Here is a 57,347-nt window from a genome sequence, read left to right as displayed (position 1 = left end):
GGCTTTCCGTCGTCAATCATCGAAGGTACGTACCGCGAAAACGATATGACGCTGAACACTTCGCGACGCCACGTCATCGCCAGCTCCGGGCCGGACAAATACCTCGTCTCACTGTCCGTGACCACTGCTCTGTCGCAGGCGGTCGCCGATGCACCGGCCACCAACGCCATCAGTAACGGATTCCGGGTGTCCGCACCCACGGCGTCCGCCCCGGCACCCACCCAGCGGCCCGGCTCGACACCCGTTGGGCTTACCGGGCCGGCGCCCTTGCCTGGGATGCCGCCCGGCCAGCCACCCGCACCCAACCTGCTGTCCCTGGTACCCGGGCTGCTGCCGCTGCCGAACCTGATGCTGACCCCGTCGCACTGAGTTGGCGACCACACCGACTCCGGGTGGCCGACTGGGAGCCAGGCAAGCGAACTCACTAGTGGACTCGTATTGTTGACACATGTTGATAGCGGGCGCACTGTGCGTGTGTGCGGCGGCGGTATGCGCCGTGTTCGGAACCTGGGCACTCACCCACAACCAGACCGTCGAACCCACGCAGCTGGCGCTGCGCGCCATGGCGCCGACGCAGTTGGCGGCCGCGATCATGCTAGCCGCCGGTGGTGTGGTGGCCCTGGCCGTGGCCGCGCACACCGCCCTGGTAGTGATGGCCGTTTGTGTCGCAGGGGCCGTCGGCACCCTGGCTACCGGCTCGTGGCAGAGCGCGCGATACGCGTTACGCCACCAGGCAGCAGCGAACGGTTGCGGCGAGAACTGCGCCGGCTGCACCCAGTCCTGCCATTAAGCTGCCTGTTGCGGACGTCGTGGTGAAGCGGCTAAGGGCGGTCCCGGTCGACACCTTTTTACTGGCAGTAGGCGCAACCGCGGCACTTGCTGGCCTGCTGCCGACCCACGGTGCGGCGGCCGGAACCGTGTCTTTCGCCACGAAGGCGGTCATCGCCGTGCTGTTCTTCCTCTACGGCGCCCGGGTGTCGCCGCAGCAGGCCTGGCACGGTGTCCGTCAGTGGCGGCTGCACTGGTTAGTGCTGGCCGCCACGTTCGTGATTTTCCCGGTGCTTGGGTTGGCCGCTCGATCGTTGGTGCCCTCGGTGCTGACCATTGACCTGTATAACGGAGTGTTGTTTCTCTGCCTCATCCCGTCGACGGTGCGGTCTTCGATTGCGTTTACTTCGATCGCACGGGGCCACATCTCGGCCGCCATCATGAGCGCATCGTTGTCCAACATCTTGGGCGTGGTGCTGACCCCACTGCTGGTGGTGCTGCTGATGAATACCAGTGGCGTGCCGCGCCTGGATGGTGCTTCGATCCGCGATGTTGTGCTGCAACTGTTGCTGCCGTTCGGGGCCGGCCAGCTGATGCGGCCATGGATCGCAGCGACCGTCGCCCGCTATGCGCCGTTGTTCAAGGTGGTCGACCGCGGCTCCATCCTGCTGGTGGTGTACACGGCTTTCTCGATGGGCGTGGTCAAAGGAATCTGGGTCAGCATCGATCCGTGGCGGTTGATCTTGGTTATCGCCGTCGACACCGTGCTGCTTGCGGTGATGCTGGTCTGCACCGGGGTGATCGGCCAACTTGCCCAACTCGACCGACGCGACGCGATCGTCCTGCTGTTCTGTGGTTCAAATAAGAGTCTGGCATCCGGCCTCCCGATGGCGCTGGTGCTTTTCCCCGCCGCCACAGTCGGGTTAACCATGTTGCCGCTCATCATTTTTCACCAGGTTCAACTGGTGGCATGCGCGTTGATCGCCAGCAGATTGGCACGGGACCGAGTCGACGAAACCGATGCGGTAGCCGTGCCGGCGTCCGCGCTGGGAGAAGCCCTTTAGTTCCGGCTGACATCGATCGGGTGGGTCGCAAGCAGCGACAGCGGCAACGGTTGCCGACGCAGCACCTGGCCCCACAGATCGGCCCGCTGCCCAACCATGACATCAGATGGCAACGCCGACAACACAATCCAGTCGTCACGCTCAATTTCGCCTTCGAGCTGACCAATGGTCCAGCCCGAGTACCCCGCGAAGATTCGTAGCCCCTCCACCAGTGGTGCGATCAGATCCGGTTCGGCATCCAGATCGACCATCACCAGCCGGCCCGACACATGCCGTAGACCCGCGACGCCGTGCGGATCAGCGCCGACCCGCAGCACCGCTAGACACAGGGCCGCGTCACGCTTCACCGGCCCCCCGATGAACATCGTCTTCGGTTTGGCCGCCAGTTTCGCCCATTGCGGTAACACGTTGTAGACCGCGGTCTCGCTGGGCCGATTGAGCACCACGCCCAAGGTGCCGCCCTCGTTGTGCTCGACGATGTAGATCACGCTGCGCCGAAACGTCGGTTCAAGAAGATCTGTGTTGGCTAACAGCAACGTACCCGCGCGCACCCGCTGCGCGGCGGGTGCAGCGTAGTCTTCGGGATCTTCGGGCTGGGGCACCACACCATCATCGCACCACCGGCAACATCACCCGGCGCAAACGAGGACGGCCAACGAATATTTTGTTTGTAGTGTTGTGGGATCGGCGCAGACCGAGGCGAGCCCCGATCGTGGAAGTGGATTTAGTGATTCAAACCCGGATGCACGCGCGCGCACCCGTCGACGTGTGGCGGTCGGTGCGCACTTTGCCAGACTTCCGGCGACTGCTGCAGGTGCGCGTGGCAAGTCAATTCGGTGATGGCCTCTTTCAGGCGGGGCTGGCCGGAGCGCTGCTGTTCAACCCGGACCGAGCCGCTGACCCACTGGCGATCGCGGGAGCTTTCGCGGTGCTGTTTCTGCCCTATTCACTGCTGGGGCCGTTCGCCGGGGCGTTGGTGGACCGTTGGGATCGCCGACTGGTGCTCGTCGGCGCCAACGTGGGACGGCTGGCGCTCATTGCTGGGATCGGCACCATTCTGGTGTTCGGAGCCGGTGAGGTGCCGCTGCTGTGTGCGGCACTGCTCGCTAACGGCTTAGCTCGGTTCGTCCTATCCGGCTTGTCGGCGGCCCTGCCCCACGTGGTGCCACGCGAACAGGTGGTCACGATGAACTCGGTCGCCACCGCGTCGGGCGCGGTCGCGGCCTTCCTCGGCGCCAACTTCATGCTCGTGCCACGCTGGCTCGTCGGCGCCGGCGACAAGGGCGCTTCGGCAATCATTTTCACCGTCGCGGTGCCAATCTCACTTGCGGTGCTGCTCTCATCACGGTTCGGCGCCCGCGTACTTGGCCCGGACGACACCCAACTCGCGATCCACGGGTCGGCCACCTATGCGGTGATCACCGGCTGGCTGCACGGCGCGCGGACCGTGGCGCGCCGCCCGACGGTCGCTGCCACTATGTCTGCCTTGGCCGCACACCGGATGGTGGTCGGCATCAACTCGCTGCTGATCTTGGTACTGGTCCACCACATGAAGAGCCCCGCAGTCGGCGGGCTAGGCACCGTGCTGCTGTTCTTCGCTGCAACGGGTATTGGCGCCTTTCTGGCCACGGTGCTGACCCCGCCCGCGGTGCGCCGCTGGGGGCGCTACGCCACGACAAATGGCGCGTTAGCGACAGCCGCGGTCGTCCAAATCGCCGGCGCCGCGCTGCTGCTACCGCTCATGGTGGCCTGCGGCTTCGTCCTCGGCGTCGCCGGCCAAACGGTCAAGCTGTGCGCCGACTCGGCGGTGCAGATCGACGTCGACGACGCCCTGCGCGGACACGTGTTCGCCGTGCAGGATTCACTGTTCTGGGTCGCGTTCATCGTGTCGATCACGGCGGCAGCGACGGTGATTCCCGAAGACGGGCACGCACCGACGTTTATCCTGTTCGGGTCGGCGCTCTATCTCGTCGGGCTCGTCATTCACAGCATCCTCAGCCGGCGCGGGCTGCCGGCGCATCATCGCTAAAAGCATGCTAGGAAACCGGCGCGGCGTTCCTACGTGACTGATGTGATTGGAGCAGTCGGTGCGGCGGAAGATAAGAACGTGTTGCTGGACTGCGCCGAGATTGCCGTCAAGGCTGTGCTTCGAACGCCCATCGCAACCATAGTGGCAATCTCGGTGCAAACAGGCGAAGTGGTGGACACTTTCCCAACACATTCTAAAGTACAGGGGGTGATTTCCCCGTCGGCTGCAGCCGACGATTCGTTCCGGAGGCGATGATGACGGGTCCCGCGCCGATCGTGGCCGACCTGCGTGCCGAAAGCGACGACCTCGACGCGTTGGTGACACCTCTTCCCGCCGAGCGTTGGTCAGCTGCGACGCCCGCGCCGGGCTGGACCATCGCGCATCAGATCGGGCATCTGTTGTGGACCGACCGGGTCGCCTTCACCGCGGTCACCGACGAGGCGGGGTTTACCGAGGTGCTGACGGCGGCGGCCGCGGCTCCTACCGGGTTCGTCGACGCGGGGGCCGAAGAACTGGCCACCGTTTCGCCGGCCGAACTCCTCGCCGACTGGCGAGCGACGCGCCGACGCCTACATGAGGCGCTACTGACAGTTCCCGCTGGCCGCAAATTGCCGTGGTTCGGGCCCCCCATGAGCGCAGCGTCGATGGCTACCGCTCGGCTGATGGAGACCTGGGCGCATGGACTTGATGTCGCCGACGCCCTTGGCGCCAACCGACCCGCCACCAACCGATTGCGGTCGATCGCACATCTCGGGGTGCGCACCCGTGACTACGCCTTCTTCGTCAACGACATGACTCCGCCAACCGAACCATTCTTCGTCGAGCTGCGGGGGCCTCATGGGGACACCTGGTCCTGGGGACCGCCCAACGCCGCCCAACGCATCACCGGCTCCGCCGAAGACTTCTGCTTGCTGGTCACTCAGCGACGCGCGCTACGCACCCTCGACATCACCGCAGCAGGCGCCGACGCGCAACGGTGGTTGAGTATCGCGCAAGCCTTTGCCGGCCCACCCGGCCCCGGTCGATGAGCGCAGAGCGCGAAGAGAGCCGGGGCCTTCCGAACAAGCCCCGGTCGATGAGCGCAGAGCGCGAAGAGAGCCGGGGCCGATGCTAGGTGCCGATCCCGCCGATGCAGGTGGGTGGCTAGCTGCGGTTCTTTGGATCGCCATCAACGACGACGCGGGCGCGCGTCACGGCGTCCTTGTCGGTTTCGGTGCCGCTTGCGCGCGCCAGCATGCCGGCCGGTGACACCGGCATTGGGGCCCCACCCATCCCAGTTGAGGTTGTGGCACTACGTAATTCGGCGGCGTTGAGCACCCCGGCGCGCAAGCCGGTCGGTCTGCCACCGGTCTCCGGCTCGAAGCTGCTGGTGGGGCGGGTGTAGCTGGTTAGTCCGGCGCCGGGGAAGCCACCAACCGCACCCGCGCCGCCCGCCGATGCGGCGCCAAGCCCACCAGCAGTGCCGCCGCCGGCCAACACAGGCTGCGTAACAGCCTCAGCCGCCGCAGCATTCGGTGCCCCAGCCGAAGGAAACATGCCAGCCACCGACTGCATCAGCCCTTGCGGCAGGCTGGTCATGCCCTGAATCGCTTCAGTTGGGGTCTTGAGCATCTGGTTCAGCGGCTCGGTTGCACTGGGCACCATCGTCATCGGCTGCTGCAACAGTGAACTAAGCTCACCGGTCGCGGCGGCCGGCGGCGATGCTGTCTGCCCTCCGCTTTGGGTGGCCTGATTTGATACCTGCATCGCGTTGTTCATGCCTGTCTGTGCCGCCGCTTGAGCCACCGCCTCTCCGGCGGCCGCGGGCGCGGCCGGCGTCGCGCCCATCGGGGCGACAGGCGGGGGAACGGCCAATGCTGCGACCAACGCGCTCAGTGTGCCGGCATACGCCCAGCCGACGCTCGAATTGTGCGGCCAATGTTCGCCGTAGTATTCCGATTCCCGTTCGATGATTGCGGGGCCATTGATACCGAAAAAGTTGGTGTCATACAAAACTTGCGTCTCGGCCCGGTTGGTCAACGAAACCACCGCCGGGATGACGGAAGATTGTGCGAGCGTGAACGCCTCCACCGCGGATTGCGTGATGGTGATCTTCTCTGCTGTCCAGCCCACCAGCGTTTGCAATCCGGCGTTGAGCCCTGCTGCGGCCACCATCGAGGCCACCGCACCCAAACCCTGCCACTGTGTTGCGGTAGCCGCGGTATTGACCGCAGAAAGGCCCATCGACAGTTGCTTGTTCACGGTCTCAGTCAGCCAAACCACGTTGTTGGCGACTACCGACGCCGCGCTGCCGGCCTCGAAGATCTGCGCTATCAGCTCGGGGGGACCGGTCCACCTAGGGTCGGGCATGGGCGTCCCTTACAGCGTGAGGTTGCCCGAGTTGATCGCGTCGACGGCGGTGCCGGTCGCCGAAGCCAAGCCTTGTGTGCCGGCAAATGCCGCCCGCTGCCCGACATGTTCAGCGGTGGCGGCAAGGTAGGCCGCTCCGGCGGCGTTGAGCGCGGCCGCGAATGCAACAGAGTCAGCGTCAGTTCCCATCGGCATCACCCCAGTGAGCGCAGCCGCGCCGGCTGCCGTCGTGGCCGCCATCTCCTCGCTGATTCCAGCCTCGGTGGCCGACGACAAATCCACGGCGCCGGGAATCATGCTGAACAAGCCGCCCATATCCGCCTCCCAAATTTCGGTTGCCCGGCAAGCGAGGAAGCCCCCCTCGGGCGATTTTGGGTCCGCCGAAAGTTCTCCGCGGTGCCGTCTGAGTCTAAAGTGGGCCGCGCTGGCTGTCGACTCAGTCTATTCCGGGGTTCCTACCAGCACTCCCTCCACCACACCGTCGGTTGTGACCAGCAGGCCACGACCAGGGGGCAGTTGCTGCGCGCTGATCCTGCCGAATACTTTCACTGCTGCCGGATCGTTATCCATAAACAGTGTTGGTGCGCGCGAGCTTGTCATCTTCTGCAGGAATGGGTTCGTCACTGAAACCCCGGCCCAGTTTCCTGGTAGGCGCGCGGCGATGATGTGTAGGCCAATCTCTCGGCTGCGTTCGATCAATCCCCACAACGGCGCCGTTGCCGCACCCTTGCCGATCACACCGTGCGGCCGGAGTTCCTGCTCGTCATCGATCAGCAGGAAATGGCGCGGACCCTGCCATGTGCTGCGGTGCAACAATTCTTCCTGGCTCAGACCCGAAGGTGGCAGGCGGCCACGCATGATCTCCGCCAATTCCTGGATCACCGCGTCGATATCGTCATGCGTATAGGCGTACGCACGCACGTGCGGACCCTGAATTTTACCGATCAGCGATGTCTTAGGATCGACGATGGTGATCTGAGCCTGGTCGGGCGCGAACCGGCTGGTAATCGCTTGTCCAAACGCCGCCAGCGTCGTGGTCTTCCCACACAACTGGCGCCCCAAGACCAGCATGTTGGGTACTCTGCGAGTCGCTAAAAATGCTGGCTTCAAGGCAGTTTCGCCGATTCCGAACGGAATGTTCAGCGGGTCGGTAGCCGCGGCGGCGTCCACGAAAGTACCAATCACCTGACTGAGCTGAATCCGCTCGGGCAATCGCGCCAACTTCTCCAGCCTGCCAGCTCCGGTCAAATCAGCTATGAGGGCGCCGATTTCACGCGTCGCCACTCGCTCACCGGTGGGCGTCGTCAGCTCAGGTATTCCGACTAGCAACTCGTAGCCGTCCCGGGTAACCCCGAACCCAGGACGGTCCAACGTATTCCGGGCGGCCTTTCTCCGCTCGAAGCCTTCTCCCATCTGGGTTTCGTCTGGGTTGCTTAGCCGCAACTGGATGCGTGCGTTTGACACATTCACCAGCTGCTGCTTTTGCCCCACCAACCACGCCGTGGCGCTGGTAACGACATGCACCCCGTACGACAGACCTTGGCGGGCGATCGCGATCACACGATCACCGATTGCTGCACCCTTGTCGTAAAGGTCGCTGAAGTTGTCGATGACGAGAAAAACATCGCCGAACTTATCGTCGGGATCGGTGGCGGCACCCGCGTCTGGGCCGAAACGGCGATCCCGGAATTCGGAGATGTCGATTTGGTATTGCTTGAACGCAGCCTCGCGGGCCGCGATCAACCCCTCGATCGAGGCGACAGTCCGAGACACTCCCTCACTGTCTGTCTGGCTGACCACCGATGCTACATGCGGCAGCTCTTCGATGGGGTACAGAGACGCACCGATGCAGAAGAACGTGACCCGTTCGGGTCGATACATCAATGCCGCCGAGGTCATCAACGCCATCAACGTGGTGGACTTGCCACGCTGAGCGGTCGCGACCACCATAACGTTATCCATCTCGGCGTCGACGACGTGCACACGTTGAGCGTGCTCTTCGGGAATGTCAACAATTCCAATCGGGAACACCAGGCCCGGGTTTTGCCCGTACTCGACATCCCATGGCTTGCCGCGCCAGCGGGCCACGAGTGAATCGATCGGCTCGCTGACTTCCAAAGGTGGAAGCCAGATCTGGTGCGGTGGGCGTGCGGGATGCGAGAGTAGCGACTCTCGGATTACATCGACTAGTTTCCTCTTCCGAAAGCCATCAGAGTGAAAAAGAAACTCGTCCGGCTCTTCAGGTTCGTCTACGATAGCTAATGCAGCGCTGTCCGCTTCACTGAGCGGTTGGTAGGACCAGGTGTAGGAGCGAGGCTGGGAAAAGCTAACAGCCACAGTTTTGTTCGCGTTAGTCGGCCGTTTTGGCATCACGAACGGGGCCGACACGTAAAAGCAACGGAACTGTTCCAAGTCGCGTGGCCCAACCTTGAGCAAGGCGTAGCCGTTCTCCTTGGATGGAAGATGCAACGCCGAGTCGCTGCCGATCACATCCCGGGAGTCCTCCGCCGTCTCGGCGCGCAGCGCCACCCGGAAAGCGATGTTGCTCTTGACTTTACTCAGCGACGACAGATCCAACCGCTGGCCGCCCAGCGTGAAGAAGACGTTGCAACCACGACCCTCCTGGCCGATGTGGATAACCAGATCGATCCACTCGGGATGATGAATGAATAACTCGAGGTACTCGTCGATGATCACCAGCAGGATCGGTACCGGCTCTAGATCCCGTCCGGCCAGCCGCATCTCCTCATACTCGTTGGCGTCCCGCGCCCCGGCATCCTTGAAAAGTCGGTAACGTCTGGCGATCTCGCCATTGATGGCCTTGCGCATCCGCTCCGCCAAATGCCGGTCATCGGAGCCTAGATTAGACAACGAACCAGCAACGTGCGGAAATCCTTGCAGATCTTGGGCTGCCGACTCGAACTTCATGTCGACGAATATCACGATGAATGTCTCCGGCGAGTGGGTCAGCGCGATGCCGCTGCACAGCGACAGAAAGTACTCCGACTTACCTGACCCGGATGTACCAATTACTACCGAGTGGAAGCCGTAGCCACCAAAATCCTTGGCACGCATGATGACATACTGCAGCTCACCACCTTGCTTGACGCCGACGGGCACCATCGCCCATCTGTGGTCACCGCGACCACGGCTCTCTGCCCAGAGCTTGTCGACGTCCAACTCGCGAGGGTCGGTAATTCCCAGCGCCCGAAGCAGTTCGCCGCCCTGACTACCGGTCGCAGACAATTCACCGGCACTCATCGGGGACCAGCGGGCAAGCGCGCGGGCATACCGGTTGGCGGTGCTCTCGGCAAGCAGATCCGCCATGGCATAGAACGAGTCACGGTGCGTGAGTCGGCCGTTACGCAGCGCGAAACGCTGGTTCGCGTCGGCGAACCCGATGCCGACACCGACTCGGGTCGCCAACCTCAGCACCGTAATGCCGGCCATACCCTTCTGCCCAGTCACACCCTCCCATTGCTCGGGCGTACCGACGTTGTCGTCGACGATCACCCAGTGCGGACCCAGCGCCAGATCAGTTGCCGATTCGATGGGCGATGGCATCGATGTTGGGCTACCTCCGACCGGCGGTGTCCATGGTCCACGGCCCTTGCGGTGCAGCTCGGCGTCAAGTGCCTCTTCCAACTCCGTTGGAGAGGCGAACACCAACCGGCGCAGTCCGCAGGCGTCGAACATTTCGTCGTGCTGGTTGTGCGGTAACCACACCAACCACGACCACAGCTCGGGATGCCGGGTCACCACCATAAGCTTGAGATCACCTGGGCTGTGGTAGACAGCCAGGGAGCACAGTATCGACCGCGCCAGGCCGTGCAGTTCGCTCGGATCATCGCCGATGAAGCTGAATCCGGGCTTCGACCGCAGACTCAGTAGCTTGCCAATTCCGCGAATCTTGCTCTGTTCGAGAATGAAATCCCTTAGCGCACCACCAGTTACGGGTTCGAGCTCTTCGGCGATCGGAACGTCGGGCCACTGCAGAGAAACCGCGGATTCGCTGGCCTGCTGCACCCCGATCCCCAGCCGCACGTCGAGGAAGTCTGGGTCTGCTGCGCGCCGTTCCCACATCCGCGGACCACCGATAACGGTGTCCAGCCGCTGCGGGTCTCCATGCACAAACAGCTGGCTGGCCCGCTGATCATGGGCGGCGCGCTGTACCTCGTCGCGGTCTTCGTCGAGCTGACGCAAATAGCTTCGGCGCTGCTTTTCCTGCTCTCCCCAGCTGATCCGGCGTCCTCGCCCGAAGCGGCCGCTGAACATCAGCGTGCCGAACCCGACCAAGCCGATCATCGGGAAGAACCCCGACTGTAGCGACCGAATCCCTGACGCGTACATCACCACCAACGTGCCGACAATCCCAACCAGCAGTGCCGGAATCGCAATCATCAGTAGGATGTTGCGCGGCTCACGTTCAGGTAATGCCAGCGGCGCGCCGACTGCGATTCGCACCGGCGTAACATTCGGTGGGGGCCTGCGGGTACCGCGAACGAAACCTCGCTTGGACATGGCTAACTCCCGGTGGTCTGCTCGTTGGACTCCGGAATGGACGTCACCGCACCGCCTGCAGGTATTGCGTCGCGCGCGACCAGGGCGGCATCGCGGCTAATCGCCGGTCCGGTTGCAAATGTCCGGACTATCGGCCAAGGCGCTTGCACCGCGTAGCGCGGATCCAGCCCAAGTACTTGCCAGGTCCGTTGCTCTGCTTGAACGCCATACCGAACGCCTTGCGGCGAAAGCCAATACAAACTCTCCCGACTATCGGACCGAGCTTCGCCGCTCGTCGTGGCAATAAAATTCGCCGCGTCCGGCAGCACCAATGTCTGCTGAGCCTCCACAGAGTTGGGATCGCGGTCGTCGCGGACCAGATGCACCACGCGAGGGTCCATGCTGATCGGGACCGGCAGACCCCGCCCGCTCAGGACGGTGATTCGGGCCTGCGGATCGCCGGACTGTTTTTCCCAGGCGACACATGTCACCGGATTCGCCGACGTGTCAACGAAATCCAGCTTTCCCGGCGGATAGTAGTCGACGTCGAGCACGTCAACTACTGGGATGTGGATCAGCGTGTCCGGAGCAACGAGTGCTGGCGTTGTCGAACCCTCGGAGTTCCCGGTGCGCAACAGGTCCGCGACGAAGCTGGTGATCTTCTGAACGCCGCCTGGCAGCAGCGCGTAGAAGCCATTGACCGCGCCGCTCACGTCCCGGGTTTTCAGCACGCTGCCTACCCGAGACCCAGGCAACCATCGCGATGGCGTGCCGGCATCTGGGATTGCCGGCAGTACAAGGGGTTCCGTTGACGGCATTGCGTCGTAGAGAGCGTTGGAAATTTCGATCGGATACGTCACACCGGGATCAAGCCCGAGATTCAGGGTCACCGACCGGTCGGCTGGATCAATGCGGGACCGCTGCCCTCGCCAGATCACATAGGTCGTGCCCTTGTGAGTCGCGAGGACAGCTTGGGCCGGGCCCATCGCAGTGGCCCGGCCAACAGCCGAGAGCTGGCCGGCGATGGACGTCACCACCGGAGCCGTCCCGCTACCACGGTCCGCCGCGGTGTCGCAGACCGACCATGCCGATATAGAACTCGATGCGATCGGCAGGCTATCTGGCACACCAGGAATACCGATCATCGGGCCGGTGGGGTATTTGGCGATCTCGCTCGCCCTGACCCAGGCGGGGGCGGCGGCAGCGCCGACTGCCAACCGCGCGGAGGTGAGGTTGAGTGCGGGGTAGAGGCGGTCATTGATCTTCGCATAGACCGCACCGGTGTCGCGGTCGCCGATGATAGCTGATTGGCCGATCAGGCCCGCGGGCCTCATGACATGGAGTAACGCCATCCATCCAACGCCGATAAGGACGAGCACAATCGACAGTGCCACCGCCGCTTGCTGTTTACGGTCGTCGTGCTTCATCCGCACCGAAAACCTAGTGATCGCAGCCCGCAAGCGCCGGTTGTAGAAGAGATGTCCCGAATTCTGGTCCCGGTTAGACAGATTGAGCGGCACAGCCATTCTCCTTTCGGCAGTCGATGCGGATCGGTCTGCTAAATCGACACCGGTATCACTGCAGGGGCCCGCCGTACCTCGCCTGGTTGTCAGCCTCTGCCTCTTCGCGCAGCGCTGCGATCGCGAGGTTCACCCTGTCAGCCAATTCCTCGTGGGCGTAGCCGGTCATTACGCCCGGATGCAGCGTCAACTTGAGCAACCGGCCATCGGAATTGGCCACTGCGTGAATATCGCCGAGGTCCACGCTGTATGTGACGGCCTCGGCCTGCGCGACGAGGGCTTCCCATCTGTCCGCTGCCTCACTCAGTTGCTGCAGAACCGATTCGACAAGATCTTTGTCGCTCAATTTCGCGCGGCTGCCCCCCGACACGATGACAGTATGTCGACACCTCCGACCAGCGTCAATTCATACGCCGGGGCCACGTTCCGGCCCCAGCAGCGACAGCTCTGCGGCGTACCGGCCGACCAGGGTCGAGTTCTCCGAACCACGCCGGGTGATAAATCATCAAGGATTCCCGGGTCACTCTGCGCAGACACTGGCGCGCCGCTATCCGACCGAAATTCGCCACCGACTGAGCCTACCGGCATCGCCAGCAAGCTGAGCACGCGGTGAATTGTGCGACTGCCATGGCCTGGGTAGCGTAAGGGTATGGCTGATTCTGCGCTGCAGCAGCAACTCGACGAAGTGCGTGCTCTGCTCTATCGTGCGCGAGAGTTGTTCGGCGCCAATCCCGTCGAGCCGCCAACCGATATCACACCCGATCCTGATACCGCTAAGACCTGGCTGCTTTAGCGGCGTCAGTTTGGTATAGATCTGGTTAGTTCGGGCTGGCTCGGTGGCGCAGTTGATGCGCCAGCAGCTTCTCGATCGCAGCGTCGAGATCGTCGGGAGTCGGAACCTCCGCGGACGGGGTGTGGCCGGCCGCAACGATCTCGTTGCGCACTTCCAGCAACGCTTTGAGGCACGAAACATCGGCAGTTAGCAGGATGCCTTGCGCCAGCGTTTCCGCGTCCGTATCCATCGCCTCCGCGCTCAGCGCGATGCTGTGCATGTATCCGCCGCGACATGAGCGGACGAGAATGTGTCCGCTCGGGTGGACGGTGTCGAAGGCAGGATTGGAGTCTGTCATTGATCGCCGTCAACGATGCTGCCGAGGTTGCGCGCTGCCTCGTCCTCGTGCTGGTCCCACATCGCCGCTGACATCCTCAAGTTGTGCGCCAGATCGGCGTGGTCGTCTGCTTGCTGCAGGTAACACTGCCGTCTGAGCTCGAGAAGTTCACGGCCAGCTTCGCGAAACTCGGTGAAGATGGGCCCGAGTGAGTCCAAGCTCTCTTGGATCGCGGCGTGCGACGAAGGTACGGTCCGCAAGTACTCGGCCGTCTGCTGGTGACGTACCGCGGCTTCCCGCAACTGCGCGGGCACCACACGAATTCGATCTGTCATCTACGGTCTCCTCATTGGTGCGCTGGCCTTCGTTCCGATGGGCTTGTCATTGTGACCCCGTCGCCGTGGCCGCCGGCCAGGTTGGCGTCGGTGTTCCGGTCTGCGTCGGCGGATGCTCCCAGCCTAGAAAGCTCGGCCCGGTCACGGCGGAGATATGTTGAATCTGGCCGTCGAGGAGCGCTTGACTGCGGCCGAGTGCAAGCGCATGACGGTCGGTGAAGATACCGACATCTCCTGGTGTGACCCGGGATGGGTCGATGGGGTTGGTCACCGTCGTGCCGGGAGCAGGAATGGTAATTCCTTGCTCACGGAACGCATCTGCGATCGACGCGCCGCCAACCGCGGCCTTGATCGCTGCTGCCAGCTGTGGGCTGGCAGCCGTCACCGTCTCACCGTCGGGCAGTGTCACGGTTGTCGGACCCGTCGGCGGCGATTCGGGCTTCTCGGCGGACGATTCCTTCTCGCCATCGTCATTGTGGTGATCGGGTTCCTGGTCCTTCAAGTTTGGATCTGCCGATGCCAGCTGCTCTTTATCGAAATCCCTCGGCTCTGGTTCAGTTCCAATGCCATCAAGCAACCTGGAAAGGGGAAGCCCACCTGGTGCATTCCAACCCGGAATGGAACCCGGCGCCGTTAGCCCGCCGGGCGTCGGCACAACGCCGAGGTTGGGAATGCTTGGCATCATCGGCGTCATCGGCATCGGCGGCGCAGTCGGTCCCGCTGTGGGTCGGGGATCGTCAAGCAACAGCGAATCAAGGTACGGATCTTCGGCATCGGGCAATTCCGCCACCTGTTGACTGGCGCCCGGCGCCGATGCGCCAATGAGCGCGGCCGATGCCGGACGCTGTCCGCTGGGCACGTCCAGTCCCGTTTTCGAGGCACCATACAGCGATGTCCACGCGGCCATCAGCGCTGACTTCGACGTGTCATCGAGGCTTGCGTTGGCGACCACCGCGCGGATATCCCTGAGCTTGGTGATGAGGAATCGTTGGAAATCACGCGCACCCGCCGGTGTGTCCAGATCCGATCGCGTTCGTACCGCCCCTTCGGTCTCTTGCTGTAGCTTGTTCAGCGCCTCTCTGCCCTCGACAGTCTTTAGGTGCGCGTTCAGGATTGCCGAGATCACTTGCAAGTCAAGTTGCGAACTCGCTGAATTCTGGTGCGCCAGAGCAGCTTCAGCATATCCGATAGTTTCGGCAGCGTCACCTTGCTGGGGTTCCGCCGCCGCAGGTACGCCCGATCCGCGCAGCCATAGGCCGAGATCACCCGGCATCGCCACCGTCGGAGCGAACAGATCTGAATGTTGTTGGCGGACCTTGCACAGGATCGCGTCGAGTTGCTCCAAGCGTGTCGTGGGAGTGACCACAGCTGACACTTCACTCGGCGTCAGTCCGCTCTGCCACGCGTTTGGATCGCCCGTGCGGTCCCGGACATATTTGACTACAGCAAGTAGGTCGTCATACGTCGACATCGTCTAGGCAATCGGCGCCGCGCCCGGTTGCGGACGACGTGAACCCTTCATGCCGGGTGACAGTAGTTCGGCACACCGCCGCCGACAATTCACCCCAATCTGGCAATGCTAGCCCGCGGGCGTTGTGTACTGTGCCCGCACGCTTTCCAACACAGCCTTTTTCGTGCGATCCAACTCGCGAACACTAGCCACGACGGTGACAATCTCCCGCTGTTTAGCAATCAAAAATTTCTGAAACTCACTAGAACCCATACGAGTATCGACGGCGAGGTCGGCCTGGTTCTGTACCGCACAATCGATTTCGGCGGCGATCGCATCCAGTCGGCCGATGCTCTCGCGTATCGCTGCATGAGCACTGGCGATCGCCTCGGTCACCACCCGGTCGGCGTCGGCAGCCGTTCTGTGCTGCCTCGCGAGTGCCGTCTGCCGTTCCCGAATGGCAGCTAGCGACGATCCAGCTTGCTCCGACATGCGTTCAACCTTCTCAAAGTGGCCGGCGAATCTGCACGTTGCTGCCCAGCGGACTGATCCGGACCGACGCGCCCGAGTAGGGCGCTTCGACGACCAGATTATTGCCGATGGCCAGTTGTACATGCCCGGCGTGGGGGAAGACGAGGTCGCCCGGGCGCACTTGCCAGCGCGGTACCGGAATCCCGTCGTTTATCTGCTGATATGTGGTGCGGTCCAGATGGATACCCGCCTGCGCATACGACCATTGAACCAGCCCAGAACAGTCGAACTGGTCGGGCCCAGTTGCGCCCCAGACATAAGGACGGCCGAGTCGCGACAGCGCGGCACGCACCGCGATTCCCGCGCGGCCGGTTGCTGAGGGTAACCGCAGTCCGGTCGGCGCGGGGCCAAGGTGATGCTGCGTCCGGTAGCGCAGCGCACGCAATGCGACTAGGTGCCGTCGTGCCCGCAGGCGGGCCGACAAGACGTGCATTCGCTGCGCGCGCAGGCGTGCAATGCGACGACGCATCGCTTCTCGCTGGGCCATCGGGGTAGCCGGAGTAATGGCAGCATCGGCGTGGGCCTCCTGGAGGACGTTTTTGGTCAGCTCACGCGCTCGGGCCCGATCCCGCTGGGCATTGGCGATGACCGCGCCGACCGCAGCATCCGTTCGTGATGCCGACAGCAACGCTTCGCGGCTATGGTGCACCGCTGGTTGATAACTACCATGCCCCACAGTGTTGTTCAGCCTGGCTGCGCGCTGCAGTAGTCCGTTGTAGCGCGCGGTGCCCGCGTTCAGTGTCGAGTGCCGAGTGCTGCCTGCAAACATTTGATGAGCACGGTTCAACGCCTCGATTTCGCTGTCGATCACGAGTTCCCCTCCGCGCTGTCGTTGTCTGCCGCGGCCTGGCTCGTCGACTCGACCGCATCGGCGAAAGCGCGAACGCGCCGGAGCACTCCCGCCGGGATGATTCCCCGGTTGCGGATATCCCACATTTCGTCATTACCGACGCCAAGTAGCGCAGCGATGATCGCCTCCGGCAACGACGATTGCGCGCATGCCCGATCGAACCGCGCGCCCAAGCTCGTCGGCATCCGATTTAGCAGGTCGCTGCGTGTCGCCTCGAGCGCCTGTAGGTGTTCCATGAGCCGGTCCGTCGAGTCGGCGCCGGCGTTCACCGCCACCCGCCACGAGCTGGCGGCGAGCATCTCCGCTTTCACGCACTGCGCGATCACAGATAGAATATACGTCTCGTATTCGTTTGATGTCGTCGCTGGGAGACGATCGATGACGGATCTGATGGCATCGAGTTGCGCTTCGGCGTAGCCTTCCAGCACTTCTGTGTCGCTGTGGCGGTCCGCAACCACCGCACCGGCACGTCGCGCAGACGTCGCCTCGAGGGGCTGCACGGCAATTAGTCGGGCCAGCTCGGCATCGGGATCAGCAGCCACTAGAAGCCGCGAGTAGGTGCCAGGCGGTAGGCCAAGCCCATTTTCAACCTTTTGAACTGTGCTTTTATGCGGTTTGCGGGCACCGCGTTCTAGATAGCTCAGTCCCATGATGCTGACGCCGGTCGCGATCGCAAAGTCCGCCAGTGACCAGTCGCGCGATTCGCGCAGCGCGCGGATGGCAGCACCCGCCGACTCACGGCTCAACGCACGCTCCGGCCATAGACCGGATATTACACAGCCCTCAAGCCAACCCTGTGTGTGTGTATACGTTTTTATCGTCATTCTCTTGCGAAGGCCCGTCCAGTGCGTATACGCTTTTGACTACGTTTCGCTCTAACAAGGGAGGCCGACAGATGGGACACCCGTGCGCAGCTAACCCGGAACTATGGTTCGGCTACCCCGATGACGACGGCGGTGACGGCGCCGCCAAGGCGCGTGCCTATGAACGGTCCGCCACCGAGGCTCGGATCCAATGCCTGCGCCGCTGCCCACTGGCGCAGCAGCGTCTGTGTGCCCAACACGCAATTGCGCATCGCGAAGAGTATGGAGTCTGGGCTGGCGTTAAGCTGCCCGGCGGCCAGTACCGCAAGCGCGAACAGCTCGCGCAGGCCCATGAGGTGTTGCGGCGGATCGCCGCGGGCGAAATCAACTCGCGCCAGCTACCCGAGAACGCAGCGCTGCTGGCGCACCACGAACACGACGCCATTGCGGTGGCCGCAGTCGTGTTGCACTTGCCGATCGCACACGTTGGCCCTCGTTCGGCCGCCTGACGACATCGTCGACGGGGCAGTTTGCGGAACCAGCCAGACGGTACGACCGGATCATCGACGGCCACAGAATGTGGATCAGCAACGGCGGTATGCCACTGTGCATGTGGTCAACGCGGTCGTCGACAAAGAGCTCGGCCATCACGGTTAGGCGCTGTTCGTGGTGCCGGCTTGGGCTGCCGGGCCTCCCACACCGCCGAATTGCGGTTCGATGGTGTTCGGGTTCCGGGAGCCAATCTGCTTGGTGAACAAGCGGAACTCGAGCACGAACTTGCCAAAGCCCTCACCACCAGTGACGTCGCCATGAAGCTGCTGCGGCCGCCCGGCCGATGACGACGAGTACTGTCGCGGTGTCGGCGCCGTACCACGCCCATGACGAAGGGTCGACGATGAGCAACGTTGAAACCGCTCCGCCCGAAGTCACCTGCAGCGCTTCGCGGGTCGCCGGTATCGAGGTGCTACATCCACGGGAGGTTCCACTGGGCGGACCCCGCGCTATCCGGGTGCAACGAACGCTTCCGCAACGACAACGCTCGCTGATCGGTGCGTGGTGTTTCATCGACCACTACGGCCCGGTGTCGGCGAGCATGGACGTCCCGCCGCATCCGCACACCGGACTACAAACAATAAGCTGGTTGTTCGGTGGGGAAGTGGAGCACCGCGATAGCGCCGGCGTGCATGCTCTGGTGCGGCCCGGCGAGCTGAATCTGATGACCGCGGGCGCGGGTATCTGTCACTCTGAGGTATCGGTCAACGCAGACCAGCGGGCAGTCGCGATTCTGCACGGTGTCCAACTGTGGGTGGCACTGCCCAGCGCCGACCGTAACACCGGGCGTGATTTCGCCCACTACGTGCCCACACCGAGTTCGCTGCCGGGCGCGGTGGCGCGGGTATTTCTTGGCGAATTGGCCGGCGACCGTTCGCCGGTGCATACCTTCACACCACTGCTCGGTGCACAAATCGACCTCGACGCGAAGGCTCAGCTGGATATCGGCATCGACCCGGCATTCGAACACGGCGTGCTGTGCGATTCAGGCACCGTCGATATGGGTGAGACCACGCTGGCGCGTGCCGACCTGGGATACCAAGGCCCCGGCAGCACCGCACTGCACTTGCATAATCTTGGCGAGCTGCCCGCCCGAGTTTTGCTGCTGGGCGGCACCCCTTTCACCGACGAGCTGTTGATGTGGTGGAACTTCCTCGGACGCAGCCATGACGAGATCGTCCGCTACCGGCAACTCTGGGAGGACGCCGACCAACGGTTCGGCGCCGTTGAGGGCTACCAGGGTTCAGTCACCCGACTGCCTGCCCCGCCACTGCCCACCACCCGGCTAAAGCCTCGACCGATACCGCCACCGACGAAGCAAGAGGAATCCCCATGACTACCGATAAGACCGGGGCACAAGTCGCTGTCAACACGCTGGATCGCCACTACACTATCGCCGTCGAAGGCAAAACCGTCGGTCACGCTGATGTCGCCGACCGTGATGATCAGCGCGTCTTTTACCACACCGTGATTGATCCAGACTTTGGCGGACGCGGCCTGGCGACCATTCTCATCATGGAGGCGTTGGCAGCCACCCGCGAGGACGGCAAGCGCATCGTCCCGTTGTGCTCAATGGTCGCCCACGTGATCGAACGACATCCAGAGTTCGCCGCCATCACCGACCCGGTCACCGCCGAAGTCCAAGAGTGGGTGCAGACGCAGCCGTAGCGGATGAACCTCCGCGGAGCCAGCGCAGCGCTACGGGAAATGGCTGCGCACCCAGTCGGGGAGTCGCTGCGATGGTTGGCTCCGGGTGACCAAAAACACAGTATCGTGCTTTCCAGCAACTCGTTGGCATGCGCGCTGGCCAATATCGGCGCAACTGCAAAGGCCCAGGTCTTCGTCCCCCGCCCTTTCGTGAGCGTCACCGTCTGCCTCTGTACCTGGACTGACGTGTGCTAGTCGGACAGCTGGACATGCGGCTGCCGACCCAACCACCAGCGCCGCGAGCAAAAATTTCGGCGCGCGGAGTCGCGGCGCCGACGGTACTGTTGCCTCGTTTGCCGTCACCCCCAACCGCCAGCGATAGACGGCCCAGCTCACCGATGGGAGGATGAGCGATGGACTTCGCATCACTACCGCCGGAGATCAACTCCGCCCGGATGTATGCCGGCCCTGGCGCGGGACCTATGTTGGCGGCTGCGGCAGCCTGGGGAACGCTGGCCGCGGAACTGCACTCGACCGCAAGCTCGTATCAAGCAGCAATCGGCGGACTGATCGCTGGGCCCTGGCTGGGCCCAGCAGCGGCGGCAATGACTGCCGCAGTCGCACCGTATGTGGCGTGGCTGAGCATGACCGCTGAACTGGCCGAACAGACGGCAAACCAGGCCATCGCAGCGGCCGCCGCCTATGAGGCGGCGTTCTCGGAAACGGTGCCACCGCCGGTGGTGGCAGCCAACCGCAGCCTGCTGATGGTGTTGGTGGCGACGAACTTCTTTAGCCAGAACGCCCCGTTGATAGCGGCCACCGAAATGCTGTACGCCGAGATGTGGGCCCAAGATACCGGCGCCATGTACAGCTATGCGAACGCGTCGGCGTCGGCCACATCGCTGACGTCGTTTACCCCGCCGCCGTCCAGTACCAACCCGGGCGGGCAGGCGGGCGAAGCCGCCGCGGTTGCTCAAGCGGCAGGTACCTCCGCGGGCAACGCGCAACGCATCGTGGCGAGCGTTCCACAAGCGGCGGCCGCGGTACCTAACGCGCTGCAGGCGCTGGCGGCACAAGCACTACCCGCTGCGGTGACGCCGCAGGACGTGCTAGACCTGTTGGGGAACCTGGTTGCCATCCTTTTCGAGGCACCAGTAGACAGCTTGGGGCTGCCAGCTTTTGCCTACGACCTTCTCGGTTATGACATTTCAGCCCACACCGACGACATCATTAGTGGCTGGGCGGGGATCCAGACCTTCCCAGGCACAGGGCCCGCGCCCCCAACGCCGTTCCCGGTACTCACGAACCCCGGTTCGCCGGCTATCGCGGCCCTGGGCGAAGCGGGCTCAATCGGGGGACTGTCCGTGCCGACCAGCTGGGCCACAGCGGCCCCGGAGGCACGTCTGCTCGCGGTCGCGCTGCCGGCAACCAGCGTTGGCGCCGCCGCGGAGGCGTCCGCCGGCGGTGTCGGAAGCCTGTTCGGTCAGATGGCCCTGGCGGGTATGGCTGGACGGGCGATGGCCGGCACCACCAGCGCTGCTGGCGCTGCCGGTGCCGGTGCAGGTGGCCCGGGCCGCCTGGAGCGAATCCGGGAGCGGATCGGAGGGACGACGCGGGAGCCGGCGGAACCGCCGCCGACTGCGCCGGGCGGCCCGATAACGGGTATTGCCACAGAGCTACGTGAACTGGCCTCCCTGCGCGATGCGGGAATCCTTACTGAGGAGGAATTCACCGAGCAGAAACGACGCCTGCTCCCTCCGTGAGTCTGCATGTCGTCTGACTGGTCGGGCGCTGCTGCCACGACCAACGCGTCGCGGTTGGATCGTCGAACGGGTCATGCGTCAGTGCACCAAATCGAAAGTTGGTCTGGCCGTGACGCTTTCGATCTCTATCGAGATGCTCTCCAGGCCTTGGTGTCCGTCGCTTTGTGTTCAATCGAATGCGGCAGGAGGTATCACGGCATGGTCATCGAAAAGCGGTTGGGTCGCTACCGCTGCCGCCACTACAGTGCCCCTGTGAACGTCGATCCGGTTACGTTTGGCATGCAGTGGGCAGCAGCGTGGAATGCCCGCGACGTGGAGTCGGTCCTTCAGCATTTTCATGAGGACGTGGTGTTCACGTCACCGGTAGCCGCCGAGCTTTTGCCGGAAACGGCCGGCGTCCTCTCTGGCAAGCCCGCATTGCGGCATTACTGGACCCTCGCGTTGCAGCGTATTCCCAACCTCCGGTTTGTCGTCGAGGGCATCTACCAGGGAATCGACACCATCGTGATCGTGTACCGCAACCAAGACGAGAAGCTGGTCAGCGAAGTCTTGCGGTTCACCGGCGACCTGGTCATCGAAGGCCACGGAACATACATCGTCCCGGTAACCGCATAAGCGAAGCCATGCCAATTGTGCTGGCGCTGTTAGCCATTCAGATTAATTGCCGGCCGGGCGGCATCTTATCCGCGCCGACCAAACAAATTTCTCCGGCCAATAGCCGGAGAAATCTGTAACCCATGATTCGACTCATCACAGCGTGGGCGAAGGGGGACTTGAACCCCCACGTCCCGAAGGACACTGGCACCTGAAGCCAGCGCGTCTGCCATTCCGCCACTCGCCCGAAAGGCAACCGATGGACCATACCACTGTAGTAGCCGCGCGACCCAACGAACCTGCACGCATCTGCCAGGCCTTCCGACATCAGGGGGACCGCTGTCCAGACGCTTCTGAGCTGCCTCGATGCGATTCTCAGAATTCCCACGGTGCCGCAGCGTCGCGATGTGCCGATACCATGCTTGGGTGATACGACATGCGGGCAAAACGTTTGCCTTGCGCCGGCGATATGCAAGAGCAAGTGCGGGCGAGCGCTAAACGATGAGTAGCCAAAGAGGGCTCGTGCAGCGCATCGAGCGCAAGCTCGAGTCGACCGTAGGCGATGCGTTTGCCCGGATGTTCGGGGGATCGATCGTTCCGCAAGAGGTCGAAGCCCTGTTGCGCCGTGAAGCCGCCGACGGCGTCCGGTCACTGCAGGGAAATCGCCTTTTGGCGCCCAACGAATACATCATTACCCTCGGTGTTCACGACCTTGAGAAGGTGGAAGCCGACCCGGGCCTCACGTCGAGCGCTTTCGCTAGCGACTTGGCTGACTATATCCATGAACAGGGGTGGCAAACGTATGGTGATGTGGTCGTCCGGTTCGAGCAGTCATCGAATCTGCACACCGGGCAGCTCCGCGCCCGCGGTGCTGTCAACCCCGATGTCGAGCCCCGCCCGACGGTTAACGATCCCGTCCGGCCACAATCTAATCAGGCGTTCAGCGCAGAACCAGGAGTACCACCGATGACTGACAATTCGAGTTACCGCGGAGGTCAAGGGCAGGGGCGCCCAGGCGATGACTACTACGACGACCGCTTCGACCAGCCGCAAGACGATCCGCGCGGCGCGGACCCCCAAGGCGGGCAGGACCCCCGAGGCGGCTATCCGCCGGAACCGGGCGGATACCCGCCGCCGCGCCGTCCAGATCAGGGCGGCTACCAAGACCAAGGCGGCTACCAAGACCAACGCGGCTACCAAGACCAACGCGGCTACCAAGACCAAGGCGGCTACCCCGACCAACGCGGCTACCAAGACCAACGCGGCTACCAAGACCAACGTGGCTACCAAGACCAAGGCGGCTACCCCGACCAACGTGGCTACCAAGACCAACGTGGCTACCAAGACCAAGGCGGCTACCAAGACCAAGGCGGCTACCAAGATCAGCGCAGCTACCCCGACCAGGGGCAAGGTGGCTACCCACCGTCCTATGAACAACGTCCGGTAGCTCCTGGTGGTTACGGCGGCCAAGGTCACGACCAGGGCTATCGCCCGGGCGGCTACGGCCCTCCAGGCGGTGGCCAGCCGGGCTACGGCGGGTACGGGGATTATGGCCGCGGGCCAGCTCGCCAGGATGAGGCTGGCTATGCCCCCTCAGGTCCCCCCGCTCCGCCTGAACAACGTCCGGCTTACCCCGACCAGGGAGGCGGGTACGACCAGGGGTATCAGCAGGGCGGCCCCGGATACGGCAGGCAGGACTACGGACAACAGGACTACACCCAATACGCGGAAAGCCCGCCGGGCGGAGTGTATGCGCCTTCCGGCGGTGGGTACGCCGAGCCCGCCGGCCGCGACTACGACTATGGCCAGTTAGGAGGCCAGCCAGGAGCCGCTAGTGACTATGGCCAACCGGCGGGCGGCGGATATGGAGGCTACGGGCAAGGCGGCTACGGGGCACCAGGAAGCGCGGTCACCCTGCAGCTCGACGACGGCAGCGGCCGGACCTACCAGCTGCGTGAGGGCTCCAACATCGTGGGCCGCGGACAGGACGCCCAGTTCCGGTTGCCCGACACCGGTGTGTCACGCCGACACCTGGAAATCCGCTGGGATGGACAGGTCGCGCTCCTCTCCGACCTCAACTCCACGAACGGCACCACCGTCAACAATGCGCCGGTACAAGAGTGGCAGTTGGCCGATGGCGACGTGATCCGTTTAGGCCACTCCGAGATCATCGTTCGCATTCATTGAGCCCACTGGGCTCAAAACTGCCGTGCTTAACCCCGCGTCGACCACCGTCCAAGTATCGTGACGTTGCTGTGTGCTCGGTTACGGGTGCGTGAGTACAGCGCCAGGACGGAAAGGACGCCGGATGCAGGGACTAGTACTGCAACTGACGCGTGCCGGATTTTTAATGTTGCTATGGGTATTCATCTGGTCCGTTCTGCGGATCTTGAAGACCGATATCTATGCGCCGACCGGTGCCGTCATGGTCCGGCGCGGCTTGGCGTTGCGCGGCACGCTGCTGCCCTCGCGTCAGCGCCGGCACGCTGCGCGCTACCTGGTGGTGACCGAAGGGTCGCTGACCGGCGCCCGCATTACCCTCAGCGGACAACCAGTGCTGATCGGTCGCGCCGATGACTCCACATTGGTGCTGACCGACGACTACGCGTCGACCCGGCACGCCCGGCTATCTCAGCGCGGTTCGGAATGGTATGTGGAGGATCTAGGATCGACCAACGGTACATACCTTGACAGGGCGAAGGTGACGACTGCGGTACGAGTTCCACTAGGAACGCCGGTTCGAATCGGCAAAACGGCAATCGAGTTGCGCCCGTGACCTTGGTCCTCCGATATGCGGCCCGCAGCGATCGCGGCCTGGTACGCGCCAACAACGAAGACTCGGTTTACGCAGGCGCACGCCTACTCGCCCTCGCCGACGGCATGGGTGGTCACGCCGCCGGCGAGGTGGCATCCCAATTGGTGATCGCCGCACTGGCCCATCTCGACGACGATGAGCCCGGGGGCGACCTGCTGGGCAAGCTCGAGGCTGCGGTGCGCGCCGGCAACTCGGCCATCGCCGCGCAAGTCGAGATGGAACCCGACCTCGAGGGCATGGGGACCACGCTCACCGCAATCCTGTTCGCGGGCAACCGCCTCGGGCTGGTGCACATCGGTGACTCGCGCGGCTACCTACTGCGGGACGGCGAGCTGACCCAGATCACCAAGGACGACACCTTTGTCCAAACCTTGGTCGACGAAGGTCGGATCACCGCGGAGGAGGCGCACAGCCACCCACAGCGCTCATTGATCATGCGGGCGTTGACCGGCCACGAGGTCGATCCCACTCTCACCATGCGAGAAGCGCGCGCCGGTGATCGTTACCTGCTGTGCTCGGACGGATTATCCGATCCGGTGAGCGACGAGACCATCCTCGAGGCGCTACAGATCCCCGACGTCGCCGAGAGTGCCTACCGCCTCATCGAATTGGCGCTGCGCGGTGGCGGCCCTGACAATGTAACGGTCGTAGTCGCTGACGTCGTCGACTACGAATACGGCCAGACCCAACCAATTCTGGCCGGCGCAGTGTCGGGCGAAGATGACCAGCAGATGACCCTGCCCAATACCGCCGCCGGCCGCGCTTCAGCCATAGGTCCACGCAAAGAGATCACCAAACGTGTTGTGCCGCAAATCGATACAGTACATCGACCGCGCTGGTCGCAACGCCAGACAGCCGTCGCAATCACGCTGGTAGTGCTGCTCGTATTCGCCGGCGTGGCCATCGGGCGATGGGTCATCCGGAACAACTACTACGTCGCCGAATACAGCGGCAAGGTGTCCATCGTGCGGGGCATTCAAGGGTCGCTGCTCGGAATGCCCTTGTACGAGCCCTATTTGGTGGGCTGTCTGAACACCCGCAACGAGCTATCCCTGATTAGTTACGGCCAAACAGGGGGTCACCTCAATTGCCAGGTGATGACTCTGCGGGATCTGCGCCCCTCCGGACAGGCGCAGGTTCAGGCTGGACTGCCCGGAGGCAACCTAGATCAGGCCGAGTCGCAGCTACGAAAATTGTTGGCCGACTCCCTATTACCGACCTGTCCGCCACCTCGCGCGACATCCCCACCGGGACCCCCAGCCATGCCCACCATTAGCGGGACACCTCAGCCGACCAGCGCAGCATCGCCAACGTCCACCACACCACCCACGACCACCTCTTCCAGCGGCACCGCACCCACCAGCACAAGTCCCACAAGTACCGGGCCGACAGCGCCGGCGGGCACCTCGCAGACGGTGACCACCCTTCCACCACCCCCACCCCAGCCGGGCATCGACTGCCGGGCGGTGGCATGACAACGCAACTCCAACCGGCGATCACGGTGACGCCTCCGTTGCCCACGCGGCGCAACGCTGAGCTGCTGCTGCTCGGCTTCGCCGCCGTGATCACCGTCGCCGCGTTGGCCATCGTGGAAGCCAACCAGGAGAGAGGCGTTCGTTGGGACCTCGCCGGCTACGGGCTGATCTTCTGGTCATTGTTCGCATCCGCGCATCTAGCCGTAAGGCGTTTCGCTCCCTACACCGACCCGCTACTACTGCCAATAGTGGCCTTGCTCAACGGACTTGGCCTGGTGATGATCCACCGACTCGATCTTGTCGACAACGACGTCACCGGACAACGTCACCCCAGCGCGACCCAACAGATGCTGTGGACCCTGGTCGGGGTAGCCGCGTTCGCGCTGGTGGTGACCGTGTTAAAAGACCATCGCCAGCTCGCACGCTACGGCTACATATCTGGATTGACGGGTTTGGTTTTCTTGGCGATTCCCGCACTGCTGCCGGCACAGCTGTCCGAGGAGAACGGTGCCAAGATCTGGATCCGCTTTCCGGGTTTTTCGATTCAGCCCGCCGAATTTTCGAAGATTCTGTTGCTGATCTTCTTCGCAGCGGTGCTGGTCGCCAAACGTAGCCTGTTCACCAGCGTCGGCAAGCATTTAATGGGTATGACCCTGCCCCGCCCACGAGATCTCGCGCCGTTGTTGGCGGCCTGGGTGATCTCAGTGGGTGTGATGGTCTTCGAAAAGGACCTCGGCACTTCGCTGCTGCTCTACGCATCGTTTCTGGTGGTGGTTTACCTCGCCACTCAACGTCTCAGTTGGGTCGTCCTTGGCCTGGTGTTGTTCACTACGGGAAGCGTTGTGGCGTACTTCATTTTCGAACACGTCCGGGTTCGCGTGCAGGTGTGGTGGGATCCCTTCACCAATCCCGATGGCAGCGGCTATCAGATCGTGCAGTCGCTTTTTAGCTTCGCTACTGGCGGTATCTTCGGCACCGGCTTGGGCAACGGTCAACCTGACACCGTGCCTGCGGCCTCAACTGATTTCATTATCGCCGCGTTCGGCGAAGAGCTTGGATTAGTGGGCTTGGCTGCCCTTCTCATGCTCTACACGATTGTCATCGTCCGCGGCCTGCGCACGGCGATCGCCACACGCGACAGCTTCGGCAAACTGTTGGCCGCGGGCCTGGCATCGACGCTGGCCATCCAACTGTTCATTGTCGTGGGCGGCGTGACCACGCTCATTCCACTGACCGGTTTGACCACACCGTGGATGTCCTACGGCGGATCGTCACTGCTGGCGAACTACGTGCTGCTGGCCATCTTGGCACGCATCTCGCATAGCGCCCGACGGCCGTTACGCAGCCGCCCACGCAACATGTCCTCGATCGCGGCGGCGAGTACCGAGGTGATCGAAAAGGTATGAACGCCTCTCTCCGCCGAATCTCGGTGACCGTGATGGCGTTGATCGTGCTCCTGCTGCTCAACGCCACGGTCACACAGGTGTTCGCCGCCGACGGGCTGCGTGCCGACCCCCGCAACCAGCGGGTCCTACTCGACGAGTATTCACGTCAGCGTGGCCAGATCACCGCAAGCGGCCAGCTACTGGCCTATTCGGTGGCGACCGACAACCGCTTCCGTTTCCTGCGGGTGTATCCCAACCCTGCGGTGTACGCACCGATTACCGGCTTCTATTCGCTGCGCTACTCCAGCACAGGCCTTGAGCGAGCCGAGGACGCACTGTTGAATGGATCCGACGAGCGGCTGTTCGGGCGCCGGTTGGCCGACTTCTTCACCGGTCGCGATCCACGCGGCGGCAATGTCGATACCACGATCAACCCACGTGTCCAGCAGGCTGGATGGGATGCAATGCAGCAGGGTTGCGGGGGACCGCCATGTAAGGGAGCTGTGGTCGCCCTCGAACCGTCCACCGGCAGGATTCTGGCGATGGTCTCGTCACCGTCGTATGACCCCAACCTGCTGGCGTCCCACAATCCCGAGGAACAAGCACAGGCCTGGCAGCGCCTGCGCGACGACCCTAACTCGCCCCTGGTCAACCGCGCCATCTCCGAGACCTATCCGCCTGGTTCCACATTCAAGGTGATCACCACCGCGGCGGCGCTGCAGGCCGGCGCCACCGTGAGCGAGCAGTTGACCGCGGCGCCCACAATTCCGCTACCCGACAGCACGGCTACTTTGGAGAACTACGGCGGCGCTGCTTGTGGCCCTGATCCGACGGTGTCGCTGAGCCAGGCATTCGCCATGTCGTGTAACACCGCGTTCGTCCAGCTGGGCCTGCTCACCGGCGCCGACGCGCTGCGGAGCGTGGCGCATTCCTTCGGCCTGGACAGCACCCCCAACGTCATTCCGCTGCAGGTCGCCGAATCGACCGTCGGGGTAATCCCGGACGCCGCCGCGCTGGGGATGTCGAGCATCGGCCAAAAGGATGTCGCGCTGACGCCGCTGCAGAACGCTCAAGTCGCCGCGACCATCGCCAATGCCGGGGTGACGATGCAGCCCTACCTGATCGATAGCCTCAAAGGGCCGGACTTGGCCAACATCCGTACCACTGCCCCATATCAGCAGCGCCGCGCAGTGTCACCGCAGGTCGCCGCTAAGCTAACAGAGCTGATGGTCGGCGCCGAGAAGGTCGCACAACAGAAAGGGGCCATTCCCGGCGTGCAGATTGCTTCCAAGACTGGTACCGCAGAGCATGGCACCGACCCGCGTCACACGCCGCCGCACGCGTGGTATATCGCCTTCGCTCCCGCGCAGGCTCCGAAGGTCGCCGTAGCGGTGCTGGTAGAGAATGGAGGGGCCGACCTGGGGGCACCACCCGCTGGCGGGGGACTGTCCGCGACGGGGGGTGCGCTGGCCGCACCGATCGGACGAGCCGTGATCGAGGCCGCACTGCAGGGGGGGCCATGAGTCCGCGAGTTGGTGTGACGCTGTCTGGGAGATACCGCCTGCAACGGCTCATCGCCACCGGTGGCATGGGCCAAGTCTGGGAGGCGGTGGACAGCCGGCTGGGCCGGCGGGTTGCGGTCAAGGTGCTCAAGGGGGAGTTCTCCTCGGACCCGGAGTTCATCGAGCGGTTCCGCGCTGAGGCACGAACCACCGCAATGCTCAACCACCCCGGAATCGCCAGCGTCCATGACTACGGCGAAAGCCAGATGGACGGGGAGGGCCGCACCGCCTACTTGGTGATGGAGCTGGTCAACGGCGAGCCGCTGAATTCGGTACTTAAACGCACCGGCCGGCTGTCGTTGCGGCATGCGCTGGACATGCTGGAGCAGACTGGTCGTGCCCTGCAAATTGCTCATGCCGCCGGTCTGGTCCACCGCGACGTCAAACCGGGCAACATCTTGATCACCCCCACCGGCCAGGTGAAAATCACCGATTTCGGTATCGCCAAAGCAGTCGACGCCGCGCCGGTGACCCAGACCGGCATGGTGATGGGCACCGCGCAATACATCGCCCCCGAACAGGCCTTAGGTCATGACGCAACTCCGGCCAGCGATGTCTACTCGTTGGGAGTTGTTGGGTACGAAGTGGTTTCGGGTAAGCGGCCGTTCACCGGCGACGGCGCCCTGACGGTAGCGATGAAGCACATCAAGGAACCCCCGCCGCCGCTGCCCGCTGACCTACCGCCCAATGTGCGAGAACTCATCGAGATCACGCTGGTCAAAAACCCCGGCATGCGCTACCGCAGTGGGGGATCGTTCGCCGACGCCGTCGCCGCGGTACGAGCCGGCCGCCGGCCCCCGCGGCCCAGCCAAGCACCACCTGCCGGTCGGGCCTCCCCGGCGGCCATCCCGTCGGGCACCCAGGCCAGGACCGTTGCCGGCGGCGCCAAGACTGCGGCGCCTCGCCGATCCCGGCCGGCCCGGCTATCTACGGGCGGTGTCCGCCCATTGCCGGCTCGGCGCACGTTCTCGTCTGGCCAGCGCGCGTTGCTCTGGGCCGCCGGGGCGCTCGGAGCGCTGGCGATTATCATCGCGGTGCTGATCGTGATCAACTCCCGCGCTGAAAACGAACAGCAGCAACCACCCGCTCCGACCGTTACCGACACCGGGACGCCACCAGCCACCAAAACCCCGAGCGGTTCTCCGGCTGCTTATCGCGAATACCACGTCAACTGGACGGATCACAGAGGAATAGGTAATTCTGGACTTCCAAGCAGGCCGCCCGAGCTCAGCTGGCTGGTGCCACTGACATCCCGCCCGTCGCCGGCCAGACATGAGACGCCACAATGACCACCCCACCACACTTGTCTGACCGTTACGAACTGGGCGACATCCTCGGTTTTGGGGGTATGTCGGAAGTTCACCTGGCCCGCGACGTCCGCTTGCACCGCGACGTCGCGGTCAAGGTGCTGCGTGCCGATCTGGCCCGCGATCCCAGCTTCTACCTACGCTTCCGACGCGAAGCGCAAAACGCCGCGGCGCTAAACCACCCATCCATCGTGGCGGTCTACGACACCGGCGAGGCAGAAACGCCCGCCGGTCCGCTGCCCTACATCGTCATGGAGTACGTCGACGGCGCGACGCTACGCGATATCGTGCACGCCGATGGCCCAATGCCACCCCAACGGGCCATCGAGATCATCGCCGACGCCTGCCAAGCGCTGAACTTCAGCCATCAGAACGGCATCATTCATCGCGACGTCAAACCGGCCAACATCATGATCAGCGCCACCAACGCGGTAAAGGTGATGGACTTTGGTATCGCACGCGCGATTGCCGACAGCACCAGCGTCACCCAGACCGCAGCCGTGATCGGGACCGCCCAATATCTATCTCCCGAACAGGCCCGCGGCGATTCCGTCGACGCTCGGTCAGATGTCTATTCGTTGGGTTGTGTGCTTTACGAAATCCTCACTGGTGAACCGCCTTTCACCGGTGATTCGCCGGTCTCGGTGGCCTACCAGCATGTCCGCGAGGACCCGATTCCACCGTCGCAGCGGCATGAGGGCATCTCCGCCGACCTCGACGCCGTCGTTCTCAAAGCACTGGCCAAGAACCCGGAAAACCGCTATCAGACCGCGGCGGAGATGCGCGCCGACTTGATCCGGGTGCACAGCGGTCAACCACCCGAGGCGCCCAAGGTACTCACCGACGCCGAACGGAGCTCCCTGCTGTCATCCGGGCCTGGAAACTTCGGTGGTCCGCGCACCGATGCGCTATCTCGCCAGCCTCTAGATGAGACCGAGCGCGGTGGTTCGGTTGGACGCTGGGTTGCCGTGGTCGCCGTGCTGGCGATCCTGACGATCGCCGTCGTCGTCGCCTTCAATACATTCGGCGGCAATACCCGCGACATCCAGGTGCCCGACGTGCGCGGCCAAGTGTCCGCCGATGCCATCGCCGCACTGCAAAACCGGGGCTTCAAAACTCGCACCCTGCAGAAACCGGACTCGACGATCCCGCCCGACCACGTCATCAGTACCGACCCCGGGGCTAACGCCTCGGTGGGTGCGGGCGACGAGATCACGATTAACGTCTCCACCGGACCCGAGCAACGCGAAGTGCCAGACGTCTCCTCGCTCAACTACGCCGACGCGGTTAAGAAGCTGACTGCCGCCGGATTCAAAAGCTTTAAACAGGCGAACTCACCGTCGACGCCGGAATTGTTAGGCAAGGTTATCGGGACGAACCCGCCCGCCAACCAGACCTCGGCGATCACCAACGTCATCACCATCATCGTCGGCGCCGGGCCGGAGACCAAGCAGATCCCTGACGTCGCGGGCCAGACCGTCGAGGTCGCGCAGAAGAATCTCAACGTCTACGGCTTCACCAAGTTCAGCCAAGCGTCGGTGGATAGCCCCCGTCCAGCCGGTGAGGTGATTGGTACCAATCCGCCCAAGGGCGCGGCGGTACCGGTGGACTCGGTCATCGAACTGCAGGTGTCCAAGGGCAACCAATTCGTGATGCCCGACCTGTCCGGCATGTTCTGGGCCGACGCCGAGCCGCGGTTACGCGCACTGGGCTGGACCGGGGTGCTGGACAAGGGTCCCGATGTGGATGCTGGTGGTTCCCAGCACAACCGGGTGGCGTATCAGAACCCGCCGGCCGGTGCCGGGGTCAACCGGGACGGGATCATCACGCTGAAGTTCGGGCAGTAACCGCGGCGGTGTGCTCCGCAGCCACCGGTAGACGCGGATGGATCGCGGCGCCAACCTCGTTCTCGAGTCGGCGGATCAGGGCATCGTCGCGCGACCATCCGCAATAGGCCAGCCAGTTGGCCAGCATTCGGTGCCCACCCTCAGTCAGGATCGACTCCGGATGGAACTGGACACCGTGGATCGGCAACTCGGTGTGACGCACCGCCATGATCACACCGCTGCGCGTGCGCGCGATGACCTCCAATACCGGCGGCAGTGACTCCGGCAGGATAGTCAATGAGTGATATCTGGTGGCCGTGAACGGATCCGGAAGCCCATGCAGCACACCGACATTCATGTGGAATACGCTGCTGGTCTTGCCGTGCAACAGCTCGGGTGCGCGGTCCACGGTGGCGCCGAACGCGACGCCGATAGCCTGGTGTCCCAGGCAGACCCCTAGCAATGGGGTGTGCGCCGCGGCGCACGCGCGGACCAGATTGATCGACGCGCCCGCACGTTCCGGGGTGCCCGGACCTGGGCTAAGCAAGACGCCGTCAAACTGTGCGGCGATGGTGGCTTCGTCGGATAGTCGGGCATCGTCGTTGCGCCACACCTCGGCGTCTACTCCGAGCTGGCCGAGGTACTGGACCAGGTTGAACACAAAGCTGTCGTAGTTGTCGACGACCAGGATCCGCATCGTGTCAGGCTACCGTCCGCCCCAGGTTGGGATACGGCTCAGCGCCCGAGTGGGCCTCATCCTTATTGCCCTGCTCCTCACCGGCCCGTCCCCGGCCGGCTTGTCGCCGGGAGGGGCTGCGCGAAGTGCGTTCGGGCCGGTTCAGAATGGCCGACGATCTGCACGTCAGGCTTGACCTCCTCGTGATAGCCGAGGCCGAATCGGACCACGTACTGCTTGTAGAGGATCACTAGCGGAGCGGCGGCTAAGGCCGCTTGCATGGCCGCGGCATTGCCGATCGCGGTGATCGTGTAGGGCGGGCTGTAGGTACGCCCGTTGAGCAGCAAGGTGTTTCCGACGCAGCGTGCCACCGAGGTCGCGATGAGGCGCTGATCCTGCATCTGAATCGCTTCCGCGCCGGCACTCCACATGGCGTTCAGCACGGCCTGGATGTCCTGCTGATGTACCACCAAGTCATCGGGGGACGCGTCACGCGGGAAGCGGCCGTTGGCGTCACGTTGCGCGTCCTCGAGGGTGACCACCAGACCCGGCCCATGCACCGGATCCATGCCCGCCTCCCCGGCCAGCTCACCCGACCGCCGCAGCAGCGCCGCCAACGCGGCATCGGAGGACCGGTTGTGCGCCGCGTCGATCTTGCTGGCCAGCGCATCCCGTTCGCTGTTCAGGTGGCTCACCGACGACTGTGCTGCACGGACCAAATCCACCAGCCGCGGAGCATCGCTGCGGCGGATCTCGGCGCCGCCAGAAACCCCGTGCGTCGCGGCTAACAGCAGTCCGGCCAGCACGCAGACCAATGGGACACCGAAACGCCACAATGAGCGGCGCTTATCAATCATTGGCTCTTCCTTCCCGATCAGGGTCTCGGGCTGGTCATGGCGCCAGGTGAGTTAGTCTCGTAGCCAAACTATGCGTGGGACTGCCATCGTTATCGTTGCACCCCGTCCCGCCGACTGTGTTGTCGAGGTAGCCCCGAGGTAAAGATGCCCAAGTCCAAGGTCCGCAAGAAGAACGACTTCACCGTCAACTCGGTGAGCCGCACACCGGTCAAAGTGAAGGTCGGACCGTCCAGTGTGTGGTTCGTTGCATTGTTCGTCGGCCTCATGCTGATCGGCCTCGTCTGGTTGATGGTGTTTCAGTTGGCCGCGCTGGGCGCCCAGGCCCCGACAGCGCTGCACTGGATGGCCCAACTCGGCCCGTGGAACTATGCGATCGCGTTCGCATTCATGATTACCGGTTTGCTGCTCACGATGCGTTGGCATTAGCAGACCCCGCCGACGTGATGAATTCATCTTGCCGTCAATCTTTAACTGAGCCAGCAACCTTGCGGTGACTCAATCACACGCGTGTGATTTATCCCCACTGTTGATAACGGTTGTGGATAAGCGCATCGGCGGTGGTGGGAGGGGCTAAATAACGCATGCAGCAAACAGCATGGGGACCGCGCACGGCGGGAATCGCTGGTTGTGGCGCCGCCGGCGTTGTGATGGCTATCGCATCTGTGACGTTGGCCACAGATGCGCCGGGACGCGTGCTGACCGGGATTGCCGCACTGGGTCTGATCTTGTTTGCCGGCGTGTCCTGGCGCGCGCGTCCAAAGCTGGCAATTACCCCCGATGGTCTGGCGATCCAAGGCTGGTTCCGGACGCAGTTATTCGGGCCGACCGACATCAAGATCATCCGGATCACCGAGTTCCGCCGGTTCGGCCGCAAAGTTCGATTACTCGAAATCGAAGCCGTCAGCGGAGGCTTGGTGATCTTGTCCCGTTGGGACCTCGGAACCGAGCCACTGGAGGTGCTCGACGCGCTCACCGCCGCCGGCTACGCCGGCCGGAAAAGACGGTGAACGAGCGCTTAGTGGCGAGCGCGGCGCAGCCGGACGAAGCGGGTCGCCACCATCGGATCAGGAGATCGTGATCGACTCAATCACGACCGGGTCGGTCGGCCGGTCGTTGCCATCGGTGGCCGTCGTCGAAATCGCGTCGACGACCCGCTGCGAGTCGGAGTCGGTCACTTCGCCGAAGATCGTGTGCCGCCGGTTCAGGTGCGGAGTCTCGCCGACGGTGATGAAGAACTGAGAGCCGTTGGTGCCCGGGCCCGCATTGGCCATAGCCAGCAGGTACGGCTTGTCGAATGAAAGCTCGGGGTGGAATTCGTCGGCGAACTTGTAGCCCGGGCCGCCACGACCCGTCCCGGTTGGATCCCCGCCCTGAATCATGAAGCCTTGGATCACCCGGTGGAAAACCGCCCCATCGTAGAACGGGCCGGAAGGACCACCTGACGCGTTTTGCGTCGAGTACTCCTTGGTGCCCTGCGCCAACCCGACAAAGTTGGCGACAGTCTTGGGTGCGTGGTTTCCGAACAGGGCGACCTTGATGTCGCCGCGGTTGGTGTGCAGCGTGGCAGTGGCGGTCTGAATGGGGCTGTTGGTCACGAGATCACAGTGTGCCATTACCCGCCAGCATGCCCGCATCCGGTGCCACTCGACGGATGCGAGGCGGTCAAAACATGCGAACCTTGCGTACCCGCATTAGGCCCGCGGGCGTCCTGATGATGGCAGGCTGTGGAGGTACCACTCGCAAGAGGCAGGGAAGGCGGCAAATGAGCGTGCAGAGCGTGCAGACGGAAACCCGGTTGACCCCTCGGGAACGGCTGACCCGGGGTCTGACCTACTCAGCACTGGGACCGGTGGACGTCACGCGAGGCGTTGTCGGGCTTGGTGTGCACTCCGCGCGATCGACCGCCTCAGGGTTGCGGCGCCGTTACCGACACGGCGGGCTGGCGTCCGAACTTGCTGCTACCCAAGAAGCGATCGCCCAGGAGCTGGCAGCCGCGCAGCAGGTTGTCGCAAACCTGCCGCAAGCGCTTCGGCAGGCGCGCCGGTCGCAACGCCGCCACACCAAACGCCCGTGGATCATCGCTGGAGCCGCCGTGGTGGTGGTCCTGGCCGGCGGCGCAATCGCTTTCAGCATTGTCCGGCGTTCATCGCGACCGGAGCCGTCACCGCGGCCACCCAGTGTCGACGTGCAACCGCGCCCGTAAGCGGGCAGCCTTGACGGTCGGTGGGTGTGGAAGCTCGCCTAACCATCGCCACTGTTGTCATCAAGGGTTTCCAGCCCACAGCACCGGCCACAGCGTCCTCACGAATTCCGTGGTCAAAATGTGGGCGCCCGCACGTCGCAGAAGCACTTGCCAGTGCGGATCGCACCGGGCGCGGGGGTCACATTAACGTGAGCTGTCTGGAATCGTCCCCATCGATGTCGCCAAGAGCTGTTTCTAGATGATGGCGACTACGAATGATCTTGGCGCCGTTATCTATTAGCAGCTTGTTGCCTGCAGGGGCGTCGAAAAGCTGCAGTGTCAATACGATTTGACCGCGCTGTAGCGCGTATTCCCCTGCGGCTAGTGTCCCACCGGAGTCGCCCGCTTCTACGACGACAAGTGCTTGGCTCAAGCCAGAGATCACTGTGTTGCGAGTCATCGCACCGGAAACGAACCTTTCTGATCAGGCGCGAACTGTGAAACAACCACTACACGCTCGGGGTCCCAGAGTCCTCGGAACTCACCCCGCCGGACGCGGAAGCGGTTGATCCCTTCGGCCAGCACTACGACGGTTGTCCCTCCACTCGCGAGAGCTGCGGTATGAGCTACCGAATCGATGCCCTTTGCATAGCCAGATACCACGGCGTATCCACGGCGATAGACCGCATCCGCACATGCGTGCGCCGCGCGCAATCCTTCGGAACTCGCATGCCGTGAACCGCAAAAACCGATTGCTGGCTGTTCAAGCAGTTCGAGCGGGCCTTTGAAAAATAGAGCGGCGGGCGCCTGCGGCGATGACGCGAGGCGCCGTAGATAGCCGTCCTCGCCAAGCAGGACCGCATCGACTCCACTATCCGATTGTTCTGCGGCTTGATCCTCGACTCCTTGACGATCTTCAGGCCCAAGTGCTTCGGCGACGTCTTCGAATGCACGCATGCCAGAAGCCCGCACCCGTGCGGCAATGATCCGTTGCCCGCCGCCGAATCGCGTTGCAGCTATCGCATGCCGCAGCCGTGTCTCAGTGTCGATTCCCATCGCCTCACCTCCTTGGCGCAGCAGTTACAGGTTCAGATATATATCGAACAGTTGTTCGAATTATTGCGCGGCCCGGCGTGTCTTGCGCGGCCGCCATCATTGCCGCGGCACCCCCGGACCCCGAGCAGTTGTTGCGCAGGGTCATTGACTGGCGCAAGTCTTACGTCCGCGACGTCGTGCTCGGGATCGACGATGCCGCGAAAGTTGTCCCCATTCCCAAATATCCACCGGGTCGGCGCCGCGCTTGAGCGTTGCACCGGCCGCGCTCTACAGTCGCGGCCGCGAGCCACCGCGCATGCCTTCCTGAATCTGTCGCAGCTCGTCACGTGTCACCGGCCCGCCATCGAATGGCTCGTCAGGCATCGCGATCGCTTCCTCTAGTTCCCGCTGCCCCTCATCCGTTGGCCACGGCGTCGCCGACAAAAATTTTGTGGAGCCTAGGGGAATCGAACCCCTGACACCTGCCTTGCAAAGGCGAATCATGCTGCAGGTCAACGGGTTACAGGCGGACCGACGTGCAAAAGGCACAACTGTGGTTAACAGTAGTTATCTGTAACTGTGGTCAAATTGTGGCCACGCGGTGGCCAACATCAATCATCTAAGAATTACCGATTGGCCTTATCGACGCAGCAATGATGCTGAGATTGGGAGACCCAGAGAGTCGAGGCGCTCCACCAGTTCTCCGACGGTCATGGGCGGCCTCTTATAGGCGGCGGCCGCTTCACTCACGGCTTGATGCATCAGAGCACCGTCAAGGTGATAGATGTCTTGGAGGAATGCGTCTGGGTGTTTGGCTTCGATACTGAACTTTTCCAGCTCACCTGATGGAAAGTCCTTTAGGTTCGTCGTAACAATGACTTGGGCGCCGGCCAGGATCGCAGCCGCAAGCACGTGACGATCGTCAGGGTCGGGAAGTGTCAAGGAAGGCACTAGCGCGTTTACGGCCGTCGAGTCGATGAGACAGTCGGGGACCGCCGCGCACATCAGCGCGCGTGTACGAGTCAACTTTGCCGGGTCTAAGTCAGGACGCTTTTCGCGGATCGCGTCGAAAACCTCGTCGAGAATTAGCTCAGACCAACGGGCGCGGTTAAGCCCCATCCGTGCTACGCGGATGAGGACGTCGCGCAGCACGGATGGGAACAGAACGTTCGCGTCGTAGACAACTGTGAAGGTCAGTAGAGTTCCAGATCCTCGGTCAGTTCGGTCAGTTCGTCTGCCGCTTTCTTCGTATCGAGTTCCATCTGTCGCTGGTAAGCACGGACAGACGAAGCCTGGATACGCCTGTGAGTCCCGACTTTTCGGAACTCGATTGCACCGTCTTCTACGAGTTTGATCAGGTACGGCCGCGAGACATTGAGCATGTCAGCGGCCTCTTGGGTTGTCAGCTCAGCATGAGCCGGCATTACCGCAACTGCTCGGCCGGCTGCAGCGCTGGCGAGAATCTGTCGCAGAATCTCGCCTAGGCCGCGTGGCAGCCTAACCACCTTGCTATTACCTTCGATTGTCACATCAACGTCCCCTGAGGACGGAGCTCGCTCGTCGAGGATCTGGTTGAGGGCGCATAGCGCTTGGTTTGCCAGATCAGCGTCGATCGCGTTCGTATCGTCCTCGAATTCTCTCTGTTCCTGGGCCTTCCTGGGCTTCCGGCGTTCTTTCGTGGTGCTCATATCTGCAATATACGAAGCAAACGCAATAATCGCAACGGTGGGATAGGGCCTCTACCTGCGGCTTTGCGGACCTTAAGGCCCGCAAAAGGCCTACAGGAGTGGGTATTCTCCTGGGGTAAGCAACGACCCTCGGAACGCGCAACGCTCGCCTTACGGCGCTTGTAGACAGGTCTACAGGCCGGCGTGGTGCGTGTACGGCCGTCACTTTGGCTGGCGTAAAAATGTGATCCTGGTCACACTATTTGCTTGTTGTCATGGTTTAGACGTATAAGCGCAGCTCAAACGTCAGTAGCCTCATCTGCACCACTAGCCCCGCTGCAACGCTGCCTGGCTCTAGGCCCCTGGTTAGCCTGAAAAGATGGCGACCAAGCGACCACACTTCGTGCCGAGGACATACCTCAGCGCGTGGGCAAATGCTGCCAGCCAGGTTGCGTATCGCCGCCGTGACGGCGGCGCAGCGATCGTAACTAGCGTTGCCAACGTGGCGGTCGCCGGCGGTATCTATGGTGTAGGCCAGCTTGCACAGTATCGCGAGGAGCTCTTTCAGCAGGTCGAGGGGGAGTGGGTTGATCTGCGGCGAGACCTGACCCAGCACGGAGATCTCCGTGGCGAACGTCGTTCCCTGCTAGCAGTATTCGCCGCGCTTCAGCTAAGTAGGACGCTCAAACACTACGAGGGGCACAACTTCATTTGCAACGTAGCGGCCACTACCGATGATCGACCCATTCCGAAAGCAGTAGTCCGCCAGTACATTTCCGACTTGGACGGCGCCGAGCCCGACGACAACGAGGTGGAAGCTGCATGGATGTTCGTCAACGGGACCCCTGGCGGCGAGATACCCACGCCCGAAATGGTTTTCAGTGTCTCGATGGACGTTGCTGTGTCAAAGGTCGCGCCCCACCTCGAAGCGATGAACTGGACGGTTTACAAGTTCGGCAATCCGGTGTTGATAAGCAGTGATTGCCCGGTTCATCCGTCGCGCCGAGCATCCCCAGAGCCACAACGCGGTGGGATCGGCATAGGCAGCGCCGACGAAATCAGGTTTCCGCTTTCCCCGAGCGCGCTACTCGTCATGACCCGCGAAAACCGACATGACAAGCGTGCCACCGCGCCCAACCCCCGAGCGATCAACGCGGAAATGTTCAAGCACTGCCATAAATTCGTAATCGGTACCCCTCAATCGAGGACCGCGATTGACAAGCATGAAATGTCAACGCGGTCACCACGAATCCGATTCGATACGGGACCTGGCTATCGGAAAGCTGCTGATGGCACCGAGGAGTACCTCGGCGAAGTGATCCATATGTACCCCGAATGACGAGCGCTGACCGGCCCCGGGTTTGTCTCGGACGCCCCCATGTCCGGAATTGGGGAACCGTAGAGACCTCCTTTAGCGCACCGTGGCGGTAGGGAGGCTGACCCGGGGTGGGGGTTGCCCACCCCGAGACAAACCGGTGCTGGCCTTCCAGTTAGCTGCCGCCGCCGATGTCGAACGATCCGACCCAGTTGGGCCGGACGATGTTCCAGCCGATCCGCCACGTCGCGCGCAGCAGAACGCTGTCGCTGGAGAACGCCGCGTGCTCGCTAGTGGCGACGCTGACGGGTCCGACGGCTGACACGACCGCGCTGCGGTCCAATACGGCCCCGGTGCTGGGTGCGATGAACCTGTTGACGATGACCGGAAGGTTCAACAGCATTGATGCCGCGTCGGTGGTGCCCGCGCCCAGCAGGCTTTCGTTGGTGCCGACGCCGCCGACCTTCAACTTGCGGAATTCGGCCCACGACATCGGGTCCATCAGGATGTGGGATGGTTGGGCGCCGTTGGATTCCAGCGCGGCCACCAGGTCGATCAAGCCATCCAAATCGGTTGAGATGGTGCCCGCCTCGACGGTGCCGGTGATGTTGGCCAGGCCGACCGGGTTCGACACGCTGGTGACGTAGTCGCGGTCGGCCTTCTTGATGAGGGCGCGGGAAACGGACTGCGCGAGCTGGGTCGCGGTCTGGGCCTGCCGGTATTGCTCGTTGGAGATCTTGACGAGCTGCGCGATCTTCTTTGTCGCAACGGTCACTTCGGCGAGCCCGGGGTCGCTTTCGCTGATGGTGGCGGCCTCGGCCACATAGGCGGCTTCGGCGTCGTTGACGTAGGCGCAGCGGACGACGGGGGTGTCGCCCTCAACAGTGCCGGCGATGGTCGACGTTCGCAGGATCAACGCCGGGCCGACGACTTCGTTGGCGGCGAAGAAAACCTCGTCGGGCCTCCACGCGTAGGCCGACGTGCTCGTGGTGCGAGCGGTCATGGATGGTTCGCTTTCGTTCGGTCACAGCACAATTCAGGGCAGCGCTGTGAAAACTGTTGGTTTTCAACGGCTGCCCGCTGGGCCTGTGCCGGTGCCCCGCTGGGGCGAACGGTGCGGGCCGGATGGCGCCTGGCCGAACAGCGGCCCGCACCAGCTGATTCTACTCGCTGCGGGGACGAAACGCGTCTACGAATGACGGGCGGGCGTCGCCGGCGATCTTGTCATTTGCGGTGACGATGGACGCGGACGGAGCGGACGGCCCCAGTTTGCGCCAATGCCTGTGTGATTCGAGCAGCCCGGTGGCGGTGGCCTCGACCTTGCCGGGGTCGATGTTCCCTGCGTCGTCGAGCACATCGGCGAGCTGGGTGCCGTCGCGCCAGAAGTCCTGTCCGTCGGCGAGATGGGCGCCGGCCAACCGTTCAACCTCTGCCCGCTGCAACGTAGTCAGGCGCTCGGTGAGCCGGTCCCGCTCGGCCCTAGCCTCGTTCCGCTCGGTGCGGTACTTAGCCGCTTCCCGATTCACGTTCTGCTGCTCGTCGAACTCGTGGGCCGCGTCGGCGGACACCCCTTCGGGGTTTTCATCCGCTCCGTTAGAAACCTCGGTGTCGTCCACGGTGGTCTCGACCGTGGTTGCGGTATCGGTGGTTTCGGTCATCAGTTGTTCTCCCTGTTCTCTCGTCGTTGCTTGGCTGCACGTACTTCGGGCAGAGCGCACAGCAAGGCGGTGAGCCGCGTGGCGACCTTTTGGGCTTGCTCTTTAGTCAGCATCATTGCGAACTCGCCGATCTCATCGTCCTCGACGCAGACGCCGATCAGATCGTCGCCGGAATCGGTGAGATGGTAGGTCACTTGAAAGTCGCGGGCCATTGCGACGATGGCGGCGTTGTCGCTCGGGACGTTGGTGGTCATGCTGGTGTCCTTTCGGGTGGTGGTCCAGATTTCGGGGTCCGGGAAGATGACGCGACTCACGAGGCGTCCTGTTTGCTGCAAGAGAAGTGGCGTTCGCCCTGGCCGGCGACCACGGGTTTGCCGCAGATGACACAGCGGGGTAGCTCTCGGCCTTTGAGCCGGACGGTGCGGCGGGTGCGGAGGTCTTGACGGCGGGCATCGAGAGGGGTTGGTGTGGCAGCTTCCAGGGGTGGTGCGGGTAGCAGGGAGCACTCGTGCGCGCTCTGCTCCCTGCTAGGTTCTGCGCTCTGCTCTGCCCCGTCTGACCTCACAGGGAGCGCAGGGAGCTCAGGGAGCACGTCGGGGGGTGCTCCCTGCTTGGTGCCCCCTGCTTTCGATTCGCCCAGCAACGACCAGAACCAGGGGCCGGGATTGAGTGGCCGGTCAGCGATCACGGCCAGCCTGCGCTTGGCCCGCTTGGCTTGATCTTTGGAGAAGCCCGCGGCGTCGGCGGCGGGTGAAGACCTCGGTGGCGCGCATGGATCCGTTTGCCAGCAATTCGGTAAGCCAGCGGTCGACGTCGTGCGGGTCGTCATCTTGGGTGCCGGCCAGCAGATCGCGGGCGTCCCTCGTGGTGTCGCCGAGCCATTCGACCGAGCCGATCTCGGTGGGCCCGTCGGCGCGGGGTGTACGTTGCGCCGGCCGCGGGCCGGGTGAAGCTGGGGGAGTATGCCCAATCCTGGCTTGACTCCAAGCACAAGCTGACGGAGTCGACCCGCGCCCGCTATCAGGTGGTGCTGGACACCGCGCTGGCGAAGTATGCCGATGTGGCGTTGGGGGACATCAGTCGGCGGTTCGTCCGTGAGTGGGTCGCGGATCTGAGTGTGGATCTGGCGCCGGCGTCGGTCCACAAGACGGTCGGTGTTCTGCGCCAGGTACTCGCGATGGCGGTTGATGACAACCGGTTGGCGCTGAACCCGGTCGACGGGGTGGAACTTCCGTCTGTACGGGCTGCCGAGCAACGCTTCCTGACTCTGGAGCAGCTGCACGCCCTGGCCGATGGGGCCGGTGTGCACAGGCCGCTAGTGTACATGCTGGGGACTTGTGGGTTGCGGTTCGGGGAGGTCGCCGAGCTGCGGTGGCGAGACGTCGACATTGAGAACCGGCGGGTGCGGGTGTCGCGGTCGGTGACGCTGGTCGACGGCTCGTTCGTGGTGGGCTCGCCGAAGAACGGGAAAGCCCGCACGGTGAGCGTGCCGGCGTTCGTAGCCGAGCTCCTGGCGCCGGCGGATCCGGACGCCCTGGTGTTCCCTGATACGACGGGCGGCTACATGCGGGGGACCAATGTGCGGCGCCGGTGGTGGTCGCGCGCGGTCACCGCGGCCGAGCTGTTCCCCCGGACGATAACCAACGCGGCCGGGAAGGCGGCGGTCGTGTACGAGTTCAAGTTGCACGAGTTGCGGCACACCGCGGCGTCCCTGGCGATCCAGGCCGGCGCCAACATTAAGGCGCTGCAGAACATGCTCGGCCACGAGTCTGCGGGGCTGACGCTAGACCGCTACGGCCACCTGTACGGGTCCGATGTCGAGGCGGTCGGGGTGGCCATCAACGCCCTATTAACTCGCGATTGTGGTCAAAATGTGGTCACGGAGGGCATTCCGGCCGATACTCGGTGTTGAATACGCAGTATCTGACCTGCGGTTTTGCCTTGTGGAGTGTTCAGAGTCGGTTGATTCTTGATGTTTCTGTGTCGGTTGATCCTTGACACTCTGGGTTATGGGTTAGGCCTGTTCGCGGGTGCGGAAGGCCCGTTTGTTTCTTACCTCGCCGCGGCTGGTGCGCGCGGCGGTCTTGACCAATTCGTGGCCGATGAAGAACCGCAGCAGGTCCCCGTCGACGTGCACATCGCAACGGGTCCCAGCGTGATGGGCTCCCACGCAGACCTGCTGCCAAGCCACACTGACCACGCCGTTGGTGGTCACTCGGCGGCTGACCCAGTCGTCGCCGGTGCGGTCCTCACCCATGAGGGCTGCGGCCGACACAGACGTGCGCGCGTCGGCGGCGAATCTTTCTGCCGGTGTCACCATGTCCAGTCCCTGATGCGGCCGCGTGTTGTTGTAGTACACGATCCACTCATCAAGGGCCTGCTGGGCGGTCTTGATGTTGGCGAAAGGCTTGTGCGCACTGAGGAATTCAGCACGCAGGCTGCGGTGAAACCGCTCGATCTTGCCCGTCGTCGTCGGCGAGCGAGGCTGGGTCAATAAGTGCTCGATCCCGTTCTGGCGGCAGATCGCATCAAAGAGCACTTCCACCGCAGGATGGTTGAACCGACCGGTGAACACCTTGCCGTTATCGGTCAAGATCTGCTCAGGGGCTCCATAGATCACCAGAGCCGCCCGCAACCCGTCGCAGACCGCGCGGGTGCGTTCCCGTGCCATCAACTTCGCCGACACACACATTCGGGAGTGATCGTCGATCCCGGTCAACGCTTTGGCGCTGGTCCCATCAGCCAACGCAAAACCACCCACAATGTCCATCTGCCACAACTCCATCGGCGCACCGCGTTCCCAGCGCTTCCACTTCCGCGAACGCCGATCCCGCAGGCTCGGATCAATCATCGCGGCCCGCACCAACGCCCGATAGGCCGCCGACTCCGACGGCACCGGAGACACACCACGCTTGCCCAGCTCGAACACCAACCGCCGCGGACCCCAATACGGCCGCGACCGACGCAACTCCAACAACTCGGCCTCGACCTGCGCACCCATCTGATGCGGACACGACACCGGCCGATGCGACCGATCCACCAGCCCATCGAGGCCTTCGGCCTCGTAGCGGGCCAACCAGGCATGCAGCGTCTGGCGCGACACCCCCCACTTCTCGGCGACCTGACGAATCGACAAACCATCACTAATAACCGCCAACACGGCCTGATACCTCTGCTCAGCCACGCTCAACTCCCTCATTAAGGGAGTGTCAAGGATCAACCGAAGTAGCTGTCAAGCATCAGCCGAAGCCAAAACATCAAGCATCAACCGACGTCATACATTTTGCCTTGTGGAGCCTAGGGGAATCGAACCCCTGACACCTGCCTTGCAAAGGCAGTGCTCTACCAACTGAGCTAAGGCCCCTCGTCATGATCGGGCATATCAACTTCCGCCACGTGCCAGACCTCGACGCCGCGTCGTGACCGCACCACCGCCGCCACCACAGCGATCAAAACCAGCGGCACCACGAGCCTCACACAACGTCTGGACATGCACATGGTTGTGGGCCTAGGAGGACTCGAACCTCCGACCTCTTCGTTATCAGCGAAGCGCTCTAACCGCCTGAGCTATAGGCCCCTACTCGCGTACGGCCGAGCGACGAGATTACCGCAATGGGCGCTCCACCCCCAAAAAACGGGCACCAGACCAGCATCGTCATAACCTAGTCCAGGTCTGCGAGGGTGACTTCGACGCCGCCGACCAGATCGGTGGTCAGGTTGTAGACAAACGCGGCGATGGTAGCCATCGCGGTCATCAACACGATGTTGACCAGGCCGATCAAGACAGCGCCGCCGAAGATGGTGCTGCTGGAGACAAGTTCTCCGCTGCTGCCGCTGGTGTTGTTCAACAGGTCGCCGACGTTGCTGTTGAGCTTGGCCCACACACCCATGCCGCCGAGCACTAGGTAGAGGAACGCCACCGCGATCATCCAGACAAAGAACAACGCGACCGAAAGCAATAGGGACACCTTTAACGTGCTCCACGGATCGATCCGCCGGATCTGCATGCTGGCCCGCACCGGACCCCGGCTTCGGCGCGATACCTGGACCCGGGCCTCACTGGTTTCTCGGGCTTCGGCGATCGCTGAACGGCCCGTTCCCGGCGTGCCCGAACCGCGATCGGGCGCAGGTTTGCGCGGTACGGCCCGGGGGACTGGTCCGGACAGATCCGGCAACTCGCTGGCGTAAGCCTCGGCGGGTGGGACCTCCTGGCGCGCCGGAACAGGCTCCAATTCCTGTGTCGAATTGTTCTTCCCGGTCAGCTGTGCGCCCACCGCCGGTGCAGCCGTGCCGGAGATAAAGCGGTTCAGCCGGACGTCCGCACCTGGTACCGAGCTCGACGGCCGCGCGTCGGTGTGCGGTTCTGACGGGCGATAACCGGGGTGGGAGGCTCGGGCTGCCCCGCGCTGCCAGGGCGGTGAGTCGTTGGGCTCCGGGCTGCGGCCCCCTGGTAGGCCCCCCGGTGGCCCTCCCGGTGCGGACGTCGCGCGGTGTAGACCAGCACGCTCGACCGAACCATCCCCCATCAGGCTGTCGCCCTGGTTGAGGGCCCTCGGCTCGTTCGGTGACGTCACCCCGACTCCTTACATTGCTACCTTGGCCGCCCGGGCGGTGGCAGTCGCATTATGTCCGGTCGGGCTGAGTATTGCTATCGGGCCCGGAAAAGGCCCGGAAACAGCTAGGTACCCGACTCCTCAGCACCGTCGCTTTCCCCGACATTGTCGTCGGCGCTTTCTTCAGCATTGCGTGCGATGGCTAACAGTGTGTCGCCCTCGCCCAAGTTCATCAACCGAACGCCCTTGGTCTGGCGTCCCGCCTGGCGGACCTGGCGTGCCGTCGTGCGGATTACCCCGCCCCCGGAGGTAATCGCGTACAGCTCACTGTCTTCATCGACCACGACGGCCCCGACCAGGCTGCCGCGTCGACGGTCATACATGACCGTCAGGACACCCTTTCCGCCGCGGCCCTGCACCGGGTACTCCTCGATGGCGGTGCGTTTGGCGTAGCCCCCGGACGTCGCGACAAGCAGGTAGGTGTCTTCGCGAACCACATTCAACGACAACAGCCGGTCATCGGCGTTAAACCGCATGCCCTGCACACCGGAGGTGGCGCGCCCCATCGGGCGCAGCGCCTCGTCGGTCGCCGAGAACCTGATGGACTGGCCGTTGGCCGATACCAGAAGCAGGTCGTCATCGGCCGCGCACAGCACCGCACCGACCAGCTCATCATTGTCACGCAGGTTGATCGCCACGATCCCACCCGAACGGTTGGAGTCGAAGTCGGTCAACTTGGACTTCTTGACCAGACCGTTATGCGTGGCAAGCACCAAGTATGGGGCGTCCTCATAACCGCGGATCTGAATGATCTGGGCAATGCGCTCTTCGGGCTGGAACGCAAGCAGGTTGGCTACGTGCTGCCCGCGCGCCGTCCGAGAGGCCTCCGGCAATTCGTAGGCCTTGGCCCGGTATACCCGGCCCTGGGTGGTGAAGAACAGGATCCAGTCGTGGGTCGAACACACGAAGAAATGCCGGACGATGTCATCCTGTTTCAGCCCGGCGCCCTGAACCCCCTTCCCGCCGCGCTTCTGGCTGCGGTACAGATCGGTCTTGGTGCGCTTGGCGTATCCGGTTTCGGTGATAGTGACGACGACCTCTTCGCGAGCGATCAGGTCCTCATCGTTGACGTCGCCGTCAGCCGCGATGATCCGGGTACGGCGGTCATCGCCGTATTTCTCCGCGATCTCAGCCAGCTCGTCGCGCACGATGCCGCGCTGCCGCTCCGGCTTCGCCAGGATGTCTTCCAGGTCGGCGATCTCGGCCTCGATCTTGGCCAGGTCGTCGATGATGCGCTGACGCTCCAACGCCGCCAGACGCCGCAACTGCATGTCCAGGATGGCCTGGGCCTGGATGTCGTCGATGTCAAGTAGCTCGATCAACCCAGCCCGGGCGATGTCCACGGTCTGCGATGCCCGGATCAGCGCAATGACCTCATCTAGCGCGTCGAGCGCTTTGACCAGTCCGCGCAAAATGTGGGCCCGTTCGTTGGCCTTGCGCAGCCGGTAGGTCGTGCGCCGGACGATGACGTCCAGTTGGTGCTCGACGTAGTGGCGAATCATCTGATCCAGCCGCAGTGTGCGCGGCACACCGTCGACGATCGACAGCATGTTGGCGCCAAAGCTGGTTTGCAACTGGGTGTGCTTGTACAGATTGTTGAGCACGACCTTGGCCACCGCGTCACGCTTGATCTCGACGACGATGCGCACACCCACCCGGTCGCTGCCCTGGTCTTCCACGTTGGAGATGCCGGCGAGCCGGCCGTCACGGACCTGCTCGGCGATCGAGGTGATGAAGTTGTCGTGGTTGACCTGATACGGCAGCTCGGTGATGACCAGCGATGTTCGGCCGCGCGAATCTTCTTCGACCTCAACGACTCCGCGCATTCGGATGGAACCGCGGCCGGTCTTGTAGGCATCGGCGATGCCTTGCGAGCCAACGATCAATCCGGCGGTGGGGAAGTCGGGGCCTTTGACCCGCTCCATGACGGCAGCTAGCGTCGCCTCTTCGTCGGCGTCGTGGTTCTCCAAGCACCAGAACACGGCGTCGGCGAGCTCACGCAGGTTGTGCGGCGGGATATTGGTCGCCATGCCGACCGCGATGCCGCCGGAGCCGTTGGCCAACAGGTTGGGGAACCGGCTGGGCAGCACTGTCGGTTCCTGCACCCGGCCGTCGTAGTTAGGTATGAAATCGACTGTCTCCTCGTCGATCTCGCGCAACATCTCCATCGCCAGCGGGGTGAGCCGGGCCTCGGTGTTGTGGCTGACGAACCCGTTGGTCAGAAACGCGTGGTCCTCGGTATCAACGCGCAGGCTGAACACCGGCTGGACGCCGGCGTCGGTTACGGACGCGACGCGTGCGTAGTAGAACCGGCCATCGGTGAGGTCGGTGGCGATGGCGCGGACATCGGGATCAGCGATGTGGGCCAGGATCTCGGCGCTGCGGGTGCGCCAACGTTGGATACGGTCGACATTGTGTCGATTGAGCCAATCTTTGTCGACCCACCGGCTGCCGCAGTGTTTACGAATGAACTTGGCCAGTCCCGGGACGTGATCGGTATCCATGCCAGCGCATGGGGGCATGGAACTCAGGATTTGGGTTAGCTTGGTTTGCTTAGCGCCGCCGAAACCGACTTGTGTCGCGAACATTTCGGCTTGGGCGCGGTTGGTGATGACGACCTTGTACTCACCAACCGCATGGCGGTAACGCTTAGATACCACCCCGAACTCGAGCAGCATCTGCTGGACATCGGCGGCCAGCCGCTCACTGCGCGTCGAGTAGGAGATTTGAATCGTATTGCGCGGCAATCTCGAGCACGATCCATCACCTTCAAACAACGCTTGAAGGAACACTCGTTTGACGGCGGCGGGGGAGTGCCACAGCCAGCTGGGGACCGACTTGTCCACAGACCGCTGCCCGCACAAATCGCCGAGTCTTGTCTTCTTGAATTCGCTGAGGTTGTGAACATCGAGTTCGAGCAGCGTCGACCCCGAGGCGATGGTCCGAGACGATATATAGCGCCGGCCACCCACAACCGCGTCGTACGCGCTAACGACCATGGTGAAGTAGTCGCGGTCAAGGTTGTTGAATCCAGCACGAGCCTCGGACACGAAGCCCTCACTGATAAAGGCTCCGAGCAGCAGTGCTTCCATCGTGGAATGCCAGTCCGCCGGACCAAACTCCACCGGCGGGGTCCGCTGCAGTGCGACGTAGTCGTCGGGTCGGATTTCCTCAATCAGCTTCCATAGCAACGTGGGTACGCCGCCGACGTCGACTAGGCACAGCAACGGGTGGTTCGCGGTGCCGGTGACCTCATAGCCTTCAGCGGTGCGCACCGTGTAGGTCTGATGCTCGCCCGAATGAAACAGGCGGTCGGCCGCGACGGGGTTTCCGTGCCGGTCGAGGACCTTCAATTCGACTGTATTGTCAGAGTTAGGACGGGCTTCACGGACTACATCGCCAATCCGCATCGACTGCCCAAATGGCAGGCGCACCAATGCATCTCCGGAGCAACAGTAGCGCATCGCAGCCGGCGGATCGTTGCCCGGCGAGCCGAAGTTGCCCTGGCCATCAACGAGCGGATAGCGCAGCGACCATGGCTGTGCCATCCGCACTAAGGTGTCGTAAATCGATGCGTCGCCGTGCGGATGGTAGTTGCCCATGGTCTCGGCGACCGACCGCGCCGATTTCGCGTGGCTGCGGTCCGGGCGGAACCCAGAGTCGAACATCGCGTACAGCACCCGCCGGTGCACCGGTTTGAGGCCGTCACGCACTTCCGGCAACGCGCGGCCGACGATCACGCTCATCGCGTAATCGATGTAGCTGCGCTGCATTTCCTGCTGAATATCGACCGGCTCGATCCGCTCGATGGAACCGTCACCCGGTGGCAGCGTGGTATCAGTCATTTATTCCTCGTTTGCATCGCACGTCGAAGGCATGTCCGGTTGGTTAGACATCCAGGAATCGAACGTCCTTGGCATTACGGGTGATAAAGCTTCGGCGCGCGTCGACGTCCTCACCCATCAAGATGGAGAACAACTCGTCGGCCGCTGCCGCGTCATCCAGTGTGACTTGGCGCAAAACTCGCACCGACGGATCCATCGTGGTTTCCCACAGCTCTTTGGCATCCATTTCACCTAGACCTTTGTAGCGTTGGATGCCGTCTTCTTTGTTGATCTTCTTGCCGGCCTTGAGCCCGGCCTCCAACAGCCCGTCGCGCTCGCGATCGGAGTAGGCAAATTCCGGATCGGTGCGCTGCCACTTCAACTTGTAGAGCGGCGGCTGCGCCAAGAACACGTGCCCGTGTTCGATGAGCGGCCGCATGAACCGGAACAGTAAGGTCAATAACAGCGTCGAGATGTGCTGGCCGTCGACGTCGGCGTCGGCCATCAACACAATCTTGTGGTAGCGCAGCTTGGAGATGTCGAATTCGTCATGGATCCCGGTGCCCAGTGCCGTAATGATTGCCTGGACTTCGGTGTTCTTCAGCACCCGGTCGATGCGTGCCTTTTCCACGTTGATGATCTTGCCGCGCAACGGAAGGATCGCCTGGAACATTGAATCGCGACCGCTCTTTGCCGAGCCACCGGCCGAATCACCTTCCACTACATACAGTTCCGACTTCCGGGGATCAGTAGAGCGGCAGTCGGCCAGTTTACCAGGCAGCCCACCAAGATCGGTAGCGCTCTTGCGGCGTACCAACTCTCGTGCTTTGCGTGCCGCGATTCGGGCTTGCGCCGACGATACCGCCTTATTTACAACCACTTTCGCATCTGCGGGGTTGGCTTCAAACCAGTGGGTGAGCTGCTCATTGCAGACCTTCTGCACGAACGATTTGACCTCGGTGTTACCGAGCTTGGTCTTGGTCTGTCCCTCGAATTGTGGCTCGCTGACCTTCACCGAGATAACCGCCGCCAGGCCTTCGCGGATATCGTCGCCCGTCAGGTTGGGGTCTTTGTCCTTGAGCAGTTTCTTGTCTTTGGCGTACTTGTTCACCACTGACGTCAAGGCGCTGCGGAAACCCTCTTCGTGGGTGCCGCCCTCGTGGGTGTTGATCGTGTTCGCGAAGGTGTGCACTGACTCCGAGTAGCCACCGTTCCACTGCATCGCAATTTCGACCTCATGACCGGCGCCTTTGCCGTCAAAGTCAATGATGCTCTGCTGAATCGGGCTCTTGGTCCGGTTGATGTGCTTGACGAAGTCCACCAGGCCGCCGGGGTAGTGGAACGTGCGGTGTTTGACCTTGTGCGGCGCGCTCGACTCGGCCGCCTTTTCTTCGGCGGTCTTGGGCGCCTCGGCCGTGTCGCTGACGACCTCGTCGACAACCTCGTCCTGCTTAACCCGCTCGTCGATGAGATTGATCGTCAAACCCTTGTTCAGGAACGCCATTTCCTGAAGCCGCCGCGCCACCGTCTCGAAGTCGTACTCGGTGGTTTCGAAGATGTCAGGATCTGCCCAGAACCTGATCGTTGTTCCCGTCTTCTTGGTGGCTTCACCCTGTTTGAGAGTGCCTGGCACGGCCCGGTCGTAGAACTGTGACCATTCGTGTCCGTCGCGTTTGATGTCGACCTCAAGTCGGGTGGACAGTGCGTTGACCACCGACACACCGACCCCGTGCAAACCGCCACTGACGTTATAGCCGCTGTTCTCACCACCGAACTTGCCGCCGGCGTGCAATTGGGTCATGACGACGTCGACGGTCGGCACCCCGGTGGCATGCATCGCCACCGGAATACCACGACCGTTGTCGGCGACCTCGACGCTGCCGTCGTCGAGTAGCCGCACATCGACTTGCGTGGCATAACCGGCCATCGCCTCGTCTACCGAGTTGTCCACCACCTCCCATATGAGGTGGTGCAGACCGCGCTCACCGGTCGACCCGATGTACATACCGGGACGTTTACGAACGGCCTCCAGCCCTTCAAGAATGGTGATGGATGCAGCGCCGTATTCCTCTTGGGCCTTCTTCTGGGCAGCCACGGTCCGAGTGCTCTCCTTGGGGTTGCATTGCGAGCGGTCCAGTCACCGCAGCGGTCGCACCCCTTCACTCTACCGTGATCGATTGTCAGCACCGATTTTCTGGGGGCGTTTCTGCCTATCTGGTCGCGTCGTGCGCTCGATATCTTCATTCACGGAACGTCCCGACGTTAGCCATGCTGGTCTGTTTCGTTCTGGCGGCTCTGAGCCGGTGCTCGGCTAGCCGTAGGTATCGCGCGGCCCTCTGCCAGCGATGTGCCGCGGCCCCTTCCGCCATGACGGTGCGGCCGGACCAGTGATTTTCAGTGACGTCACCACACCATGGCCGACGGCCGCCGCGATCTTGGCCAGCAGCTGTGCCTGCATCATCCGCAACTGGGTAGCCCAGGCTGTCGATTCGGCTGCGACGCTGAGCACACCATTGTTGAGTCCGATCGGGGACGCATGGTCGGCGATCTGTCCGCCGACCACCGACGCCCACTGACCGAACACCATGCCCTCGGCAACCTGCGCAGACCAACCGCGTTTTTTCGCCAGATCACGTGCCACCTTGCCCAGGGGCTGCGGATCACGGACATCGGGCCCCGGACCCGACCAGCTCCGACGTTGACCTGCAACGCGGCGTGGAGCGGGCGGTAAGACGCGCCCGCGACCGGCGTCTTTTCCCTGCGCACGAGCCGCAGCGCGGGCTTCCTCAAGAGTGCGCCTAACCAAGTCGATACCCGTCAACGCGCTTAGCGATTCGGTGCAATCACGGTCAGGCGACTCGTTGGACTCGGTCACGGTTGCACCACAGATACCCGTCCCGAATCGCTGTCGCACAGATCGATGGTCACCCGCCTAGCGTCCCAGCCCGCGGGAATGTCCTCCAGCACCGCCGCGGTTACCAACACCTGCTCCGCTGACTCCGCCACTGCTGCCAATGCCCGACGACGGGCGGCATCGAGTTCGGCAAATACATCGTCAAGCAGCAACACTGGTTCGCTGCCATCGGCACGTAATAGCTCATAGGCCGCCAGCCGCAGCGCTACCGCCAACGACCACGATTCCCCGTGGCTAGCAAAGCCTTTGGCGGGTTGGTCGCCGAGTCGCAACTCGAGGTCATCGCGATGCGGACCGACCAGGCACATGCCGCGTTCCAACTCGGCGTCCCGACGCGCCGACAACGCAGCTAACAGATCGGCTTGTAGCGAGCCGCGGTCGCTGCTCCCAACACCTGCGGCACCCCCGATCTCGAGGCTGGCGCGGTAGCTGATCGACGCGGCGCGCGATCCCGGTGCCAGCAGCTGATACGCCTTTCCCACTTCTGGCGCCAACTGGTTCACCAAGTCGATGCGTGCGGCCATCAACTCGGCGCCGTGCTCAGCCAATCGGGTGTCCCACACGTCGAGAGTGTCCAGCGCACCCTGGTCACTTCGATACCGCGCCGCCGCGAGAGACTTCAGCAATGCGGTGCGCTGCCGCAGCACTTTGTCGTAGTCGGCGCGCACCGCGGCGATCACCGGCCGGCGCACGGTCGCCAAATCATCCAAGTAACGGCGCCGATCGGCAGGATCTCCACGAACTAACGCCAAGTCTTCGGGAGCAAACAGCACCGCTCGCAATACCCCAACCACCTCGCGCATACCGCGCACAGGTGAACGGTTCAATCGCGCCTTGTTCGCCCGTCCTGCCGCGATCTCCAGATCAATCGCACATTCCCTACCTTCATTAACGACGATCGTCGAAACTACGGCCCGGATTGTGCCCGCTCTGATTAACGGCATATCGGTCCCCACCCGGTGCGAACCTAAGGTGGTCGAATACCACAGTGCTTCAATCAGATTCGTCTTGCCATTACCATTGGGGCCGACGAACACGGTCCGGCCTGGATGCAATTCGAGGTCGGCGTGAGCCCAGGACCGAAAGTCACGCAATCCCAAATGCCGGACGTACACCTATCCAGGCAACCGAACTGGCATCAGCAGGTACACATAGTCGGTTGGCAGCGCGGGGAAGGGGCCGCCGTGCGTCGGAGGGACATCGTCATTAGACGCTGGACGCAGCAACGCGGGTTTGCCCGGTGTCGTGAAACCAAATGACACCCGTTCTGCATGCACCGAGGCAAGTCCATCGGTCAGATAGCTCGGGTTGAACGCGATGGTCAACGGTTCACCGGCAAAATCGACGGCGAGATCTTCTTCGGCTCGGCCCACATCGTCAGCGCCGGCGGAAAGCCGCAGCATGCCGTCGCCAAATTCCATGCGCACTTGCGCGCCACGGTCAGCTACCAACGCCACCAGCTTGATCGCCTCGGTCAACTCGGCCACGTTGATGGTGGCCACCGCGGTGTGCTCAGCCGGCAACAACTGCCGGAACTTCGGAAACTCGGCGTCAAGAAGCCGGGTGGTGCTGCGCTTACCGCCACCGCTGATGCCGAGCAGCCCGTCCTTTCCGACGCCGGTTCCAGCGCCCAATGACAGGCAAACGTCAGAGCCGTCGGTCCCGGCTTTGGCAGCCTCCGCCAACGTTTTGGCTGGCACTAGCACCGCCGCCTCGATGTCCGACGACAACGCCGACCATGTCAACTCGCGGACTGCCAGACGGAATCTATCGGTGGCGGCCAAAACCACCGTGTCACCTGAGATCTCGACCCGAATCCCGGTCAGCATGGGCAGTGTGTCGTCGCGGCCGGCCGCGATAGCAACCTGACCGATCGCCTCAGCGAACAGATCCGACGGCAACGTCCCAGTCTCGTCCGGCAACGTCGGCAGCGTGGGGTAATCCTCAACCGCCATCGTCGGCAACGAGAACCTAGCATTTCCGCAAGTCAAGGCGACCCGATTACCGTCCACGTAGAAGTCAACCGGCTTGTTCGGAAGCGCCCGGGTGATATCTGACAACAACCTTCCAGATACCAAAACGCTTCCAGGAGAAGCTATTTCGGCAGCAACCTGAACTTCGGCAGAAACCTCATAGTCGAATCCAGAGATCGTCAGGCCGCTATCCGAACCGGTCAGCAGCACACCGGATAGCACCGGTACCGCCGGCCTGGTGGGCAGATTTTTCGCCACCCACGACACCGCGTCGGCGAACGACTCGCGTGCCAAACGAAATTTCAAATCGCTGAGGCCAGCATTGGTCGTGGCCGGGTCCATGGCGTCCCTTCACCTAAGAATCAGTTGAAATCCAGTGGCTAGCCTCCCCCGCTAGCGTGGGGCCCACCGCAACGAACGCCGGTGACACGCAGTGCGCCACGACGCCCGCAACGGCAGTCGAAGAACAACCGTAGATCTTCGAGCGCCAACTTAAAAGCTAGGCGACGACGGTGACAACCACGGTTGCGGTCACGTCAAGGCGTCCTGTGCAACGCAACATCCCCAGTGCCGTTCTTCAAACAAGAAATAACGGAGAGATCTCGGTATCAGTATTAAGGGGTGTGAATTTTGGGGACAACCAGGTCTTATTGCAGCTAGAAGAGCTGTTGAAGTGTGGATGTCGGTGTTGATAACTGCAGGGTCTGTGATCCGCCGCTGTGGATCAACTATGGGTGTGCACGGAATCGGGGATTGGTGCACGTCGGTATACCTAGTTTGTCCACAGAAGTGCACACACCTTGGGGATGTGGCTGGTGTGACGTGCGTGCAAGAAGTTTTTTCCGAAGGATGCACGTGTTGTGCACCGAGAGTCAGCGCTTGGACCGCTGTCGGATGCGAGTGGTGAGTTCTTTGACGTGATCGAACACCTCGCGTCGCTCGGCCATCTCGGACAAGATCTTTCGCTGGGCGTACATCACCGTGGTGTGGTCACGGCCGAATGCTTGGCCGATCTTGGGCAGCGAGAGGTCGGTGAGCTCACGACACAGATACATCGCGATCTGGCGTGACTGGGCCAGCGCTCGGGTTTTGCCCGGCCCGCGGAGTTCTTCGATGGTGGTGTCGAAGTATTCGGCGGTGGCCGCCATGATGGTCGCCGAACTGATTTGCATCGTGCTGGCGTCTGCGATCAGGTCGCGCAGCACGATCTCCGCTAATGCTTTGTCGATTGGAGTCTTGTTCAGCGAGGCAAACGCGGTGACCCTGATGAGAGCTCCCTCGAGCTCGCGGATGTTGCGTTCGATGCTGCTGGCGATGAGCTCGAGGACATCGTCAGGCACCGCGAGGCGTTCCATCTGTGCTTTCTTGCGCAGGATGGCGATGCGGGTTTCCAGTTCAGGGGGTTGTACGTCGGTAATGAGCCCCCACTCGAACCGGGTCCTCAATCGGTCCTCGAGGGTGGCGAGCTGTTTCGGCGGGCGGTCAGAAGAGATGACGATTTGCTTGTTGGCGTTATGCAAGGTGTTGAAGGTATGGAAGAACTCTTCTTGGATACCTTCTTTACCCTCGATGAACTGGATGTCATCGACGAGCAGCACATCGACGTCGCGGTAGCTGCGCTTGAACGCGACCTTGCGGTCGTCACGGAGCGAGTTGATGAAGTCGTTGGTGAATTCCTCGGTGGAGACGTATTTGACCCGCATGCCTGGAAACAGCCGCTGCGCGTAGTTGCCGGCGGCGTGCAACAGATGTGTTTTGCCAAGACCCGACTCGCCCCAAATGAAAAGAGGGTTGTAGGCCCGGGCTGGTGCTTCGGCGATCGCTAGCGCGGCGGCATGTGCGAACCGATTCGAGGCGCCAATGACGAACGTTTCGAAGGTGTAGCGGCGATTGAGGCTGGTACCTCCTACGGCGGCCGATTCGGCATGGCGTGGACGTTCGGTGAAGTAGGCTGGCCAACCCTGGTGCCCGTCCGCAAGAGGCTCCCCGTAATTCTCGTCGGTATCTGTGCCGCAATCGTCTGCTGGAAGGACTTCGGCTGGTGGGATGGATTCTGCTGGTGGGAAATTGTCGTCAACGTTGTCGGCAGCGGGCGGTGCGATGCGGACCCCGAGTTGTATCTGTTGTCCGAGTCGACGGCTGAGTGCATCGGTGATCGGTGTGCGCAGATGACGTTCAATCTCATTTTGGACAAAGCTGCTGGGCACCGATAAAAGAGCAAATCCCTCGACGATGGTGAGCGGCTGAACAAGATTCAGCCATGCTCTTTGCTGAGGAGTTAGCGGAGTGACGAGGGCGTTGTCGTTGGTGGCTCCGTCGTCCGCGTTGGATTCGCCGTTGAGTTCGGAGACGACCGCGTTCCAAACCGTGGTGAAACCTAGACCAGGGTCATCGGTCAA

55 protein-coding genes, 3 tRNA genes and 1 pseudogene (1 of these 59 running past the window's edge) are annotated in these 57,347 nt (G+C 62.9%); 26 read left to right on the top strand and 33 right to left on the bottom strand.

Annotated elements, in window-relative coordinates; genetic code table 11:
* The 3 genes from B586_RS00285 to B586_RS00275 all read left to right on the top strand — a co-directional run.
* Positions 1-369: the 3' portion of an LpqN/LpqT family lipoprotein gene (locus B586_RS00285; RefSeq protein WP_054879024.1), read on the top strand. It extends 606 nt beyond the left edge of the window; 369 of the gene's 975 nt are visible here — the last part of the coding sequence; its start codon lies off the left edge, out of view; it ends in the stop codon at positions 367-369.
* 79 nt (positions 370-448) lie between these two features.
* Positions 449-790: a hypothetical protein gene (locus tag B586_RS00280; RefSeq protein WP_047315693.1), complete on the top strand. Its 342-nt coding sequence runs from the start codon at positions 449-451 to the stop codon at positions 788-790.
* Between the two features lie 22 nt (positions 791-812).
* Entirely contained in the window at positions 813-1,832 is a 1,020-nt protein-coding gene (locus B586_RS00275) for a bile acid:sodium symporter family protein (RefSeq protein WP_047315717.1), read from the top strand.
* Here B586_RS00275 and B586_RS00270 read toward each other — a convergent pair.
* Positions 1,829-2,437 carry a YqgE/AlgH family protein gene (locus tag B586_RS00270; RefSeq protein WP_156166511.1) on the bottom strand — a complete coding sequence of 203 codons (609 nt, stop codon included), beginning with the start codon at positions 2,435-2,437 and terminating at the stop codon, positions 1,829-1,831. The genes B586_RS00275 and B586_RS00270 overlap by 4 nt on opposite strands.
* Positions 2,438-2,574: 137 nt before the next feature.
* Between B586_RS00270 and B586_RS00265 the strand changes: the two genes are divergently transcribed.
* Both B586_RS00265 and B586_RS00255 read left to right on the top strand, forming a co-directional pair.
* Entirely contained in the window at positions 2,575-3,861 is a 1,287-nt protein-coding gene (locus B586_RS00265) for an MFS transporter (protein ID WP_082607701.1), read from the top strand.
* Between the two features lie 254 nt (positions 3,862-4,115).
* On the top strand, positions 4,116-4,889 hold the full coding sequence (locus tag B586_RS00255) for a TIGR03084 family metal-binding protein (protein ID WP_047315691.1): 774 nt from the start codon (positions 4,116-4,118) through the stop codon (positions 4,887-4,889).
* Positions 4,890-5,004: 115 nt separating this feature from the next.
* Here the strand turns inward: B586_RS00255 and B586_RS00250 are convergent, their stop codons facing one another.
* The 5 genes from B586_RS00250 to B586_RS00230 all read right to left on the bottom strand — a co-directional run bounded on the left by B586_RS00250 (position 5,005) and on the right by B586_RS00230 (position 12,600).
* Positions 5,005-6,210 (bottom strand): PPE domain-containing protein, encoded by a 1,206-nt coding sequence (locus tag B586_RS00250; protein WP_054879025.1) that lies wholly within the window; start codon positions 6,208-6,210, stop codon positions 5,005-5,007.
* A 9-nt stretch (positions 6,211-6,219) separates the two neighbouring features.
* Positions 6,220-6,525: a PE domain-containing protein gene (locus B586_RS00245; protein WP_054879026.1), complete on the bottom strand. Its 306-nt coding sequence runs from the start codon at positions 6,523-6,525 to the stop codon at positions 6,220-6,222.
* A 126-nt stretch (positions 6,526-6,651) separates the two neighbouring features.
* Complete coding sequence (gene eccCa / locus B586_RS00240) at positions 6,652-10,731, bottom strand: type VII secretion protein EccCa (protein ID WP_054879027.1); 4,080 nt, start codon at positions 10,729-10,731, stop codon at positions 6,652-6,654.
* 2 nt (positions 10,732-10,733) lie between these two features.
* Positions 10,734-12,230, bottom strand: coding sequence for a type VII secretion protein EccB (gene eccB, locus B586_RS00235; protein WP_054880794.1), 1,497 nt, complete (start codon positions 12,228-12,230; stop codon positions 10,734-10,736).
* A gap of 55 nt (positions 12,231-12,285) precedes the next feature.
* A complete protein-coding gene (locus B586_RS00230) occupies positions 12,286-12,600 on the bottom strand; it encodes a DUF2710 family protein (RefSeq protein WP_047315688.1) in 315 nt (104 codons plus the stop codon).
* Between the two features lie 279 nt (positions 12,601-12,879).
* On the opposite strand from B586_RS00230, the gene B586_RS21235 reads away from it, so the two are divergent.
* Positions 12,880-13,023 (top strand): hypothetical protein, encoded by a 144-nt coding sequence (locus B586_RS21235; protein WP_168162492.1) that lies wholly within the window; start codon positions 12,880-12,882, stop codon positions 13,021-13,023.
* 25 nt (positions 13,024-13,048) lie between these two features.
* Here the strand turns inward: B586_RS21235 and B586_RS00225 are convergent, their stop codons facing one another.
* The 6 genes from B586_RS00225 to B586_RS00200 all read right to left on the bottom strand — a co-directional run bounded on the left by B586_RS00225 (position 13,049) and on the right by B586_RS00200 (position 17,251).
* On the bottom strand, positions 13,049-13,360 hold the full coding sequence (locus B586_RS00225) for a DUF2694 family protein (protein WP_054879028.1): 312 nt from the start codon (positions 13,358-13,360) through the stop codon (positions 13,049-13,051).
* Positions 13,357-13,674: an ESX-1 secretion-associated protein gene (locus tag B586_RS00220; RefSeq protein WP_047315686.1), complete on the bottom strand. Its 318-nt coding sequence runs from the start codon at positions 13,672-13,674 to the stop codon at positions 13,357-13,359. The genes B586_RS00225 and B586_RS00220 overlap by 4 nt, the downstream gene beginning before the upstream one ends.
* Positions 13,675-13,720: 46 nt before the next feature.
* Complete coding sequence (locus B586_RS00215) at positions 13,721-15,145, bottom strand: DUF4226 domain-containing protein (protein WP_054879029.1); 1,425 nt, start codon at positions 15,143-15,145, stop codon at positions 13,721-13,723.
* A gap of 108 nt (positions 15,146-15,253) precedes the next feature.
* Positions 15,254-15,616, bottom strand: a complete 363-nt coding sequence (locus tag B586_RS00210; protein ID WP_054879030.1) for a DUF4226 domain-containing protein — start codon at positions 15,614-15,616, stop codon at positions 15,254-15,256.
* Positions 15,617-15,629: 13 nt separating this feature from the next.
* Positions 15,630-16,466: a C40 family peptidase gene (locus tag B586_RS00205; RefSeq protein ID WP_156406673.1), complete on the bottom strand. Its 837-nt coding sequence runs from the start codon at positions 16,464-16,466 to the stop codon at positions 15,630-15,632.
* Positions 16,463-17,251: a helix-turn-helix domain-containing protein gene (locus B586_RS00200; RefSeq protein WP_054879031.1), complete on the bottom strand. Its 789-nt coding sequence runs from the start codon at positions 17,249-17,251 to the stop codon at positions 16,463-16,465. The genes B586_RS00205 and B586_RS00200 overlap by 4 nt, the downstream gene beginning before the upstream one ends.
* Positions 17,252-17,400: 149 nt before the next feature.
* On the opposite strand from B586_RS00200, the gene B586_RS00195 reads away from it, so the two are divergent.
* The 6 genes and pseudogenes from B586_RS00195 to B586_RS00175 all read left to right on the top strand — a co-directional run bounded on the left by B586_RS00195 (position 17,401) and on the right by B586_RS00175 (position 21,885).
* Complete coding sequence (locus B586_RS00195) at positions 17,401-17,817, top strand: WhiB family transcriptional regulator (protein ID WP_054879032.1); 417 nt, start codon at positions 17,401-17,403, stop codon at positions 17,815-17,817.
* 44 nt (positions 17,818-17,861) lie between these two features.
* Positions 17,862-18,096: pseudogene (locus B586_RS19660) on the top strand (acyl-CoA dehydrogenase family protein); the annotation flags it as partial.
* 107 nt (positions 18,097-18,203) lie between these two features.
* Positions 18,204-19,196 (top strand): pirin family protein, encoded by a 993-nt coding sequence (locus B586_RS00190; RefSeq protein WP_054880796.1) that lies wholly within the window; start codon positions 18,204-18,206, stop codon positions 19,194-19,196.
* Complete coding sequence (locus tag B586_RS00185) at positions 19,193-19,528, top strand: GNAT family N-acetyltransferase (protein WP_047315681.1); 336 nt, start codon at positions 19,193-19,195, stop codon at positions 19,526-19,528. Before B586_RS00190 ends, B586_RS00185 begins: the two co-directional genes overlap by 4 nt.
* A 392-nt stretch (positions 19,529-19,920) precedes the next feature.
* Positions 19,921-21,270 (top strand): PPE family protein, SVP subgroup, encoded by a 1,350-nt coding sequence (locus tag B586_RS00180; protein ID WP_054879033.1) that lies wholly within the window; start codon positions 19,921-19,923, stop codon positions 21,268-21,270.
* A 252-nt stretch (positions 21,271-21,522) separates the two neighbouring features.
* On the top strand, positions 21,523-21,885 hold the full coding sequence (locus tag B586_RS00175) for a nuclear transport factor 2 family protein (RefSeq protein WP_082129572.1): 363 nt from the start codon (positions 21,523-21,525) through the stop codon (positions 21,883-21,885).
* A gap of 143 nt (positions 21,886-22,028) precedes the next feature.
* Here B586_RS00175 and B586_RS00170 read toward each other — a convergent pair.
* Positions 22,029-22,111, bottom strand: a tRNA-Leu gene (locus tag B586_RS00170).
* 254 nt (positions 22,112-22,365) lie between these two features.
* Here B586_RS00170 and B586_RS00165 point away from each other — a divergent pair.
* The 7 genes from B586_RS00165 (at position 22,366) to pknB (ending at position 32,255) form a co-directional block, all read left to right on the top strand.
* Positions 22,366-24,051, top strand: a complete 1,686-nt coding sequence (locus tag B586_RS00165; RefSeq protein ID WP_054879034.1) for an FhaA domain-containing protein — start codon at positions 22,366-22,368, stop codon at positions 24,049-24,051.
* A 121-nt stretch (positions 24,052-24,172) separates the two neighbouring features.
* On the top strand, positions 24,173-24,640 hold the full coding sequence (locus B586_RS00160; RefSeq protein WP_054879035.1) for an FHA domain-containing protein FhaB/FipA: 468 nt from the start codon (positions 24,173-24,175) through the stop codon (positions 24,638-24,640).
* Positions 24,637-26,154, top strand: coding sequence for a PP2C family protein-serine/threonine phosphatase (locus tag B586_RS00155; RefSeq protein WP_047315676.1), 1,518 nt, complete (start codon positions 24,637-24,639; stop codon positions 26,152-26,154). The genes B586_RS00160 and B586_RS00155 overlap by 4 nt, the downstream gene beginning before the upstream one ends.
* Positions 26,151-27,560 carry an FtsW/RodA/SpoVE family cell cycle protein gene (locus B586_RS00150; RefSeq protein ID WP_054879036.1) on the top strand — a complete coding sequence of 470 codons (1,410 nt, stop codon included), beginning with the start codon at positions 26,151-26,153 and terminating at the stop codon, positions 27,558-27,560. The genes B586_RS00155 and B586_RS00150 overlap by 4 nt, the downstream gene beginning before the upstream one ends.
* The gene (pbpA, locus tag B586_RS00145; RefSeq protein WP_054879037.1) at positions 27,557-29,062 is read left to right on the top strand and encodes a D,D-transpeptidase PbpA; all 1,506 of its coding nucleotides are present in this window, start codon (positions 27,557-27,559) and stop codon (positions 29,060-29,062) included. Before B586_RS00150 ends, pbpA begins: the two co-directional genes overlap by 4 nt.
* Complete coding sequence (locus B586_RS00140; protein ID WP_054879038.1) at positions 29,059-30,390, top strand: serine/threonine-protein kinase; 1,332 nt, start codon at positions 29,059-29,061, stop codon at positions 30,388-30,390. Before pbpA ends, B586_RS00140 begins: the two co-directional genes overlap by 4 nt.
* A complete protein-coding gene (gene pknB / locus B586_RS00135; RefSeq protein WP_054879039.1) occupies positions 30,387-32,255 on the top strand; it encodes a Stk1 family PASTA domain-containing Ser/Thr kinase in 1,869 nt (622 codons plus the stop codon). The genes B586_RS00140 and pknB overlap by 4 nt, the downstream gene beginning before the upstream one ends.
* Here pknB and B586_RS00130 read toward each other — a convergent pair.
* Positions 32,233-32,931: an aminodeoxychorismate/anthranilate synthase component II gene (locus B586_RS00130; protein ID WP_047315671.1), complete on the bottom strand. Its 699-nt coding sequence runs from the start codon at positions 32,929-32,931 to the stop codon at positions 32,233-32,235. The genes pknB and B586_RS00130 overlap by 23 nt on opposite strands.
* Positions 32,932-33,008: 77 nt before the next feature.
* Positions 33,009-33,767 carry a DUF881 domain-containing protein gene (locus tag B586_RS00125; protein ID WP_047315670.1) on the bottom strand — a complete coding sequence of 253 codons (759 nt, stop codon included), beginning with the start codon at positions 33,765-33,767 and terminating at the stop codon, positions 33,009-33,011.
* Between the two features lie 144 nt (positions 33,768-33,911).
* Between B586_RS00125 and crgA the strand changes: the two genes are divergently transcribed.
* Positions 33,912-34,193 (top strand): cell division protein CrgA, encoded by a 282-nt coding sequence (crgA, locus tag B586_RS00120; protein WP_054879040.1) that lies wholly within the window; start codon positions 33,912-33,914, stop codon positions 34,191-34,193.
* Positions 34,194-34,348: 155 nt separating this feature from the next.
* Positions 34,349-34,774: a PH domain-containing protein gene (locus B586_RS00115; protein WP_054879041.1), complete on the top strand. Its 426-nt coding sequence runs from the start codon at positions 34,349-34,351 to the stop codon at positions 34,772-34,774.
* A gap of 57 nt (positions 34,775-34,831) precedes the next feature.
* Here the strand turns inward: B586_RS00115 and B586_RS00110 are convergent, their stop codons facing one another.
* Positions 34,832-35,380 carry a peptidylprolyl isomerase gene (locus B586_RS00110; protein ID WP_047315667.1) on the bottom strand — a complete coding sequence of 183 codons (549 nt, stop codon included), beginning with the start codon at positions 35,378-35,380 and terminating at the stop codon, positions 34,832-34,834.
* Positions 35,381-35,529: 149 nt separating this feature from the next.
* Between B586_RS00110 and cwsA the strand changes: the two genes are divergently transcribed.
* Positions 35,530-35,970 carry a cell wall synthesis protein CwsA gene (gene cwsA / locus B586_RS00105; RefSeq protein WP_047315666.1) on the top strand — a complete coding sequence of 147 codons (441 nt, stop codon included), beginning with the start codon at positions 35,530-35,532 and terminating at the stop codon, positions 35,968-35,970.
* A 178-nt stretch (positions 35,971-36,148) separates the two neighbouring features.
* Here cwsA and B586_RS22365 read toward each other — a convergent pair whose 3' ends face one another.
* Both B586_RS22365 and B586_RS00095 read right to left on the bottom strand, forming a co-directional pair.
* A complete protein-coding gene (locus B586_RS22365) occupies positions 36,149-36,409 on the bottom strand; it encodes a DNA-processing protein DprA (RefSeq protein WP_054879042.1) in 261 nt (86 codons plus the stop codon).
* Positions 36,406-36,906, bottom strand: coding sequence for a DNA-processing protein DprA (locus B586_RS00095; RefSeq protein ID WP_168162491.1), 501 nt, complete (start codon positions 36,904-36,906; stop codon positions 36,406-36,408). The genes B586_RS22365 and B586_RS00095 overlap by 4 nt, the downstream gene beginning before the upstream one ends.
* A gap of 176 nt (positions 36,907-37,082) precedes the next feature.
* Here B586_RS00095 and B586_RS20605 point away from each other — a divergent pair, with 176 nt between their 5' ends.
* Entirely contained in the window at positions 37,083-37,253 is a 171-nt protein-coding gene (locus B586_RS20605; RefSeq protein ID WP_156406672.1) for a hypothetical protein, read from the top strand.
* Positions 37,254-37,623: 370 nt separating this feature from the next.
* Here B586_RS20605 and B586_RS00090 read toward each other — a convergent pair whose 3' ends face one another.
* Together B586_RS00090 and B586_RS00085 are read right to left on the bottom strand one after the other, a co-directional pair.
* Positions 37,624-38,181 (bottom strand): PIN domain-containing protein, encoded by a 558-nt coding sequence (locus B586_RS00090; RefSeq protein WP_054879044.1) that lies wholly within the window; start codon positions 38,179-38,181, stop codon positions 37,624-37,626.
* Positions 38,178-38,672 carry a helix-turn-helix domain-containing protein gene (locus B586_RS00085; protein WP_082607454.1) on the bottom strand — a complete coding sequence of 165 codons (495 nt, stop codon included), beginning with the start codon at positions 38,670-38,672 and terminating at the stop codon, positions 38,178-38,180. Before B586_RS00085 ends, B586_RS00090 begins: the two co-directional genes overlap by 4 nt.
* 358 nt (positions 38,673-39,030) lie before the next feature.
* Here B586_RS00085 and B586_RS00080 point away from each other — a divergent pair, with 358 nt between their 5' ends.
* Positions 39,031-39,990: a DUF4238 domain-containing protein gene (locus B586_RS00080; protein WP_054879045.1), complete on the top strand. Its 960-nt coding sequence runs from the start codon at positions 39,031-39,033 to the stop codon at positions 39,988-39,990.
* A gap of 151 nt (positions 39,991-40,141) precedes the next feature.
* Here B586_RS00080 and B586_RS00075 read toward each other — a convergent pair whose 3' ends face one another.
* The 3 genes from B586_RS00075 to B586_RS00065 form a co-directional block, all read right to left on the bottom strand.
* Positions 40,142-40,969 carry a phage major capsid protein gene (locus B586_RS00075; RefSeq protein WP_054879046.1) on the bottom strand — a complete coding sequence of 276 codons (828 nt, stop codon included), beginning with the start codon at positions 40,967-40,969 and terminating at the stop codon, positions 40,142-40,144.
* 160 nt (positions 40,970-41,129) lie between these two features.
* Complete coding sequence (locus tag B586_RS00070) at positions 41,130-41,624, bottom strand: hypothetical protein (protein ID WP_054879047.1); 495 nt, start codon at positions 41,622-41,624, stop codon at positions 41,130-41,132.
* A complete protein-coding gene (locus tag B586_RS00065) occupies positions 41,624-41,938 on the bottom strand; it encodes a hypothetical protein (protein ID WP_054879048.1) in 315 nt (104 codons plus the stop codon). Before B586_RS00065 ends, B586_RS00070 begins: the two co-directional genes overlap by 1 nt.
* 408 nt (positions 41,939-42,346) lie before the next feature.
* On the opposite strand from B586_RS00065, the gene B586_RS00060 reads away from it, so the two are divergent.
* Together B586_RS00060 and B586_RS00055 are read left to right on the top strand one after the other, a co-directional pair.
* Entirely contained in the window at positions 42,347-42,574 is a 228-nt protein-coding gene (locus B586_RS00060; RefSeq protein ID WP_054879049.1) for a hypothetical protein, read from the top strand.
* Positions 42,544-43,536 carry a tyrosine-type recombinase/integrase gene (locus B586_RS00055; RefSeq protein WP_054879050.1) on the top strand — a complete coding sequence of 331 codons (993 nt, stop codon included), beginning with the start codon at positions 42,544-42,546 and terminating at the stop codon, positions 43,534-43,536. Before B586_RS00060 ends, B586_RS00055 begins: the two co-directional genes overlap by 31 nt.
* 102 nt (positions 43,537-43,638) lie before the next feature.
* On the opposite strand, the gene B586_RS00050 is transcribed toward B586_RS00055, so the two are convergent.
* The 10 genes from B586_RS00050 to dnaA all read right to left on the bottom strand — a co-directional run bounded on the left by B586_RS00050 (position 43,639) and on the right by dnaA (position 57,347).
* On the bottom strand, positions 43,639-44,823 hold the full coding sequence (locus B586_RS00050; protein WP_054879051.1) for an IS481 family transposase: 1,185 nt from the start codon (positions 44,821-44,823) through the stop codon (positions 43,639-43,641).
* A gap of 92 nt (positions 44,824-44,915) precedes the next feature.
* Positions 44,916-44,988: transfer RNA gene (locus tag B586_RS00045), tRNA-Ala, on the bottom strand.
* 139 nt (positions 44,989-45,127) lie between these two features.
* Positions 45,128-45,201, bottom strand: a tRNA-Ile gene (locus tag B586_RS00040).
* Between the two features lie 85 nt (positions 45,202-45,286).
* Positions 45,287-46,198, bottom strand: coding sequence for a DUF3566 domain-containing protein (locus B586_RS00035; protein ID WP_054879052.1), 912 nt, complete (start codon positions 46,196-46,198; stop codon positions 45,287-45,289).
* Between the two features lie 104 nt (positions 46,199-46,302).
* A complete protein-coding gene (gene gyrA / locus B586_RS00030; protein WP_054879053.1) occupies positions 46,303-50,082 on the bottom strand; it encodes an intein-containing DNA gyrase subunit A in 3,780 nt (1,259 codons plus the stop codon).
* A gap of 43 nt (positions 50,083-50,125) precedes the next feature.
* Positions 50,126-52,156, bottom strand: a complete 2,031-nt coding sequence (gyrB, locus tag B586_RS00025) for a DNA topoisomerase (ATP-hydrolyzing) subunit B (RefSeq protein ID WP_047315663.1) — start codon at positions 52,154-52,156, stop codon at positions 50,126-50,128.
* A 216-nt stretch (positions 52,157-52,372) separates the two neighbouring features.
* Positions 52,373-52,936 carry a DUF721 family protein gene (locus B586_RS00020; protein WP_054879054.1) on the bottom strand — a complete coding sequence of 188 codons (564 nt, stop codon included), beginning with the start codon at positions 52,934-52,936 and terminating at the stop codon, positions 52,373-52,375.
* A complete protein-coding gene (gene recF / locus B586_RS00015) occupies positions 52,933-54,090 on the bottom strand; it encodes a DNA replication/repair protein RecF (protein WP_054879055.1) in 1,158 nt (385 codons plus the stop codon). The genes B586_RS00020 and recF overlap by 4 nt, the downstream gene beginning before the upstream one ends.
* Complete coding sequence (gene dnaN, locus B586_RS00010; RefSeq protein WP_054879056.1) at positions 54,091-55,290, bottom strand: DNA polymerase III subunit beta; 1,200 nt, start codon at positions 55,288-55,290, stop codon at positions 54,091-54,093.
* A gap of 530 nt (positions 55,291-55,820) precedes the next feature.
* Positions 55,821-57,347 (bottom strand): chromosomal replication initiator protein DnaA, encoded by a 1,527-nt coding sequence (gene dnaA, locus B586_RS00005; RefSeq protein ID WP_054879057.1) that lies wholly within the window; start codon positions 57,345-57,347, stop codon positions 55,821-55,823.

Source organism: Mycobacterium haemophilum DSM 44634 (assembly GCF_000340435.2).
Classification (GTDB): domain Bacteria; phylum Actinomycetota; class Actinomycetes; order Mycobacteriales; family Mycobacteriaceae; genus Mycobacterium; species Mycobacterium haemophilum.
The sequence above is the reverse complement of the archived record's forward strand: the minus strand, read 5'-3'. Positions and strand labels throughout refer to the sequence as shown.

Excerpts from the sequence above, each read along its gene's own strand:
- B586_RS00280 (WP_047315693.1), top strand. The coding sequence starts at position 449 with ATGTTGATAGCGGGCGCACTGTGCGTGTGTGCGGCGGCGGTATGCGCC.
- B586_RS00265 (WP_082607701.1), top strand. The coding sequence starts at position 2,575 with ATGCACGCGCGCGCACCCGTCGACGTGTGGCGGTCGGTGCGCACTTTG.
- B586_RS00255 (WP_047315691.1), top strand. The coding sequence starts at position 4,116 with ATGACGGGTCCCGCGCCGATCGTGGCCGACCTGCGTGCCGAAAGCGAC.
- B586_RS00250 (WP_054879025.1), bottom strand. The coding sequence starts at position 6,210 with ATGCCCGACCCTAGGTGGACCGGTCCCCCCGAGCTGATAGCGCAGATC.
- B586_RS00245 (WP_054879026.1), bottom strand. The coding sequence starts at position 6,525 with ATGGGCGGCTTGTTCAGCATGATTCCCGGCGCCGTGGATTTGTCGTCG.
- eccCa (WP_054879027.1), bottom strand. The coding sequence starts at position 10,731 with ATGTCCAAGCGAGGTTTCGTTCGCGGTACCCGCAGGCCCCCACCGAAT.
- B586_RS21235 (WP_168162492.1), top strand. The coding sequence starts at position 12,880 with ATGGCTGATTCTGCGCTGCAGCAGCAACTCGACGAAGTGCGTGCTCTG.
- B586_RS00225 (WP_054879028.1), bottom strand. The coding sequence starts at position 13,360 with ATGACAGACTCCAATCCTGCCTTCGACACCGTCCACCCGAGCGGACAC.
- B586_RS00220 (WP_047315686.1), bottom strand. The coding sequence starts at position 13,674 with ATGACAGATCGAATTCGTGTGGTGCCCGCGCAGTTGCGGGAAGCCGCG.
- B586_RS00215 (WP_054879029.1), bottom strand. The coding sequence starts at position 15,145 with ATGTCGACGTATGACGACCTACTTGCTGTAGTCAAATATGTCCGGGAC.
- B586_RS00210 (WP_054879030.1), bottom strand. The coding sequence starts at position 15,616 with ATGTCGGAGCAAGCTGGATCGTCGCTAGCTGCCATTCGGGAACGGCAG.
- B586_RS00195 (WP_054879032.1), top strand. The coding sequence starts at position 17,401 with ATGGGACACCCGTGCGCAGCTAACCCGGAACTATGGTTCGGCTACCCC.
- B586_RS00190 (WP_054880796.1), top strand. The coding sequence starts at position 18,204 with ATGAGCAACGTTGAAACCGCTCCGCCCGAAGTCACCTGCAGCGCTTCG.
- B586_RS00185 (WP_047315681.1), top strand. The coding sequence starts at position 19,193 with ATGACTACCGATAAGACCGGGGCACAAGTCGCTGTCAACACGCTGGAT.
- B586_RS00180 (WP_054879033.1), top strand. The coding sequence starts at position 19,921 with ATGGACTTCGCATCACTACCGCCGGAGATCAACTCCGCCCGGATGTAT.
- B586_RS00165 (WP_054879034.1), top strand. The coding sequence starts at position 22,366 with ATGAGTAGCCAAAGAGGGCTCGTGCAGCGCATCGAGCGCAAGCTCGAG.
- B586_RS00160 (WP_054879035.1), top strand. The coding sequence starts at position 24,173 with ATGCAGGGACTAGTACTGCAACTGACGCGTGCCGGATTTTTAATGTTG.
- B586_RS00150 (WP_054879036.1), top strand. The coding sequence starts at position 26,151 with ATGACAACGCAACTCCAACCGGCGATCACGGTGACGCCTCCGTTGCCC.
- pbpA (WP_054879037.1), top strand. The coding sequence starts at position 27,557 with ATGAACGCCTCTCTCCGCCGAATCTCGGTGACCGTGATGGCGTTGATC.
- B586_RS00140 (WP_054879038.1), top strand. The coding sequence starts at position 29,059 with ATGAGTCCGCGAGTTGGTGTGACGCTGTCTGGGAGATACCGCCTGCAA.
- pknB (WP_054879039.1), top strand. The coding sequence starts at position 30,387 with ATGACCACCCCACCACACTTGTCTGACCGTTACGAACTGGGCGACATC.
- B586_RS00130 (WP_047315671.1), bottom strand. The coding sequence starts at position 32,931 with ATGCGGATCCTGGTCGTCGACAACTACGACAGCTTTGTGTTCAACCTG.
- B586_RS00125 (WP_047315670.1), bottom strand. The coding sequence starts at position 33,767 with ATGATTGATAAGCGCCGCTCATTGTGGCGTTTCGGTGTCCCATTGGTC.
- crgA (WP_054879040.1), top strand. The coding sequence starts at position 33,912 with ATGCCCAAGTCCAAGGTCCGCAAGAAGAACGACTTCACCGTCAACTCG.
- B586_RS00115 (WP_054879041.1), top strand. The coding sequence starts at position 34,349 with ATGCAGCAAACAGCATGGGGACCGCGCACGGCGGGAATCGCTGGTTGT.
- B586_RS00110 (WP_047315667.1), bottom strand. The coding sequence starts at position 35,380 with ATGGCACACTGTGATCTCGTGACCAACAGCCCCATTCAGACCGCCACT.
- cwsA (WP_047315666.1), top strand. The coding sequence starts at position 35,530 with ATGAGCGTGCAGAGCGTGCAGACGGAAACCCGGTTGACCCCTCGGGAA.
- B586_RS22365 (WP_054879042.1), bottom strand. The coding sequence starts at position 36,409 with ATGACTCGCAACACAGTGATCTCTGGCTTGAGCCAAGCACTTGTCGTC.
- B586_RS00095 (WP_168162491.1), bottom strand. The coding sequence starts at position 36,906 with ATGCGTGCATTCGAAGACGTCGCCGAAGCACTTGGGCCTGAAGATCGT.
- B586_RS00085 (WP_082607454.1), bottom strand. The coding sequence starts at position 38,672 with ATGAGCACCACGAAAGAACGCCGGAAGCCCAGGAAGGCCCAGGAACAG.
- B586_RS00080 (WP_054879045.1), top strand. The coding sequence starts at position 39,031 with ATGGCGACCAAGCGACCACACTTCGTGCCGAGGACATACCTCAGCGCG.
- B586_RS00075 (WP_054879046.1), bottom strand. The coding sequence starts at position 40,969 with ATGACCGCTCGCACCACGAGCACGTCGGCCTACGCGTGGAGGCCCGAC.
- B586_RS00070 (WP_054879047.1), bottom strand. The coding sequence starts at position 41,624 with ATGACCGAAACCACCGATACCGCAACCACGGTCGAGACCACCGTGGAC.
- B586_RS00050 (WP_054879051.1), bottom strand. The coding sequence starts at position 44,823 with ATGAGGGAGTTGAGCGTGGCTGAGCAGAGGTATCAGGCCGTGTTGGCG.
- gyrA (WP_054879053.1), bottom strand. The coding sequence starts at position 50,082 with ATGACTGATACCACGCTGCCACCGGGTGACGGTTCCATCGAGCGGATC.
- dnaN (WP_054879056.1), bottom strand. The coding sequence starts at position 55,290 with ATGGACCCGGCCACGACCAATGCTGGCCTCAGCGATTTGAAATTTCGT.